The 51,325-nt window shown below is 35.2% G+C and carries 45 protein-coding genes; 17 read left to right on the plus strand and 28 right to left on the minus strand.

Annotated features, from left to right (window positions below):
- Positions 1–72 precede the first annotated feature (72 nt).
- The 5 genes from VB264_RS19265 to VB264_RS19285 form a co-directional block, all read right to left on the minus strand.
- Positions 73–363, minus strand: a complete 291-nt coding sequence (locus VB264_RS19265; RefSeq protein WP_323252011.1) for a tetratricopeptide repeat protein — start codon at positions 361–363, stop codon at positions 73–75.
- A gap of 140 nt (positions 364–503) precedes the next feature.
- A complete protein-coding gene (locus VB264_RS19270) occupies positions 504–1,487 on the minus strand; it encodes a 1,4-dihydroxy-2-naphthoate polyprenyltransferase (protein WP_323252013.1) in 984 nt (327 codons plus the stop codon).
- Between the two features lie 145 nt (positions 1,488–1,632).
- Positions 1,633–2,214: a glutathione peroxidase gene (locus tag VB264_RS19275; protein ID WP_323252015.1), complete on the minus strand. Its 582-nt coding sequence runs from the start codon at positions 2,212–2,214 to the stop codon at positions 1,633–1,635.
- 61 nt (positions 2,215–2,275) lie between these two features.
- Positions 2,276–4,348, minus strand: a complete 2,073-nt coding sequence (argS, locus tag VB264_RS19280) for an arginine--tRNA ligase (protein ID WP_323252017.1) — start codon at positions 4,346–4,348, stop codon at positions 2,276–2,278.
- 125 nt (positions 4,349–4,473) lie between these two features.
- A complete protein-coding gene (locus VB264_RS19285) occupies positions 4,474–4,647 on the minus strand; it encodes a hypothetical protein (RefSeq protein ID WP_323252019.1) in 174 nt (57 codons plus the stop codon).
- Between the two features lie 128 nt (positions 4,648–4,775).
- Between VB264_RS19285 and VB264_RS19290 the strand changes: the two genes are divergently transcribed.
- The 4 genes from VB264_RS19290 to VB264_RS19305 all read left to right on the plus strand — a co-directional run bounded on the left by VB264_RS19290 (position 4,776) and on the right by VB264_RS19305 (position 9,646).
- Entirely contained in the window at positions 4,776–6,362 is a 1,587-nt protein-coding gene (locus VB264_RS19290) for a hypothetical protein (protein WP_323252021.1), read from the plus strand.
- Between the two features lie 81 nt (positions 6,363–6,443).
- Positions 6,444–6,998, plus strand: coding sequence for an L-threonylcarbamoyladenylate synthase (locus VB264_RS19295; RefSeq protein WP_323252023.1), 555 nt, complete (start codon positions 6,444–6,446; stop codon positions 6,996–6,998).
- Positions 6,999–7,235: 237 nt separating this feature from the next.
- Positions 7,236–8,660: a CCA tRNA nucleotidyltransferase gene (locus VB264_RS19300; protein ID WP_323252025.1), complete on the plus strand. Its 1,425-nt coding sequence runs from the start codon at positions 7,236–7,238 to the stop codon at positions 8,658–8,660.
- 77 nt (positions 8,661–8,737) lie between these two features.
- Positions 8,738–9,646, plus strand: coding sequence for a sugar phosphate isomerase/epimerase family protein (locus VB264_RS19305; RefSeq protein WP_323252027.1), 909 nt, complete (start codon positions 8,738–8,740; stop codon positions 9,644–9,646).
- Between the two features lie 330 nt (positions 9,647–9,976).
- Here the strand turns inward: VB264_RS19305 and VB264_RS19310 are convergent, their stop codons facing one another.
- From VB264_RS19310 to VB264_RS19330, 5 genes are all read right to left on the minus strand, one after another.
- A complete protein-coding gene (locus VB264_RS19310) occupies positions 9,977–10,867 on the minus strand; it encodes an SDR family oxidoreductase (protein ID WP_323252029.1) in 891 nt (296 codons plus the stop codon).
- A gap of 176 nt (positions 10,868–11,043) precedes the next feature.
- Entirely contained in the window at positions 11,044–11,643 is a 600-nt protein-coding gene (locus VB264_RS19315; RefSeq protein WP_323252031.1) for a YceI family protein, read from the minus strand.
- Between the two features lie 29 nt (positions 11,644–11,672).
- Positions 11,673–12,152, minus strand: coding sequence for a MarR family winged helix-turn-helix transcriptional regulator (locus VB264_RS19320; protein ID WP_323252033.1), 480 nt, complete (start codon positions 12,150–12,152; stop codon positions 11,673–11,675).
- A gap of 113 nt (positions 12,153–12,265) precedes the next feature.
- Complete coding sequence (locus VB264_RS19325) at positions 12,266–12,721, minus strand: MarR family winged helix-turn-helix transcriptional regulator (RefSeq protein ID WP_323252035.1); 456 nt, start codon at positions 12,719–12,721, stop codon at positions 12,266–12,268.
- 110 nt (positions 12,722–12,831) lie between these two features.
- Entirely contained in the window at positions 12,832–14,745 is a 1,914-nt protein-coding gene (locus VB264_RS19330) for a hypothetical protein (RefSeq protein WP_323252037.1), read from the minus strand.
- Positions 14,746–14,817: 72 nt separating this feature from the next.
- Between VB264_RS19330 and VB264_RS19335 the strand changes: the two genes are divergently transcribed.
- Positions 14,818–15,399 (plus strand): Maf family protein, encoded by a 582-nt coding sequence (locus tag VB264_RS19335; protein WP_323252039.1) that lies wholly within the window; start codon positions 14,818–14,820, stop codon positions 15,397–15,399.
- Positions 15,400–15,622: 223 nt separating this feature from the next.
- Positions 15,623–18,403, plus strand: coding sequence for an alpha-amylase family glycosyl hydrolase (locus VB264_RS19340; RefSeq protein WP_323252041.1), 2,781 nt, complete (start codon positions 15,623–15,625; stop codon positions 18,401–18,403).
- Between the two features lie 272 nt (positions 18,404–18,675).
- Here the strand turns inward: VB264_RS19340 and pssA are convergent, their stop codons facing one another.
- Genes pssA through VB264_RS19360 form a run of 4 tightly spaced genes read right to left on the minus strand, consistent with a single transcriptional unit; the run spans position 18,676 to position 21,621 of the window.
- Positions 18,676–19,401: a CDP-diacylglycerol--serine O-phosphatidyltransferase gene (gene pssA / locus VB264_RS19345; protein ID WP_323252043.1), complete on the minus strand. Its 726-nt coding sequence runs from the start codon at positions 19,399–19,401 to the stop codon at positions 18,676–18,678.
- A 25-nt stretch (positions 19,402–19,426) separates the two neighbouring features.
- Positions 19,427–20,068, minus strand: coding sequence for an MBL fold metallo-hydrolase (locus tag VB264_RS19350; protein ID WP_323252045.1), 642 nt, complete (start codon positions 20,066–20,068; stop codon positions 19,427–19,429).
- 60 nt (positions 20,069–20,128) lie between these two features.
- Entirely contained in the window at positions 20,129–20,821 is a 693-nt protein-coding gene (locus tag VB264_RS19355; RefSeq protein WP_323252047.1) for an SAM-dependent methyltransferase, read from the minus strand.
- A 26-nt stretch (positions 20,822–20,847) separates the two neighbouring features.
- Positions 20,848–21,621 (minus strand): alpha/beta fold hydrolase, encoded by a 774-nt coding sequence (locus tag VB264_RS19360; RefSeq protein ID WP_323252049.1) that lies wholly within the window; start codon positions 21,619–21,621, stop codon positions 20,848–20,850.
- A 571-nt stretch (positions 21,622–22,192) separates the two neighbouring features.
- Here VB264_RS19360 and VB264_RS19365 point away from each other — a divergent pair.
- Entirely contained in the window at positions 22,193–25,540 is a 3,348-nt protein-coding gene (locus VB264_RS19365) for a TonB-dependent receptor (protein ID WP_323252051.1), read from the plus strand.
- Positions 25,541–25,603: 63 nt separating this feature from the next.
- On the opposite strand, the gene VB264_RS19370 is transcribed toward VB264_RS19365, so the two are convergent.
- Positions 25,604–25,960 carry a CoA-binding protein gene (locus tag VB264_RS19370; protein WP_323252053.1) on the minus strand — a complete coding sequence of 119 codons (357 nt, stop codon included), beginning with the start codon at positions 25,958–25,960 and terminating at the stop codon, positions 25,604–25,606.
- Positions 25,961–26,063: 103 nt separating this feature from the next.
- Between VB264_RS19370 and VB264_RS19375 the strand changes: the two genes are divergently transcribed.
- Both VB264_RS19375 and VB264_RS19380 read left to right on the plus strand, forming a co-directional pair.
- On the plus strand, positions 26,064–28,115 hold the full coding sequence (locus VB264_RS19375) for a hypothetical protein (RefSeq protein ID WP_323252055.1): 2,052 nt from the start codon (positions 26,064–26,066) through the stop codon (positions 28,113–28,115).
- 54 nt (positions 28,116–28,169) lie between these two features.
- Positions 28,170–28,760: an HNH endonuclease gene (locus VB264_RS19380; RefSeq protein WP_309920415.1), complete on the plus strand. Its 591-nt coding sequence runs from the start codon at positions 28,170–28,172 to the stop codon at positions 28,758–28,760.
- A 71-nt stretch (positions 28,761–28,831) separates the two neighbouring features.
- Here the strand turns inward: VB264_RS19380 and porZ are convergent, their stop codons facing one another.
- Together porZ and VB264_RS19390 are read right to left on the minus strand one after the other, a co-directional pair.
- Positions 28,832–30,715: a type IX secretion system anionic LPS delivery protein PorZ gene (gene porZ / locus VB264_RS19385; RefSeq protein WP_323252057.1), complete on the minus strand. Its 1,884-nt coding sequence runs from the start codon at positions 30,713–30,715 to the stop codon at positions 28,832–28,834.
- A gap of 11 nt (positions 30,716–30,726) precedes the next feature.
- A complete protein-coding gene (locus VB264_RS19390; RefSeq protein WP_323252059.1) occupies positions 30,727–31,305 on the minus strand; it encodes a thymidine kinase in 579 nt (192 codons plus the stop codon).
- Between the two features lie 205 nt (positions 31,306–31,510).
- Here VB264_RS19390 and VB264_RS19395 point away from each other — a divergent pair, with 205 nt between their 5' ends.
- Positions 31,511–31,978: an Mpo1 family 2-hydroxy fatty acid dioxygenase gene (locus VB264_RS19395; protein ID WP_309920422.1), complete on the plus strand. Its 468-nt coding sequence runs from the start codon at positions 31,511–31,513 to the stop codon at positions 31,976–31,978.
- A 282-nt stretch (positions 31,979–32,260) separates the two neighbouring features.
- A complete protein-coding gene (locus VB264_RS19400; protein WP_323252061.1) occupies positions 32,261–33,166 on the plus strand; it encodes a prohibitin family protein in 906 nt (301 codons plus the stop codon).
- A gap of 98 nt (positions 33,167–33,264) precedes the next feature.
- On the opposite strand, the gene VB264_RS19405 is transcribed toward VB264_RS19400, so the two are convergent.
- Positions 33,265–34,164: an OmpA/MotB family protein gene (locus VB264_RS19405; protein ID WP_323252063.1), complete on the minus strand. Its 900-nt coding sequence runs from the start codon at positions 34,162–34,164 to the stop codon at positions 33,265–33,267.
- Positions 34,165–34,537: 373 nt separating this feature from the next.
- Between VB264_RS19405 and VB264_RS19410 the strand changes: the two genes are divergently transcribed.
- Positions 34,538–35,815, plus strand: coding sequence for a M20/M25/M40 family metallo-hydrolase (locus VB264_RS19410; protein ID WP_323252065.1), 1,278 nt, complete (start codon positions 34,538–34,540; stop codon positions 35,813–35,815).
- 59 nt (positions 35,816–35,874) lie between these two features.
- Here VB264_RS19410 and VB264_RS19415 read toward each other — a convergent pair whose 3' ends face one another.
- Positions 35,875–36,969 carry a chorismate mutase gene (locus tag VB264_RS19415; RefSeq protein WP_323252067.1) on the minus strand — a complete coding sequence of 365 codons (1,095 nt, stop codon included), beginning with the start codon at positions 36,967–36,969 and terminating at the stop codon, positions 35,875–35,877.
- Positions 36,970–37,400: 431 nt separating this feature from the next.
- Here VB264_RS19415 and VB264_RS19420 point away from each other — a divergent pair, with 431 nt between their 5' ends.
- From VB264_RS19420 to VB264_RS19430, 3 genes are all read left to right on the plus strand, one after another.
- Positions 37,401–38,594 carry a proline dehydrogenase family protein gene (locus VB264_RS19420; RefSeq protein WP_309920433.1) on the plus strand — a complete coding sequence of 398 codons (1,194 nt, stop codon included), beginning with the start codon at positions 37,401–37,403 and terminating at the stop codon, positions 38,592–38,594.
- 170 nt (positions 38,595–38,764) lie between these two features.
- Positions 38,765–39,475, plus strand: a complete 711-nt coding sequence (locus VB264_RS19425) for a lipoprotein signal peptidase (protein WP_309920436.1) — start codon at positions 38,765–38,767, stop codon at positions 39,473–39,475.
- 26 nt (positions 39,476–39,501) lie between these two features.
- The gene (locus tag VB264_RS19430) at positions 39,502–40,098 is read left to right on the plus strand and encodes a methyltransferase family protein (protein ID WP_323252070.1); all 597 of its coding nucleotides are present in this window, start codon (positions 39,502–39,504) and stop codon (positions 40,096–40,098) included.
- A 9-nt stretch (positions 40,099–40,107) separates the two neighbouring features.
- Here VB264_RS19430 and gldA read toward each other — a convergent pair whose 3' ends face one another.
- The 3 genes from gldA to VB264_RS19445 form a co-directional block, all read right to left on the minus strand.
- Positions 40,108–40,818, minus strand: a complete 711-nt coding sequence (gene gldA, locus VB264_RS19435; protein ID WP_323252072.1) for a gliding motility-associated ABC transporter ATP-binding subunit GldA — start codon at positions 40,816–40,818, stop codon at positions 40,108–40,110.
- 74 nt (positions 40,819–40,892) lie between these two features.
- Positions 40,893–41,231, minus strand: a complete 339-nt coding sequence (locus VB264_RS19440; protein ID WP_323252074.1) for a YbaB/EbfC family nucleoid-associated protein — start codon at positions 41,229–41,231, stop codon at positions 40,893–40,895.
- Positions 41,232–41,351: 120 nt separating this feature from the next.
- Complete coding sequence (locus tag VB264_RS19445; RefSeq protein WP_323252076.1) at positions 41,352–43,595, minus strand: T9SS type B sorting domain-containing protein; 2,244 nt, start codon at positions 43,593–43,595, stop codon at positions 41,352–41,354.
- Between the two features lie 310 nt (positions 43,596–43,905).
- Between VB264_RS19445 and VB264_RS19450 the strand changes: the two genes are divergently transcribed.
- On the plus strand, positions 43,906–45,123 hold the full coding sequence (locus tag VB264_RS19450; protein WP_323252078.1) for a bifunctional 3,4-dihydroxy-2-butanone-4-phosphate synthase/GTP cyclohydrolase II: 1,218 nt from the start codon (positions 43,906–43,908) through the stop codon (positions 45,121–45,123).
- Positions 45,124–45,190: 67 nt separating this feature from the next.
- Here the strand turns inward: VB264_RS19450 and VB264_RS19455 are convergent, their stop codons facing one another.
- The 5 genes from VB264_RS19455 to VB264_RS19475 all read right to left on the minus strand — a co-directional run bounded on the left by VB264_RS19455 (position 45,191) and on the right by VB264_RS19475 (position 48,993).
- Positions 45,191–45,985 carry a thymidylate synthase gene (locus VB264_RS19455; RefSeq protein ID WP_323252080.1) on the minus strand — a complete coding sequence of 265 codons (795 nt, stop codon included), beginning with the start codon at positions 45,983–45,985 and terminating at the stop codon, positions 45,191–45,193.
- Positions 45,986–46,146: 161 nt separating this feature from the next.
- A complete protein-coding gene (locus tag VB264_RS19460; RefSeq protein WP_323252082.1) occupies positions 46,147–46,353 on the minus strand; it encodes a hypothetical protein in 207 nt (68 codons plus the stop codon).
- Between the two features lie 170 nt (positions 46,354–46,523).
- On the minus strand, positions 46,524–46,961 hold the full coding sequence (locus tag VB264_RS19465) for an OsmC family protein (RefSeq protein WP_323252084.1): 438 nt from the start codon (positions 46,959–46,961) through the stop codon (positions 46,524–46,526).
- Between the two features lie 116 nt (positions 46,962–47,077).
- Entirely contained in the window at positions 47,078–47,608 is a 531-nt protein-coding gene (locus VB264_RS19470) for a hypothetical protein (RefSeq protein WP_323252086.1), read from the minus strand.
- Positions 47,609–47,622: 14 nt separating this feature from the next.
- Positions 47,623–48,993, minus strand: coding sequence for an AAA family ATPase (locus VB264_RS19475; RefSeq protein ID WP_323252088.1), 1,371 nt, complete (start codon positions 48,991–48,993; stop codon positions 47,623–47,625).
- Between the two features lie 65 nt (positions 48,994–49,058).
- On the opposite strand from VB264_RS19475, the gene lysA reads away from it, so the two are divergent.
- Positions 49,059–50,303: a diaminopimelate decarboxylase gene (lysA, locus tag VB264_RS19480; protein WP_323252090.1), complete on the plus strand. Its 1,245-nt coding sequence runs from the start codon at positions 49,059–49,061 to the stop codon at positions 50,301–50,303.
- Between the two features lie 114 nt (positions 50,304–50,417).
- On the opposite strand, the gene VB264_RS19485 is transcribed toward lysA, so the two are convergent.
- Positions 50,418–51,071 (minus strand): gluconate 2-dehydrogenase subunit 3 family protein, encoded by a 654-nt coding sequence (locus VB264_RS19485; protein ID WP_323252092.1) that lies wholly within the window; start codon positions 51,069–51,071, stop codon positions 50,418–50,420.
- Between the last annotated feature and the right edge of the window lie 254 nt (positions 51,072–51,325).

A 51,325-nucleotide genomic window follows, 5' to 3' on the forward strand; every position in this document is an offset into this window, starting at 1 on the left:
TTCCCATAATGGGTATGACCATTCTTCTTCGTTGTTACACTACCACAATGACTACAGTTCATTTTACCTTTTTTATGACAAAGATAAATAAAGCATTACATTTTTAGGACTACCAAAATCATTAATTGCTCCTCTGTTATCTTTTAGATTTGCCTTTGTTACTCCACGGTCATAATACGCAATAGCATCATCTGGCTTGATAGCAATCGCTTGTGAAAAGTAGCTTTGAGCCGCAGCATGATTACCAAGGCGACTTTGAGTAACTCCTAAATCCATCAATTCTTGGAAACTCTGACTCTGTGAATAACTAAAGTGGTTGTTTAGCAAAAAAGCTAATGATAAAAAAAGTAGAATCTTCTTCATAAGATAAGACTGTATTATTTTGTGATAGTGACTTAAGCATACAATATTACAAATTTAACGGCATGTTTGTAAAGCTTATTGCCTATTCCTTTAAATTTGCAAAACAGCACTTATAAATTCACATAATGGTAAAGAGATTATTAAAGCAATTGACCTATACCAAAAGTAATGACAAATAAAAGAGTAGTTAATGCCATAACTTTTAAGAAAGGGTCTATTTGTGCAGGCGTTTTTCCTTTGGATACTCCTCTACAAATTCTGATTAAAAGCGGAATCGTCACTACAAAAAGCCAATTTAGCCATAGTAAATTAAAATTCTGTTCGCCCGTACCCAGATTCAGATGAAGGTCAGTATTTTTATAACTTAAGTTAAGATTAAACTGTGAATGTTCTTTTAAAGTAATCACCGTTGCATAAATTACTGCACACAAGAAGCCTGTTCCTAATAAAAACCAATGATAAATGACAGCTTTCGCTTTACCTAAACGCACTGGTATTGAATTCTTTCCCGTTTTGGTATCGGATTCTATGTCACGAATATTATTGATATTCAATACTCCTACAGCAAACAAGCCGCAAGAAGTAGCAGGTAATACATTGAGCCAAACAAATTCATGAGCAAACAAATAATATGTACCCAATACGCCTACCCAACCAAAGAAAATCAACACAGAAATATCACCAAGCCCCATATAACCGTAAGGACGTTTGCCAACTGTATAGGTAATGGAGGCAATAATCGCTAAAATTCCTAAGCCAAAAAAAGTAAGAATTGCTTGGGTAGAAGTATCTTTTAATCCTTCATAGATTAACCATGTTCCAGTAATGAAGGATAACACCGACATGATAATCATGGCCTTTGTCATCTGTTCACGGGTAATAGCACCTGTTTGTACGGCACGTGTAGCGACTGTCCTTTCTACTGTATCAACTCCATTAACGGTATCACCATAATCGTTTGCAAAATTTGACAATACTTGCAAAAAAATGGTTGTAAGAACAGCTAAGATAAAGGTAGTCCAAGAGAAGGCATGAGCACCCGCGGCTAAGAAACTTCCCATAAAGATGCTGGAAAGGGCAAGAGGTAAAGTACGAGGTCTGGCAGCAGAAATCCAGTGTTTCATATTGATTAGATTCTGAATGTTTTTTGGGAACCTCATCCCCCAGCCCCTTCTCCTTCAGAGAAGGGGAGCAAACCTTGGGCTTAAAGCTCCCCTCTCCTTCAGAGAGGGCGGCCGCCGCTGCGGGTGAGGTTTTCCTAAAAATCTTTTATAATTTAATAGCTTCTAAAAACTCTGGACTATCAGGTTTGATTTTTGAAGCAAAGAAATGAGTCAATTCTCCTTTTTCGTTAATAACGTATTTACAGAAGTTCCAAGATGGTTCTTTGTCATTCCAACCGTTCAACGACTTAGTAGTTAACCATTGATACAATGGACATTTACCTTCTCCTTTTACTACTACTTTAGAAAACATTGGGAAAGAAACACCGTAGTTTTTCTTGCAAAAAGTAGAGATTTCTTCATCTGAACCTGGCTCTTGACCGCCAAATTCGTTAGCAGGAAAACCTAATACTACTACTTTACCTTTGTTTTCAGTATAAAATTTCTCCCAGTCTGCATATTGTGGGGTAAATCCACATTTTGAAGCTGTATTTAAAATAATTACTTTTTTGCCTTTATACATAGATAAGTCAACATTCTTTCCATCTAAAGACTTCACTTTGAAATCATATAGACTTTGTTTAGCAGGAGCTTCCATATTTTCTGGACGAGTTTCAACGTCATTTTGAGTAAAAGGTAAGGCCAACGCACCTACCAAAGAGCCAATTTTCAATAGTTTGAGTAACATAATTGTTATGAAGATTAAGATGAAAGTTAAAATAATTTTCTTTTTCATGGAATTGAAAATGTTACATTCTGCTTGGAACATTTATTCCTAATAACGCCATTGCCTTCTTAATTGTTTCTCCTACCACACTAGAAAATGCAATTCTAAATTGTTGAGCATCCAAATCTGTTTCATTAAAGATACTTACTTCATTATAAAAGCGATTATAAGCCTTTGCTAAATCATAAGCATATTGCGCAATTAATGATGGTGCAAGCTCTCTGCCAGCATCAGCAACTTTTTTGGGATACTCACTTAATAAATATATTACTTCTTGTTCAGATTCCTGTAAGGTTTTATAATTACTTGCTACACCAATAATTCCTTGTTCATGGGCTTTTCTTAAAATTGAACAAATACGTGCATGCGTATATTGAATAAACGGCCCTGTGTTTCCTTGGAAATCAATTGATTCCTCTGGATTGAACAACATTCTTTTCTTAGGGTCAACTTTTAGTAAGAAGTATTTTAAAGCCCCCATCGCTAAGGTATGATAAAGCTCTTCTGCCTCCTCTTTCGAGAAACCATCGATTTTACCTAATTCCAAAGTACGTTCACGAGCCGTATCAGTCATTTCTTGCATCAAGTCGTCAGCATCCACTACTGTTCCTTCACGAGACTTCATTTTACCCGAAGGTAAATCTACCATTCCATAGCTTAAATGGTAAGTACCATCTGCATAAGGGCGACCTAATTTTTTAAGAATTTTAAACAATACTTCAAAATGATAGTCTTGTTCATTACCTACGACATACACTGATTTCGACATTTTAAAGTCATTGTACTTTAAATCTGCTGTACCTATATCTTGGGTAATGTATACCGAAGTACCATCTTTACGTAAAACCAATTTTTGGTCAAGTCCTTCGTCTGTTAAATCAATCCAAACGGATGAATCTTCTTTTTGGAAGAATACGCCTGATTTTAATCCTTCTTCAACTGACTTTTTACCTAACAAATAAGTATTTGATTCACGATAAATTTTATCAAAGCTTACCCCCATTTTCTGGTAAGTCTTATTAAAACCATCAAATACCCAATCGTTCATTTTGTTCCAAAGAGCTAGCGTTTCAGCATCGCCTTCTTCCCACTTTAGTAACATTGCTTGAGCTTCTTGTAAAACCTCTGTTTTTCCTTTAAGCATATCAAGTAATGTATCCATTTCATTATTTTTTTTCTCTTCGAAAAAAAGGACATCTTTTAGTAAGGCTTGTAGCTTTTTATTGTCATTTTGGTTATCAATAAGCTTTAAAAGTGGTTTCCATTTTATATTATTCTCAACTCCAGATTCAAATTTTATTTCAAATTCAGGTCCAAATTTTGCCAAAGCTTTATAATCTAAATTCGATTCAGCTTTTTTCAAAGAATTTTCATAGTCTGCAATCTTCACGAGTGATTCATTAATCTTATCCTTTTCTAAAATAGAAAAATCACTAAAGTCACTATGGATTTTTACCTTATCTAAAATCTCTTTTAATTGTTTTTTAAAAACTTTATCAAATTCAACGTAATATTTACCCACCAAGTGGTCTCCTTTTATTCCTGTTGACGCTGGTGTTTCACCTTGCCCAAATTTTAGATAAGCCAACATCGACTTACAAATATGAATACCACGGTCGTTTACCAAATTAGCTTTTACTACCTCATAGCCATTGGCTGATAAAATCTGTGAAACCGAAAACCCTAGGAAATTATTACGAAGGTGTCCTAAATGCAAAGGTTTATTGGTATTAGGCGAAGAGTATTCTACCATTACCACTTCGTTTTTATCTACTAATTGTCCGAATTTTTTATCTTTAAAAATTCCTCCAAACATCGTAAGCCAAGCCGTATCAGCAATTGAAAGATTCAAGAATCCTTGAACAACATTGAAACCTTTCACAACACCCGAGTTAGCTACTAAATAATTCCCGATAGCATTTCCAAGTTCTACAGGCGATTTACGCAAAGCTTTTACATAAGGGAATACCACAAAAGTAAAAGAGCCTTCAAAATCTTTACGAGTAGGTTGAAGGGCGATATTAGTTTCTTCTACGTCAAATTCAGCCTTTAATGCCGCTGCGATGTGGTCTTGTAATATTTTTTCTAAATTCATTAAAATGTTTTTTTATGCTAACTGTCTGTAAAATCAAATCTTAAAATTTGCTACAGAGACAAGTAAATTTATTTCTTATAAACTTCTTTTCTATTTCCTACCTTTAGTACTTCAACGGTTAAATTTTATTTTAAAATTCGTTCAAAAACCAATGAAGCTTCTTCTTTAGCTTCATTTTTACGAGATTTTGCTTCTAAGGCATCTAAAAAATCTTCTACTTCTTCTCTATGAATTTTAAGGTCAATAACTACTGCTGTTTTTAAACCTTTATCATTCGTCAAATAATTAATTCCTTTCATCTCTTTCCTTTTTTGAAGTGAAATAAATAAAATCAAATTTCATTCACATAATTTTCTACAAAGTTAGCCAATTTTATCTTGAGTAAACATCGGATTTTGTAACTTGTTATTCTAAATGTATTTAAGCTATGGAATATCTACTAACTAAACTTTTGATACTGTTGAGTTTTAGAACAAAGCATCGTTTTTGTTCAGTCCATAAAAATATTTCATTGGCAATAATTTTTCCTTTATTGTTGCTTTCACAAAACATTTTATGGGCGCAGTTAAAACAGGTTGCGGCCATCGAAATCCCTAAAAATAATAAATCAGAGGAATCAGTTTCGGTTTTGCCTCTTGGAAAGGACGGACTATTATTTACCATTGAAAAATATGGCATGTTCAATCGTGATGGTATGCAATGGACATTCCAGAAATACAATACCGACCTCCATTTAGAGTGGAATACCAACCTTAGTATCTCCCATGACTACGAACTACAGATGAGCTTCCAGAACAAAGAATATTTATTTTGGCTTTTTACTATCCCTGAGTCACCTAAAATAAACATTGTTCGTTTGGATATTGTCAGAGGGGAAATTGATGAATTCAAAGGCGAACTACCAAGTATTATCGATATTTCTTTTTTCAAGGTATTAAGCAATACCGCATTTTTAGGAGGCAATTATTTTGATAAACCTGTTGTTGCTTCATTCACTTTTTTCAACCAAAAATCTAAGGTTTTACATGGTTTGTATGACGACCGATTAGAAATTAGTGCCTTGGAAATAGACGAAAAAAGAACCGAACTGAATGTTATCGTAAAAGAAAGACGAAAAGGGAAATGTGGCTTGGTTATTCAAACGTATTCTTACGAAGGAAAATCTTTACGCACCATCCACGTACCTGATAAGGAGGGCAATAGCCTAAGTTTTATCAGTGGGAAAATGTTGTCTCTGAATGACAAAGAATCGCTTTTAGTAGGTAATTTTTCCAATAATTGTAATGAATTTTCAAAAGGATTATACCTCACACGCTTAGAAGAAGGCATTGAGAAGAATACTAATATTATCAAATTTGCTGATTTTAAAAACTTTTTCAGCTTTATGTCACCAAAACGGCAAGAGAAACTGAAAGAAAAAATAGAGCAAAAAAAGAAAGAAGGGAAAGACCCCAATTTTAGCTATAAACTATTGGTTCATAATTTATTAGAAACAGACAAAGGGGCAGTATTAGTAGCAGAAATATATTATACCTTACCCAAGAATTATAATGCTTTTAATACGACGTTAAGAAGTAGTTTCAAGAATGGTGAAAACAAGGATGATTACCGTTTTACCCATGCTGTCATTTGTGAATTTGATAAAGAAGGGAATCTGCTATGGGATAACGCCTTGGTAATGGATAACATAGAAAGTGGCGAGTTGGTAGAACAAGTACAGGTATCTACTTTACAAGACCGCTGGCTGATGGCATATTTCAAAAAAGGCGAAGTGCATTTACAGCAAATAAAGGGCAATCAGACAATAAGCGAAATAGAAATTTTTGAAATCAAGCGTGATAGTACTTCTAAACCCGACGAAGATGCAAGTGTTGCAGCATGGTATAATCAAAATTTCTTGGTCTGGGGGAAACGAAGACTAGAAACAGATGCTCGTTTTGTAGATGCTCCAAGAGAAGTTTTTTACCTTCGTAAACTTAGTTATTCCTCTCAAAAAGACGAAAAAGGTCAGTAAAGAACAACTTCAAAGTTACATTCATGAGGCTTGTGAAGGCAGAGCGAAGCTTTTTTCTTACCTTTGCAAAAAATATTTAAAATGTACCACGACGCCCTTCAACATTTACGAAAAGGAGACTCGCTTCTTTATCCATCTGATACCATTTGGGGTTTAGGATGCGATGCACGCAACGAAAAAGCCGTTGAAAAACTGTATCAACTAAAACAACGACCTGATAATAAAGCATTTATCATCTTGATTTCCAAAATAGAACAGCTTTCTGAATATGTGTTAGAAGTGCCTGAAATTGCTTGGAATTTGGTAGAATTTGCAGAGAAACCCCTTACTGTAATTTACCCACAAGGTAAAAATATTGCGCCTAATCTTTTAGGAGAGGATGGTTCTATTGCTATCAGATTGGTCAAAGATGAGTTTTGCAAAGGATTGGTTTACAAGTTTGAAAGAGCCATTGTTTCTACTTCTGCCAATATCTCTGGAGAGCCTTCACCACAAAAATATGAGGATATTTCTCCACAAATTATCGAAAATGTAGATTTCATTTTGAAAAATCCTAAAGGAGAAAACAAAAATGTACAGCCTTCACAAATTGTGAAATTAGGGCTAGGTGGTGACTTTAAATTCATCAGAAAATAAATTGCTTTGTGATTAGTAAATAGGGCTGCTGTAAGCCATAGGCATTAAGCAAAAATATTTATTTTATTGAAAAAAGATAGTTTGTGCTTATTGCATACAGCTTAAAGCCTATTGTCCAAAGCAAGTAAAATCAACCAACATAATACAAAGGGTAATTTGTGAGCGGTCAGCCGCTGCGGTTTAAATGTAGTAATCACTAAATCACTCATTCATTAAATCGCTCAATTACTTAACAATATGAATTTCGCAGAAACTTTACATACAAATCCAATTTTTAAAATTGTGGCAGATGCCGCAAAAACCTTAAATGTACCAGCTTATGTAGTAGGTGGATTTGTGCGTGATTTGATATTAAACCGACCTTCCAAAGACATTGATATTGTTTGTGTAGGCTCGGGCATTGAATTGGCTGAATTGGTTGCCAAAAATTCTGGCAGAGAAGATACTTATCTCTCGGTTTTCAAGAATTTTGGCACTGCCATGATTAAATTAGACGATTGGGAAGTAGAATTTGTAGGAGCCAGAAGGGAATCCTATCAACGCGATTCACGCAAGCCCATCGTAGAAGATGGCACGCTAGAGGACGACCAAAATCGTAGAGACTTCACCATCAATGCGATGGCGATTTCGTTGAATGAAAACAATTTTGGAGAATTAATCGACCCTTTTGATGGCTTGGCAGACATTCGCAGGAAAATCATCAAAACGCCTTTAGAACCAAGCATTACTTTTTCAGATGACCCGCTCAGAATGATGCGTGCTATTCGTTTTGCTACGCAACTTAATTTTGATATTCATCCAGATACTTTTGATGCCCTTATCAAAGAAAAAGATAGGATAGATATTATTTCAAAAGAGCGTATTACGGATGAATTGAATAAAATTATTCTGGCTAAAAAACCATCTTACGGCTTTTTACTATTAGATTCTTGTGGACTATTAGAGAAAATTTTTCCTGAGTTTGTCAAGCTAAAAGGTGTAGAAACCGAAGAAGGCAAAGGTCATAAAGATAATTTTTATCATACGCTTCAAGTGTTAGATAATGCTTCCACCAAAACGGATGATTTATGGATTCGTTGGGCAGCTATTTTGCACGACATAGCCAAACCCGCTACCAAGCGTTTTGATAAAAAAAGAGGTTGGACTTTCCACGGGCATGAAGAGATGGGTGCAAAATGGGTGAAAGGTATTTTCACCGAAATGCGTTTACCGTTGAATGAAAAAATGCGTTATGTAAAAAAACTAGTGCGTTTACATTTACGCCCGATTGCTCTTTCAAAAGAAGCCATCACTGATTCTGCCCTCAGACGGTTACTATACGAAGCAGGTGAAGATTTAGAAGGCTTGATGATATTGTGTAGAGCCGATATTACGTCTAAAAATGGCGAGAAAGTAAAAAAATACCTCCGCAATTTCGACATCGTTGAACAGAAATTAAAAGAGGTAGAGGAAAGCGATAAACTTCGTCAGTTTCAACCCGTAGTAACAGGGGAAATCATCATGGAATTGTTTGGGATTAAGCCCTCTAAAGAAGTAGGCATTATCAAAATAGCCGTTCGTGAAGCCATTTTAGAAGGACAAATTGAGAATACATTAGCATCAGGCATTCCATTTGTGTTGGAAGAAGGTGCTAAGTTGGGATTGGTGGCTGTTGAGAAATAACAATAGCCACATAACACCTTATAAACAAAGATAGCACTGATTACAAATTAAGATATATTGTTGAAAAAAAATCAGCAATGAACCAATCACACTCTCGACGCAAATTTCTCCAAACAACTGCTGCTTTGGCTGGAACAGCTTTATTAGTACCAGATACACTTTGGGCTAGTAAACCTGCTAAAAAAAACATTGGACTACAATTGTATTCCCTTCGTGATGACATGAAGAAAGACCCTCTTGCTACACTTGAAGCAGTAAAGGAAATGGGTTATAAAAATGTAGAGCATGCCAATTATGTTGACCATAAGTTTTATGGATTTGAAGCCAAAGAATTTCGTAAAATTCTTGATGAATTAGATTTATCCATGCGAAGTGGTCACGTAGTGATGAAAGGGGAAGACTGGGATGCTTCAAAGAAAGACTTTACTGATTCTTGGAAACAAACGGTAGAAGATGCGGCTATTTTGGGACAAAAATATTTAATCAGTCCTTGGCTAGATATTAGCTTACGCCGAAACTTTGAAGATTGTAAACGCTTTATGGAAGTATTTAATAAAGCTGGAGAGCTTTGTCAGAAATCAGGTGTGAAGTTCGGCTATCATAATCATGACTTTGAATTTAGTCTGCGTTTAACAAGCGTAAAAGTATATGACATCATTATGCAATACACTGACCCTAAATTAGTAGCACAACAACTAGACATTGGTAATATGTACGGCGGAGGTGGCAGACCGATGGAATTATTAAAACAATATCCTGGACGTTTTGAACTGATGCACGTAAAAGATGAAGTAAAAGGCGAAAAAGAACCTTGGGAAAGCTCGATGCTAGGTAAAGGGATTATGAATGTAGCTGAAGTTTTAAAATTATCGGCTAAAATAGCGGGAACTACTGAATATATCATCGAACAAGAATCCTATCAAGGACATACTCCAATGGAATCTATGAAGTATGATTTAGAATGGATTAAGAAAGTGCAGTTTTAATAGAGCTTATGAGTTAAAAGTTTATGAGTTTAGTGTTTATGAGTTGAAACAGTATTTGTTTGCTCATAAATGCTAAACTCATATTTTTTGGGTATTATCAAAACAATACATTTAAGTATTTGACAATTAGGCAAAGTAATAATTGGTTTATTTTACATCCGTGGCTGGTCTCCCGACCAGTCCACATTCTATCTCGCTCTTGATGGCATTCCGCCCCAATGCAAACATGAGCAATGGCAGCAGTAAAGTAATGTGGACTGGTCAGGAGACCAGCCACGGAAACAAACCTTCAACTCATAAGCTCATAAACCTTTTCACTCATAAACCCTATTATTTCTTCCCTCGAACTGCCTGAGAGATAGCTTCCCATTTTTCCTCAGAAACTTCGTTTAAATCTGAAAATTCCCCTGCTCCCATTAGCCATTCTCCGCCATCAATTGTAATGACTTCTCCATTGATATAGGCCGAAAATTCTGACATTAAATAAGCCGCCAAATTGGCTAGCTCTTGGTGTTCTCCTACCCTTTTTAATGGAATTCTATTTTCAGGTGCTAACTTGCTTGCCAGTTCTTCGCCCATTGCTTCAGCAGGAAAAAGTCGTTCCCAAGCTCCTTGGGTTGGAAATGGTCCCGGAGCAATCGCATTAAAGCGAATGCCATACTTTGTCCCCCACTCTACTGCCAAAGAACGGGTCAATGCCAAGACACCTGCTTTTGCTGTTGCCGATGGCACTACGTAAGCTGAACCCGTCCAAGCATAAGTAGTTACGATAGACATTACTGTGCCTTTAATTTTTTGCTCAATCCAATATTTGCCGACAGCTAAACTAAAATTATAAGAACCTTTCAATACAATATCAACTACAATATCAAATGCTTTATGCGATAGCTTTTCGGTAGGACTAATAAAATTACCCGCTGCATTATTCACCAAGCCATGTACTGCCCCAAAGTATTCTACAGAGGTTTTTAGTACATTTTCTACTTCATCATAATTGCGTGCGTCACAGGCTATGGCTAGTACTTTGCCTCCAGTTTCAGCCATCAACTCTCCTGCTGTTTCATCCAAGACTGCTTTCTTGCGTGAGGCAATCACCACATTGGCACCAAGTTCTAAAAAATATTTCGACATCGAACGCCCCAGCCCTGTTCCTCCTCCTGTTACAATAATCGTCTTTCCACTCAGGGCTCCATCCCTTAGCATTGGTTCATTAAAATTCATAACACTAGATTTTATACAATTTCAAGATAAAATATAATGCAATATGAATTAAATAATATTATTATGCAAGCATACCATTTTTAATTTAAAGTGATAAATAAAAAAAGCTTCCCAAACATTCCTGAATAGAATGCTTGGGAAGCTTTTAATAGTCCTTTAGTAAAGGCTTGGAAAGATTATTTTCCAGCTACTAGAGTAACATCTAAATTGAATACATCGTCGATAGCTTTATCACCGATTGATTCAAAGAATTTTTTAGAACCATATTTCACGTTGAAATCTGTTCTGTCAACTGGAATAGAAGCAGTTGCAGTAACTTTTCCAGCAGCAGTAGTAATTTTTGCAGGGAAAGTAATAGATTTTGTGATACCGTGTAAAGTTAAATCACCTGTGATGTTTGCACCAGCTACTTTAGTGATTTTGAAAGTAGAAGTTGGGAATTTTTCTACTTCGAAGAAATCACCAGTTGTAATGTGACCAATGAATTTTTTGTTGTATTCAGCATCTGTAATATCAGTACATACGATAGATTTCATATCGATTACAAAAGAACCACCAGTTACTTTAGCACCTGAAGTTACTAATGAACCAGAAGAGATACCTACAGTTCCTTCGTGCTGACCTGTTACTTTTTTAGCCAACCAGTGAATTTTACTTCCTTTAGTGTCTACTGGTAAAGCTGTTTCTTTTTTACCGTTGTTTGGAGTACCTGCAACTGCTACATTTACTAATAAAGCTGCTGCGAAAATGCTAAGAATAGATTTGATAGATTTCATTACTTTGATTTTTATTTAATTATTAATTATTACTTTTTTTGTTGTTCTGATTCCGGTGGCGATTGTCTTAATTTATCCAACAAATCGCTTAATTGTAGGGCTTCGCTTTCGGTTAAACCATGCATCTGTTGCTCCCATTGTTTTTGCAAAACATCTAATTCTGCCAATAAATCTAAGCCCTTTTGTGTAATAAGAATATCAACAGCACGACGGTCATTCGGGCATTCTCGCCTTACCACCATCTCTTTTAATAAAAGCTTATCTACTAACCTAGAAGCATTAGACATCTTATCAAGCATTCTTTCAATAATACCTATTACTGTGATAGGCTCTGGATAATGCCCTCTCAAAATTCTAAGCACATTATACTGCTGAAGTGTTAAATCAAAAGGTTTAAACACTTCCATTTGCAACGTTGTCAACCAATTGTTCGTATAAACAATATTGACCATTGCTTTGGCATGGGCTGATTTAAAGCTTGCTTGTTTTATGTCTTTTTCGATGCTCATAATTTTAATACGCTACAAATTTAATGTAAAAACATTTAATGTCAATACATTTATTTGTTAATTTTTTGTTAATATATTTAAATTGCTGAATTTCAATTCATTAAAAAACACTATTAAGCTATTTTTCTCATTTTATTAAGCAAATCATGTAAGATATTAATCTCTTCTTTGCTTAGTCTGGAATAATTCCCCTCCCATTCAGCCACTTTTTGGTCTAATTCTTCTATCAATAATAAGCCCTTTTCAGTAATCACTACATCCATCGACCGTTTATCGGTCTTAGAACGTACTTTTAAAACCAATCCTTTTTCGATTAATTTATCCACCAAACGAGAACCATTAGACATTTTATTTAGCATTCGCTCGATGATGAAATTTACTGAAACAGGATTTGGCGAACTTTCAAGAAGGATTTTTAATACAAAATATTGTTTGTCTGATAATTTATATGACTTTAAAAGTTGTGAATAGTGATTAAGCACCCAATTATCGGTGTACATCAAATTCACAGCAACTTTTTCATAAACATTCTTGAATGACTTCTGTTTAATGTCTTTTTCAATGGACATAGGCAAATGCATTATTTTAATTTACAGGATATTTTTCATTGATTAAAAAAACGTAAGCTTACTTGATAATGTTTTAATAAAGCATTAAAAGTTAATTAACGGTGATTTTATTACTTAAATGGGACTATTTCGGGTGCAGAAATATCAAAATCTTTTAACCTGAGATTATAAGTTGTATTGAATGAAGCATCCAACAATTTAACATCGGGCAAATTGGGGAAGTATGAAAACTTTATTTGGAAGGTATTGAATGTTAGATTTTCATTTCTCAAACGTATCCCGATTCCAATGCTGGTATAAGGTGTTTTGTTAAGCAAAAACTGATTTCTTGGATTAATAAAGGCAAAATCTGTTTGGAAAAAAGGAGCAATCCTAAATCCAACAAAATTTAGCCTTGAAAAAAATACTATCTGATAGCCTATTCCTAGTTTTTTAGTTCCCCACAGGTTGTCGCTATTTACATCTAAAATACTATTTTCACGGTTAATATTGACGAACTCACCTGTATAGCGTTGTGTACCAAAGGCATATTTAATGTTGACAAAATGCCTAATCTGAGTACGTCTTCTAAAGGCATGAAGTGTACTAAAATAGTTAGATTCAATACTCAAACCTGTTGTGCCATTAGAATATCCACCAAAATTCACTAACCCATAAAGATAACCTGCCTTTCCGATGTATTCTCCTTTGGCTAATTTCAAGCCCGCATACATCCGACTTCCGAATGCATCTGAATTTTCTAAGCCAGTTACAAAAGTGGCTAAGTATCCATAAGGAACGTCTTCTGTGAGTCCAAAGCCATAAATCAAAATATCTCTTTTATATTTTCTGTTTGAAAAACCTATGCCAATTAAATAATCAGTATGATTTCTAAATAACTGATTAGTATCGGCGGTTACTATGGGGCGTTTGTCAAACTTGACATCACTAAATCTAAGTCCGACTACAAACCTAGAACGGTTATCTCTTCCTTTATTCAAAAAATTCACTTTGAAGGCTCTCGCTAACCAAAAATCTACAAAGTTCTTTTTTATGGGAAATGTGTAAAAGGTGGTATCGTTAAGCTTATAAGTTGTGCCATCATATCCTCTGAAGGTGGTTAAATTATTGTCATCTTTACTCACTACAAAACCACCAGCCACTTTCATTTCGGGGGTAAGAAAAGGGCGGTAAAATCGGAGGGCATAATGAGCGACATCCCTTTTGAGTTCGAGTTCGGCCTGTCCCGTTATAAACGAACGACCAATATATGGAATAGTATAGGTACTGGCATATTCTAAAGCTGGTCGCCGAAGAGTATTCAAGAAAAAGGTATTGCTCCACGAATGCCCTACGCCTCTGAAATTAACCTGACGCACTCTGAGTGAATAATTTTGCAAACCATTTATCTCTCCGTCTGCCAAAAATGACCAAACATCTTGTGTAAGCACCAGTAAATCTACTAAATTAGGAAATTCTGGGTCGGGTAAAATCAATATTCTGGCATCATGCAGAATAGCACTTTGACGCATCACCCGTTCGTTATCTCTTAGTCTATCTGCATCAATAATATCTCCTACATTAAACATTAAAAAGGATTTCCTGATAACACTCTCCTGCGTATTGACATGGAATGAACTCAGAAATTTATCTAACCCTTCGGCTTTTCTGGCAGTATCGGCGATACTTTCTCCAAAAACTTTCAAACGCTTAACATATATTTTGCGAATTACCCTTCCTTCATATTGTGTATAAGGGTCTTCGTCAATTTTCACTACTTCTTGTCCTTGGTTGTTTACGTTATAAACATCTCTGAACAAAAAGCCGTGGATTTCTCTGAGTATTTTATTTTTTGAAAATCTTTTTTTCAGATTGGCATACGTAATGCTATCCTTAGCAGACTTCATACTGACAGAAACTGGTATTATTTTAGCCGGTACGGGTATCTCTGGGGGAGCTACTTTAAGAAGAGAATCTAGGTTTTGTGCAATTAGATTGATAGAAGTAATAAAAAGCAACAGCATCATGAAGAAAATAAACTTCATGAATTGATTCACTGAATTTAAGTAAATTTGTCGAGCTTTATTCATTACTTTTTAATTTCCCAAAACAAAAAAATGCTTCAATTAACTAAACCACTTATGCTGGCATCAAACTCGCCACGTCGCCAACAATTATTACGTGACGCTGGTTTTGAGTTCACAGTAAGGGTAAAAGATACCAACGAGGATTTTCCAGCTACTATGCCTCCTACTGAAGTTCCTGCTTTTTTAGCATTAAAAAAAGCGGAGGCTTTCAGACAAGAACTCGATAATCAGATTATCCTTACGGCCGATACCATCGTTGTGGTGGATGATGAAATCCTAAATAAACCCCAAGATGCTACTGAAGCACGCTTGATGCTTAAAAAATTATCTGGTCGCCAGCACCAAGTAATTACTGGCGTTTGTGTAATGACAAAGGAAAGTACACAAAATTTCATTGATGTTGCTAATGTTTTCTTCCGTGAGTTAACGAACCAAGAAATTGAATATTACATTAAAACCTGTAAGCCTTTCGATAAAGCAGGTGCCTATGGTGTTCAAGATTTTATTGGTATGGTTGGTATTCCACGCATGGAAGGCTCATATTTTACCGTAATGGGCTTACCTGTCCATCGTGTTTATGATGCACTGAAGCCTTTCTTTGTAATTGACTAAAATTTCATACCAGCATTTACCTAGTTTCTGATTCTATAAAACGCTTTTTGATAGAATCAGAAGCTAAATCATTATGGAGTAGTACATTCTCTTGCTAATCTTCACAACATAATACTATTAATCAAAAAAATATTTCTACAATATACCTGTATAGCACTCTTCTGGACTACTCATCTATTTCTATTACCTTAGCATTTCCATTAACCAATCTTTTATAAATATCATGAAAAAAATAATTTTACTATTCACCTTATGCTGGGTGACTAGCCTTTGCTCGTTGGCACAGGTCGTCACCACAACACCAGCATTACCTAATGGAGACCAAGACGTTACTCTCATCTTCGACCTCAAACTAGCTAAAGATTCACGTGCCAAAGCATTATTAGGAAAAACATCCGACGTTTATTTGTGGTCGGGTGCAGGTACAACCGATACGGGCGACGCCTTTCAGTATCAACCCAGTGGACAAACCAATTTTGCACTTCCTTTTGAAAAGGGCAAAATGACATCGCTAGGGAATGATGTGTGGAGTATTAAGCTAAAACCTAGAGATTATTTTGCCGTACCCGCTGCTTTAACCATCAAACGGCTAGGGGTACTTTTAAAAAGTGGTGACGGTAAAGCCCAAACAGAAGACATTATCGTAACAATGTACGATACAAAGCTAAATGTGGCTTTTATTAAACCCCAAGAAAAATCATTTTTTGTTACTGCTGGAAGTACTATCCCAATTTTAGCGATCGCTTCTAAAAAAGCCACTTTGAATTTAAGTATTAATAATACGAATGTTTTAACAATGATTGACAAAGATTCTTTAACGTATTCACTTAATGTTGGGAATGCTGCTGGGGAAACCCAATCAGTAAAATTTACGGCTACTACCACAAGCGAAACATCAACTACTGAATTTAACGTTACTATAAAACCAACTCCTAAGACTGAGGCATTACCAATAGGATTGAAAAATGGTATTAACTATATTTCCGATACAAAGGTTGCTTTAGTACTTTTTGCGCCTAAAAAAGATTTTGTTTATCTCATCGGTGATTTTAACCAATGGAAAACTGATGCTAAATATCTAATGAAACGTACTCCCGATGGGAATACTTATTGGTTAGAAGTTGAAGGTTTAAACAAAGGTGAAGAATATGCTTTTCAGTATTTGGTAAACGGTACACTAGCAGTGGGTGACCCTTATGCTGAAAAAATACTTGACCCAAACAACGACCAGTATATTTCAAGTGCTACGTATCCTAATCTGAAAAAACTTCCTGATGCTGTAAAAAGCATCGCCTCTGTTTTTCAGACTGGGCAAAGTGTATACACATGGAAAACTACAACTTTCAAACGTCCCGCACAGGATAATTTGATTGTCTATGAATTACATATTCGTGATTTTGATGTAGATGGTTCCTACAAAAATGCCATTAATAGAATTCCTTATCTTAAAACATTAGGCATCAATTGTATTGAATTAATGCCTGTTAACGAGTTTTCTGGAAATGACTCTTGGGGGTATAATCCAATTTACTATTTTGCCCCCGACAAAGCATACGGCACTAAAGAGGATTTAAAAAAATTCATTGATACTTGTCACGAAAATGGCATTGCCGTCGTGCTTGACATTGTTTTCAATCAGGCTGATTATGAATTCCCTTATGTAAAAATGTATTGGGATGGAACACAACCATCAACGGATTCGCCTTTTTTCAATCAGCAAGCTACGCACCCATTCAGCGTGTTTTTTGACTTTAATCATGAAAGCAACAATACGAAAGAATATGTGAATCGTGCCAATGAATTTTGGTTGAAAGAATATAAAATTGATGGATATAGGGTTGATTTAGCCAAAGGTTTTACTCAAAAAAGCTCTTCAAATGATAGCCAGTTCAGGGTTTATGACCAAAGTAGGGTTGATATTATCAAGGGCTATTATGATAATATCAGAAGTTTTGATAAAGATGCCTATTTCATTTTAGAATTATTTTCGGAAGACAAAGAAGAACAAACCTTTACCGATTTGGGGATGATGGTTTGGACAAACTTGAATGGCGATTTTAGAAATGCTGTAAAAGGTAATGCTAGTGATTTTACCCGCCTTTCATACAAAGCTCATGGTTTCAAAAATCCTGGGGCTATCGGTTATATGGAAAGTCACGACGAAGAAAGAGTAGCTTATGATGCTTTGAAAAACAGCAAAGCCATCTTTAGTGTGGCTACTGTTATGGAAAGAACAAAAGCGGCAGCAGCTATGTTTTTTGCCATACCAGGACCAAAAATGATTTGGCAATTTGGAGAATTAGGCTACGATGTTTCAATCGACCAAAATGGCAGGACAGGCAAGAAACCTATTCACTGGGAATATAAAGATGATGCCGATAGGTTAAAACTTTACAAAGTGTTTTCTGAACTAATTAAATTAAAGACCACTCAAGCAATATTTAAAAGTACAGATACACAAACGGATTTGGGTAACACCGTAAAAAAAATCATCTTAAATTCAACTACTCAGCAAGTAATAATTGTGGGCAATTTTGATTTAGAACAGAAAACAATTACGGATATTTTCCCGAACACAGGCAAATGGTATGACTTCTTTAGCAATGCAGAAATTAATGTAAGTGACTTAAAAGCAAAATACCCATTTGCTCCTGGTCAATTTCATGTATTGAGCACTACTGCTTTTCCTCAACCAGAAGCAAATTTGGTACCTTGGAAATTAGAACAAGAAAGAGTTTTGGCAAGTGAACAAGAATTGGACGCGGATATAAAAATATATCCTAACCCAAGTGAAGAAATCATCAATATTGAAGTGAACGGAAATCAAAAGGAAAATCTAGTGTTCAAGATTCATGATTTGATGGGAAGAACGATTTTTGAAACTGAGCAAAAAGATGCAAGTAAGCCATATACAATAGATGTACGTAAGTTTCAACAGGGTATTTATTTGTTGAATGTGACGCAGGGACAAAAACAATTTAACCAGAAGTTTATTAAGAAATAGAGTTTAGTTTTTGTAGTGATTATTAATAAATATATTTCCTCAATCAAAAAAGCGGTCAAAAACTAATTTTTGACCGCTTTTTTGATTGAGGAAAACCGAATTCCTACTGTTTGAGCGGAGCGAGTTTAGGAATTCTTGATTTTCTTTTGTTACTTTTCTTTTATCAAGAAAAGAAAAGTAAGGACAGAACAATAATAAATTCTAGACTTCTAAAACTCATTTCTATGTAGAAAAATTCGGGAGGAATGTTTTGTAAAATCAATTATTAAATATCAACTTTCTTTCTTCTGAACCATATTCTGAATAATAGACAGCACGATATACATTAAAATAATGATGGGAACTGCTACAAATTTCAGTAAGATGATTAGTAAGATAGAGAGAATCAAAAAGATATATTTTATTTGGTTTGATTTCCATCCAAAATCCTTGAATTTCAAGGCAAACAATGGTAATTCAGCAACCAATAAATAAGACATCACGATTGAATAAATAATCAACACATTATAATTAATAAAAATTGATTTGTATTCGGGCTGATAAATGGCTATTAATGGCAAAGCTGCTACTACCAATCCGTTCGCAGGCGTTGGTACACCAATAAAAGAATCACTTTGGCGAGTATCAACATTAAACCTCGCCAGACGCAAAGCCGAGAATACAGCCAGAGACAATGCTATATAAGGTTTATGAAAACCAAAAAGACCAGTAGTACAGAAACCATCACAACTACCCTCTATCAAATGAAGCATGATAAATGCAGGCAAGGCTCCGAAACTAACCATATCTGCCAGAGAATCTAATTCTTTTCCGATAGGTGAAGTTACATGTAATAATCTAGCGACAAAACCATCGAACCAATCGCATACCAATGCGATACACATTAAATAAGAAGCTATTTCTAAATTACCGTCAAAAACATTTAAAATGCCAAAGCATCCGCAGAGTAAGTTGGCACAAGTTAGTGTGTTAGGAATGTGTTTTTTAATTTCAATCATTAGTTATTCGAATGAGAAGTGGTTTTTACAGTTTGATAAATGGATTATTTACTTTTTCGTATCCAATAGTTGTGGTCTCACCATGTCCTGGGTAAATAACCATATCATCATCAAGGGTGTAAAGTTTGGTTCTAATACTTTTTTCTAACGCTTCAAAACTAGATAAAGGGAAGTCGGTTCTACCGATGCTTCCTTTGAATAGCACATCTCCACTTACACAGATCTTCTGGGCTTTATTTAAAAACGCTACATGACCAGGAGCATGCCCCGGCACAAAAATTACTTCTAACGTAGATTTTCCGAAAGTAATAATATCTCCTTCTTCAATAAAAACATCTACCGTGGAAGCCTCATAGTTCGGAAAACCATAATATTCGGCTCTACTTTCAACATTTGATAAGACAGGTAAATCTTCTTTATGCAAATGCAATTTCACGCCATAGGTTCTTTTGATAAACTCATTCCCAAGTACATGGTCAATATGGGCATGCGTATTGAGCAGATGAACTACCTTTAAACCTTGGTCTTCGATATAGTTTTTTAAAGCACTGCGTTCTTCATAAACATGACAGCCTGGGTCAATAATGACACATTCTTTGCTTTCGTCAAAAAGAACATAAGTATTTTCTCCAAAAGGGTTAAATCTGAATGTCTGTACCTGAATCATTTTATATTGTAATTAGTAAAGTTAAAGAGTGCACAAAGATGAAGATAAATACTTGAATTTTTAAATTGACAGTAAAAACATCGTTGGTTTTTTGTGCAAATCAGGTTTTTGTTTCTTCCAGTCAGCAATTGATTTTGTAAGTATAAACTCATCAGAACCAGTTACATTACAGGCAATACATAAGAATGTACTTGGGGCCAGACTACTTAGCAAGTCATCTAAAAGTTGATTATTTCGAAAGGGCGTTTCCATAAAAATCTGGGTTTGTCCTTTCTTAGAATCGTTCTCTAATACTTTTATTTTTTTACTTCTTTCTACCTTATCAATGGGCAAATAGCCATGAAAAACAAACGATTGTCCAGAAAAACCAGAGGCCATTAGTCCCAATAAAATAGACGAAGGTCCTACCAAGGGTACCACTTTCATGCCTAACTGATGGGCTATTTGTACAGCCAAAGCACCAGGGTCGGCCACTCCTGGACAACCAGCTTCTGAAACTACCCCAATAGATTTACCCGCTGGAATTGCTTTAAAATATTGCTTTATTTTAGCAAGCGGCGTATCCTTGTCTAATTCAAAAAAATGAAGCTGATCAATTACTTTTCCTACTTTCAACTCGCTGATAAAACGGCGAGTTGTACGAATATTTTCAACAAAATAATAATCTGTCTCTTTGATTACCTCCTTTATTTGAGGCGAAAGCACAGATTCAGACGTATCAGGCGCAAGTATTGAAGGAATTAAAAAAAGCATTTTATGTACGATTTGTGTGTTATAAATTATGAATTGACAAATCGAGAAACGATTTCAATAAATTCCTGTGGCTTATCGGCTTGTACCCAATGCCCTGCCCCTTCAATGCTTTGTATTTCATAATTTGGGAACAATTCCCAGATTTTACGTTCATCCTCTGGCTGAATATAGTGGGATTCCGCACCACGCAAAAACAATACTGGCTGGTTTACACTATGCTCATTTTCAAGCTCATGCCCTACTACATCAATATTTTTGGTAATCACAGGCACATTAATACGCCAGTCAAATTCATTATTTTTTTCTGGATTTCTCCAAAGATTTTTCAATAAAAACTGACGTACTCCTTCACTTTCTTCAAAGCGTTTTAGTGTTTCATTAGCTTCCGTTCTACTTTTAAGAGTTTTCAAATCTACGGCAGCTAACCCTTGCAAAATCATAGAGTGGTGTACAGGGTAATATTTAGGAGCAATATCTACCACCACCATTTTAGCAAATGCTTCAGGGTAATTCATAGCAAACTGCATGACGGTCTTCCCACCCATCGAATGCCCGATTAAGATTGGGTTTTCAATGCCGTTTTCGGCTATAAATTCTTTTAAATCATCAGCCATTACTTTATAATTGAATTCCTCACTTCTAGGCGATTGACCATGATTTCTTTGGTCTAGCATATACACCGTAAATTGCTCTCCGAGTACCTTCCCTATCGTAAGCCAATTATCAGACGAACCAAAAATACCATGTAAAATAATGATTGTTGTAGGGCTATCTCCTGATTTTCTAAAAAATAATTTCATTTAAATTGTTTTATTTCCCAAATATTTATAAAAGTATTATTTATTACACTTGATATGTGTAAACCTTTCAATTTGGTAATTAATTTTATAGTTTTTGATAATTATAATTTCTATTTATTTGAGACTAAAACATTTTTTTGATAATTTTAGTTATCTCAAATAAAGTATTGATAAATTGCTTTTTCAAAGTTCCTCTTTCTTTTCCAATATTACAAATCGCTCTTTCAGTCATTTTAGGGCAAATTTACCCCTTTAATATCCTTTTAGAAGGTCTCCAAAAACAGCATTTAACATATAAATAATAATATTACTTATATTGTATAATCTTAAAAAAATACTAAACTAATAGAGTTTTTAATCACTTGCATTGTATCTAAAACAATATCATAAACAAAACAAAAAACAAATAAACTTTTCAAATATTTAATTGCACTATACCTACAAATCAAGCAATTAGGGCAATCTTCTTTACAGTTTCTTAATAGTAGTATATTGTTCATACTAAAAAAAAGTTGTTATTTTGCATTCAAATTCACCAATTCAAATTCTAACTAAATTCCAAATTTTCAACATGAAAAAATTCTTTACAACAAAGGTAGTTTTCGGTTTCTTACTGATTTTTACTGCTTTTTTTTCAGGAAATACTTTTGGTCAAGTAACAAGCTCACAAATCACGGGTATTGTTACGGATGACAAAGGTTCTGGACTTCCAGGGGCTACAGTAATTGCTGTTCATACTCCTTCTGGTTCTCGCTACGGAGTAGTCACAAATGCTGCTGGTCGTTATACCTTACCAGCCGTTCGTGTGGGTGGTCCTTATACAGTTAAAGCTTCTTTTGTTGGTTTTAAAGACCAAATCCAAGAAGATGTAATCGCTAACTTAGGAGCAGCAGCAAATGTAAACTTCAAACTAACTGAAACAGAAAATGTACTTAATGAAGTAAAGGTAACGGGCAGTCGTTCTGATATCATGTCATCAAACCGTACAGGTGCGGCAGCTTCATTCGGAACAAACACTATCAACAGCCTTCCAACTATCGGTCGTACTATCAATGATATTACTAAGTACAATGCTTATAGCAATGGTCGTTCTTTCGCTGGTCAAGATAGCCGTTTCAATAACTTTACGATTGACGGTTCAGTATTCAACAACGGTTTTGGTTTAGGTAGTTCTGCACAAGCGGGTGGTCGTACTGGTACAACTGCTGTTTCGTTAGATGCTATCGAACAAGTACAAGTAAACATTGCACCATTTGACGTTCGTCAGTCTGGTTTTGCTGGAGCAGGTATCAACGCCGTTACACGTTCAGGTACAAACGAATTCACAGGTTCAGCTTATCACATTTTCAGAAATAGTGATTTAGTAGGAAAGAAAGCTGATGGAAGAAAATTATCAACAGTTAACATCGACGAAAAAACGTATGGTTTCCGTGTTGGTGGTCCAATCATCAAAGATAAATTATTCTTCTTTGCTAACTACGAACAATTTAAAAGTTCAAACCCTGCTTTAGACTGGGTAGCTAACCGTACAGGTGCTACAGGTGGTAACGTATCTCGTGTATTAGCTACAGATATTGAAGATTTAGGAAATTTCATGAGAACTAACTTCGGATATGAAATTGGTGCAGTTGATGGTTTTAACAATGAAGTAAACAGTAAAAAAGGTTTGTTACGTTTAGATTATAACATCAATAACAACCATAAATTAAGCGTTCGTTATTCTCACCATGATTCTGAAACTGGTTCAATCATCAGTAACAGTAACAGTAGTAGTACCGCTGGTAATGGTAACCGTACTAACTCTGCTTTGGCTTTATCTCCACAAAACTCAGGATATAAAATTCAAGATAACACTCGTTCAATCGTTGCTGAATTAAGCTCAACATTCAACAGTAAGTTTGCTAATAGCTTTATTGCTACGTACAACAAACAAATTGAAGATAGAGCACAAGTAGCTCTTTTCCCAACAATTGATATTTTGAAAGATGGTAATACTTATACTACAATGGGTATGGATCCATTTACGCCAAATAACAAATTGAATTATTCAACGTTAAACTTCACGGATAATTTAAGTTACTTCGCAGGTGCACACACATTCACATTAGGTTTAAGCTACGAATACTTTACTTCTAATAACGTATTCTTCCCTTCTTCAAACGGTGTTTGGGTATTCAACTCAATTGCTGATTTCAAAACTGCCGCTTTAGCTTACAAAGCAAACCCTGCTTTAACGGTTTCTCCAGTTACAATCAACCGTTTCAACTATCGTTATTCATTGTTACCTGACGGAGTAGAACCTCTTCAAACATTGAAAGTTTCTAACTACGCTGCTTATATTCAAGATGAATTCCAAGTAAATGATAGATTAAAAGTTACTGGTGGTCTTCGTTTCGATGTATTTAGTTATGATAATTCAACTTCTAAGGACTTCTATAATTCAGTTGTTGGTAAATTAATTTACAAAGACGAAAACAATGCTGATTTAACAGTAAACACAGGTGCTTTCCCAAGTGCTAAAGTATTAATTTCTCCAAGAATTGGTTTCAACTACGACGTTAAAGGAGATAGATCTCTTCAAGTAAGAGGTGGTACTGGTATTTTCGTATCTCGTATTCCTCAAGTATTGGTATCGAACCAATTGGGTAACAACGGTGTAAATACTGCTGTAATTAACCAAACTGCTACAACAGCTTATCCGTTTACATTGAACCCTACAGTTTACAAGCCAGCAACAACTGACATCACTAAATTGCCTGCTTACGTTGTAAACGCTTCAACAGAAGATTTGAAAAACCCAATGATTTGGAAATCAAACATCGCGGTTGACTATAAATTACCATTCGGTTTAATTGGTACTTTAGAAGCTCTTTATAACAAAAACATCAATGCGTTAAGATATATTGACGCTAACTTGAAAGGTGCTTCTGCTAAATTTGATGGTGCTGATTCACGTGGACGTTTCCCTGCTTCTGGTCTTTCAGGTACAGCCGTTAACACTGCTCGTTATTATAACGCAGCTACTACAAACGTATTCGTGTTAACAAATACTAACAAAGGTGAATCTTATTCATTCACTGCTAAAATTGAAAAACCAACTGTTAATGGTTTAGGTGGTATGTTAGGTTATACTTATGCTGTTGCTAAAGATATTCAATCGGTAGGTAGTACAGTACAAGCAAACATTCCTACAGTAGACGGACAAAATTATTTAACAGCTTCTTATTCAGATAACGACTTACGTCACCGTTTTGTAGGTTATGTAAATTACCGCATCAACTATGGTGGTGAATTTGGTGGATCAACAATGTTTACGTTGGGTGCTGTTTCTAACAGTGGTTTCAAACAATCATATACATTCGGTAGTGATTTCAACGGAGATGGTCAAATCAATGACTTAATCTATGTTCCTAACAAAGCTTCTGATTTAAACTTTGTACCTTTAACTGTAGGTTCTGGTGCAACTGCTAAAACATATACTGCTGCTGAACAAGCTACAGCATTTGATGCTTATATCGAAGGTAACCCATACTTGAAAACTCGTCGTGGACAATATGCAGAACGTAACGGAGGTTATTCTCCATGGTTAACTCGTTTTGACTTCACTGTTGAACAAGATTTCTATGTTAAAACATCTGCTAAAGGAAAGAAAAACACAATTCGTTTACGTGCTGATATCTTAAACATTGGTAACTTATTAAACAATGCTTGGGGTGTAGGTAATGTTTCAACAAGCAGTAACCCATTGAACGTAACTATCAGTTCTGCTGGTGTACCAACATATAGAATCGGAACACAAGTTATTCAAGATGCTGATGGCAACAACCAAACAATCTTATTACGTGATTCATTTGTAAAAAGTATCACAGTTGATAACGTTTGGCAAATGCAATTGGGTATCCGTTATATCTTCAACTAATACTTGAACAAATAACAACCACAAAAAAACTCAGAGAATATCTCTGAGTTTTTTTGTTTTAAATCAAAATTGCCTAGTTGATAGCAACACTAATGTACAGGCTTCTTCTACAATTACTCCTTGTTTTTTCGCCTTCTCTTCAAAAGCATCATTTTCAGTACCTGGATTAAAAATAATTCTTCTTGGTTTTAGCCCTAATAAATAATCATATAAATTTGATTGATTTTGGGGTGCTACATACATAGTAATGGTGTCAACATCTTCAAGAGGTAATTGATCCGTTTTTATGGTGTATCCAGCAATCTGCCCCTTTTCCTTTCCTAATAATGCTACTTCATGACCATTTGCCAATAACATTTGGGTGGCTTTAAATGAATATCTTCCAGGGTTGCTCGATGCTCCTACTACTAATGTTTTCATAACTGTATCAATTTTTCAATTATTTATTTTACTTTTAAACATTTTTCGGAAGGCTTTTAGTTCTTTAGAAAATTCAAGACCATTTTTATACAATATATAATCTATGCACATTCCTGATTCTTATGATGAATTTAGTCAATTCTGGACGAATCATCAACAAGAGGCTATCTTGGCATACACAAGCCAAAAAGACTCTTTTATAGTAGGTTTATTGCCTGAATATTCAATAGCGATGCCTGCCATTCAATTATTTTACATTTTAGAGAAACGTTTTGGGCAGGCAGCATTATATCAAGCGCTCAATACGTCGTTCACTGTTCAAAGCCCCATTGCTAATCACACAGATACTACTTGGATAAAAACTGTAAACATGGTGGGCATCAATGTCCGTACAATTAGTAGTTTCTTTAACGTAGTAAAATATGCACTAACCTTACCTTCGTCTCAGTCTTCTATTCATTTATTGCCTATCTGGGAATGTGGCGTGGTAGCTAGTTTGTATGGAATGGCAAGCTGGAACATCAATCCAGAGTTTTTTGATGAAGATTTAGCCAGAACATTTCCTCATCTGGATACCGTAGAAAAACAGTTGAAGGTGGTAACTAATCTTTTACACCTGATGGGTAAAACCGTTGGGATGGATGTGATTCCCCATACAGATAGGTATTCAGAAATAGCTTTAGCCAATCCTCAGTATTTTGAATGGTTACAAAGAAAAGACTTTGAAATTATCAACCATGAGGCTGACTTACACAAAAAAGTACAAGAGCATATTTTAGCTTTTATAAATCAGCATGGGCCTGCTACTGAAACACGGTACCCTCAAGAAGTGGAAGTTTTTTTTAATAATGCTTACTTTCCTGAAGAACAACGATTAAAAGTACTTTTTGGTGAAAAAGATAATCTTTGGGATAGGAATAAAAAACGTAACCAATTAATCAGTTATTTATATAGTGAAGGGTTTGAGCCTGTGCCTGCTACGATGGCACCGCCATACAGAGGCTTGGAGGTTGATAAACGTGATGAAGCTAAAACGATTGATGAAGATGGGCGAGTATGGAGAGATTATTGTATAACAAATCCTGAAGAAATGTCTAGGGTATTTGGACCGCTTGCCAGATTTAAATTATATGAGAGTTTGGATAACAACCAACATTGGGAAATTGATTTTTCGAAACCAAGAAAAGAAGTTTGGGAATATTCAGCACAAAAATACTTAGGCTTCGCCCAACATTATAATTTTGATTTCATGCGTGGTGATATGTCGCATGTTCAGTTAAGAAAAGAAGGCACGCCTGCTAACCCAGACCAATATTATGATATTCATAAATATATCAAAAAGATTATTTGTGAAATAAAACCAACTTTTTCGTATTTTGCAGAGAGTTTTTTAGCTCCACCCAATACAATGGCTTATGGTGTGGAAGAAGAACACCTAGAAGGGTCTGATGCAGACAGTACTTTAGGCGATTTACAATCGATGGTACTGGGCTCTGAAAAATTTATTACTGCTTTTGCTCGTTATCATTCATTATTAGAACGCTGTACTTTTGCTCCCAACTTTACAATTATTACAGCAGACAAAGACGATCCGAGATTTGATGAATTTTATTTGCAAGGAAATGAAATTAGAATTTTCATGGCATTATTTTTGAGTGATATGCCTTCATATATGAGTTTGGGGTTTGAACAAAGAGATTTACATAATACTCCTGCCCCAAATGAGTATTATACTAAATTATATGTATTTCAACTTACAGAAGGACCCAAAGCAACACATACAAAATATCAGTGGGGTAAAAATGGAGAATTCTTTAAGGCATTGACTATCTTAAGGAAAATTTCGGAAGAAATAACTTCATTAATAGAAAATCAAAGAACCCAATGGCTTATTCCACCAGATTTAGAAGGGAAAAATAAGGTAATCATTTGGACTCAGGCCGAAAATCCGCTTTATCTATTTGTCGTGAATTTAGATACACAGAATAAAGGCACTGAAATATCATTTGAAAGCATATCGGGTGTAAAACAATTAGAACTTATTTATAGTAATAATCAACAAGCAAATTTATCTTATAATACAGGTAACATCAAGATTAACTCATTAGAAAAAGGAGAATATAGTATTTACCGTTATCTTTTTAAAAACATTTGAGTAATCTCATAGTTTTAACATAGAAATAACCACAAAATTCTTTAAACAAAACAAATGATAGACAAAAAAACCAATTTAGGACCCAAAAAAAGCGCTAGTTTTTGGAATGAAAAATGGGTAGATATTCCTTTTCAAGAAGTAGAGAACCCTCCTGTTTATAAAGTTTCCAACTATGGACGCTTGAAAAGTTTTCAGAATGACCCAGTTCAAGGTGATATCATCAATGGCTCAAAAATTCAAGGATACAAATCGCTTAATATCAGAGCCAAAGGGAATAAATCCCTTAATAGGTATGTTCATAAACTTGTTGCAGAATTCTTTGTAGAAAAACAAAACGAAGAACAAAAATTTGTTATTCATCTTGATCACGACAAGCTAAATAACTATTGGGAGAATTTAAAATGGGTAACTCGCGATGAAATGACAATCCATAATCGCGAAAACCCAGCAGTGAAAGACAGAGTTATTCCAAAACGTACTAAAAATTACAAGTTGACTGAAAGCAAGGTAATTATGATTAAAAAAATGCTAAGGTCAGATAAAAACAGATTAAAAATGATTGCCAAGCAATTTGGCATTACTCATACTCAGCTTAATAGAATTCGTTCTGGTGAAAACTGGGGACATGTTAAATTAGAAGATTAACCTAAAAGGGTTCAGCAACAACATTGCTGAACCCTTTTTAGCTCTTTTTTGATAAAGGCTTATAATAAAAACTATTTTACTACCGCCAAACGACTCACTAAGGTCTCCTCCCCCTTTGCGTTGGCAGAAAAAATTAGGTAAACGCCTGTTTCGGCTCTTTTGCCATCAAGTGTTTTCCCATTCCAAACAGCAGTACCTCCGTTTGCTCTTGTTTCATACACCAAATTTCCAACAATATCCGTAATCTTTACAAAAGCGTTTTCCACTAACCCTTCAATACCGATTTGTCCTTCAAAATCTGGACGAACAGGATTAGGAAATACTTTTACTGTATTGTCTAATTGGCTGTTAGTACTTTCAGTCGCCGTTCCTCTATAGGAAACTAAGCCTTTTGAGGTACGAATAAATACATTCCCAGACTGTGGCTCGGCCGTGATATAATTGATGTTATTAGCAGGTAAAGGAGCATTAATTTCGGTAAAGTTGGTAACCAGTTCTGTACCGTCTGAATTAAATAAGAAGATTCCGTTCAATGTACCCATCCACTTTCTATTTCCGCCATCTATTGCGATAGAGGTTACTGTCTCATTACCAAGCAAACGTCTTCTTTCAAATACAGGCGTGTAAGCGTCAAAATTTTTACCTGAAAATACCGAAGCAGGACTATCAAATACTACTACTCCTTTATCAGTACCTACCCACATTTGTCCGTCTTTATCCAATGCCATCGTTTTTACATTCGTACTAGGCAAATTCCCAAAGCCTGTGCCTGTGGTAATAAATTTTTGCTGATTAGCAGTGTTCTTTACCATAATTCCGCCAAAGCCACTTCCACGAATCCAAGTATTACCTCCGTCATCAACCACGACAGAATCTTTTCGTGTTTGATACAAAGTATCTAAACTGGCAGGACTATAGCTCTTATAGTTTCCCTCTAAATTACTTAAAAGTCCATTCTGATAGTCTGCCAACCAATACTTTCCTTGGGCATCTGCCCGTAAACATTTAGGCTGTTTAATTTTTGAATCTGCTACTTTACTAAAGGTGAGCAAATCCATATCCAAAATATTTAATGTTCCATTAGTGATAACAAAATACTTGTTGCCAACAATCCTATCAATTACTTCAATTTTAGCTGGCAGTATTAAAATGCCTGAGAATTTGCCATTCACATAGGACGAAACATTGCCTGTTTCAGAAGCGATGATAAGACCATTTTGGTAACTAACGAACGTACTGCGTTCTGTGTTTAATGAAGACCAATTACCAAAAAACTGTAAGTTCACATTTATGGCAAACTTTGCTTTACGAATACCAACAGAGGTAGATAAAAATATAGAATCGTTTGAAAATTCCGTTTTATATATTTTTATGGATGCCCCGTTTATACCTAAATTTTGATAGGTTTCCTTAATTTCTTCTTTATCAATGTCAAGTATAACCAAGCCAAAATCATACGCTAAATAGGCCGTATTATCATTAATAGCGATGTGATTTACAATTTTGCTATCCTGAATAGAACTTGATTCTTTCAGTAATGAAATATTCGAAATCTTAGCGGGCTCAAACTGCTCATTCAATTTGATTAAGTCGATATTCCCAGATTGGTAGGCAGCAATTAAGGTATTTTGATTGGCTGAATAAGCAATTTTTACAATGCCAATTTCGGATAATCCATCAATTTTGGATAATTTAATAGATTCATTATTGCTTTTATCATAATAGAAAAAGCCATTTTCGGTCACACAATAAATCTTATCTTTAATGATAACGACATCTTTGGCACTAGAATAGTTAAAATATGTTTGCCAAGTACCAATAGGCACTTGGGCTAACACTGAAGCTTGAAAACTTAAAATAATGCTTATTAAAGCAGCAATACCAAAAAGGTTGAAGCCAACCCTTTTTGAATTGTTTAGTGTAAAAGTAGCTGTACTATAGCTGGGAACGGACATACATCATTAAATTATGAATGAAAACACTTTCTACATCTTGCTTCATAGCTATCGGTTTCTCCTAACATTACCTGCTCTTGTGCCGCAGTTTTGCGATATGAATAATTAGCGACATCACCACAAACCATACACACTGCATGAACTTTTGTAATGTATTCTGCAATAGCCATCAAGGCGGGCATTGGGCCAAAGGGTATTCCTTGGAAATCCATATCCAGACCCGCCACAATTACTCTTTTACCATTAAAAGCCAAGGTATTTACTACTTCAACGATTCCATTATCAAAAAATTGAGCTTCGTCTACTCCAACCACATCACAGTCTCCAGCCAGCGAAAGCATTATCTCTGACGAATGAATGGGTGTTGACCGAATTGAAGAGGCATTGTGTGAAACAATATCTTCGTCGTGATAACGCGTATCAATACTTGGTTTAAAAATTTCTACTTTTTGTTTAGCAATCCTTGCACGATTTAATCTACGAATTAACTCCTCTGTTTTTCCAGAAAACATTGATCCACAGACTACTTCAATCCAGCCTGCCTTTTTCCCATTTAGTTGATGTTGGTGATGATACGGTTCAATAAACACTTTGTTAAAAAATTTTAGCGTTAAAAATTATCCTTTTTACGAAGATAAAGAATTTAAAATGGATGAAATGAAATTATCTTTTATAAGTCAAAAATTGTAAATTAGATTATAGAAGAATAATACAAAAAAGTAAACATAAAATTGTCTTATTTGGAGAATATTTAGTATTATTGCAATCAATAAACCTTAAATCACTAATACATATATGAAGACAATTAACCAATGGCTCGACGAATACGGAGAGAGCCATAAAAACCCCACAAACAAAACCGTCCATTGGATTTGTGTACCCCTCATTTTTTTTAGTTTATTAGGACTACTCTATAGCATAAAACTCTCTTTTTTTAGTATCGGCGACATCGAAGGAAATGTTGCTCTCATTGTATTAACACTTACGATGATTTACTACTTCAACTTGTCGAAATCCTTATCAGCGGGTTTATTTTTATTTGCTACTACCTGTGTGTTCTTTTGTTACCTTATTGAAAACTCTGCCATCGTTCCTTTATGGCAAGTATGTCTAACTATTTTTGTGTTGGCTTGGCTAGGGCAATTCTGGGGGCATAAAATAGAGGGCAAAAAACCTTCTTTTTTTAAAGATTTATTATTTTTGATGATTGGCCCTGCTTGGCTAATGAGTTTCATTTATCAACGTTTAGGTATCCATTACTAACAATTCTATGTTCAATTATTTTACAGCACCTCAATTATACACTCTGTCCTTCAAGCTTACCATCCATACTATTTCAGGATAAAACAGTATCAAGTAGTTAATATTTGATACTGTTTTTGTTTTCAGGCATTTAAGTCATTGACTGATTTAATGAATGTGTGATTTAGTGATTAGTCCGTTTAAACTAAAGCGATAAACTGCTCACAAATTACCCTTAGCATAATGTCATTTATACTTACCTAGAAAACAACTCGAAAAATTAAACTTAAATCAACCAAAACCATGTTTTTAATTATTTTAGGTGCTATTACTTTAGTGGTAGGCTTTGCCATTAATACACCATCGTTAGCAAGTGCTCGTTTTTCGCGTCCTGTAAAAGTTATTGGAAGCGTAATCATTGTTATTGGGATGCTTAGTTCAGGGATTAAACAAGTTGATGCAGGCGAAGTTGGCGTACAGTCGATATTCGGGAATGTAAATCCAAATACGTTATCAAGTGGACTGAACTTTGTGAATCCTTTAGCAGAAGTTCAGACTTTCGATATCAAGACACAAAACTATACCATGTCGGCAGTACATGATGAGGGGAGTAAAGAAGGTGACGATGCCATTAGGGTATTAACTGCGGATGGTCTGGAGGTAGTTATTGATTTAACCGTTTTATACAGAGTCATTCCGGCCGATGCGCCGAAAATTCTAAAAGAAATTGGCTTAGATTATAACGACAAAGTAGTGCGACCAATCACTAGAACAAAAATCCGAGATAATGCTGTTTATTATGATGCTGTAGCACTTTATTCTACCAAAAGAGATGAGTTTCAAACAAGGATATTCAAATCTATTGAAAAAGATTTATCTCGAAGAGGCTTACTACTTGAACAGTTATTAATCAGAAATATCAACTTACCTACTTCTGTCAAACAAACGATTGAATCAAAAATTAATGCAGAACAGGAAGCCCAAAAAATGCAGTTTGTACTTCAAAAAGAGAAACAAGAAGCTGAACGTAAACGCGTTGAGGCACAAGGAATAGCAGATTACCAGAAAATTCTCTCTACGGGTTTAAGTGATAAACAATTACAATACGAGTCTATTAAAGCCCAGAAAGACATTGCACTTTCACCTAATGCTAAAATTATTATATTAGGAGGAAAAGGTAATACGCCAATTATGCTAAGTGATAAATAATAAAAATAGGCTGTCTTCGATATGAAGACAGCCTATTTTTATTATTTGCAATATTTAAATGGAATAAGGTTATTATTTTACCTCTTTCACATTTTAACTTATTTAGTTTGACCGTTCGACAACAATTGGAAGAATTGATCTAATTTCGGCGTTACGATGATTTCAGTTCTACGGTTTAACTTACGACCTGCACTGTTTTCATTTGAATCTTTTGGAGCAAATTCAGAACGACCACCAGCTGTCATACGCTCAGGAGATACGCTAAATTTAGTTTGTAATAAACGAACAACAGAAGTAGCACGTTTTGTACTTAAATCCCAGTTATCTTTCAAACAGTCAGTAGCGATAGGTACGCTATCAGTATGACCTTCAACTAAAATGTCTAATTCTTTGTGATCGTTCACCACTTTAGCCACTTTTTCTAACACTGCTTCAGCTTTTTGGTTGATTACAGCACTACCCGATTGGAATAGCATTTTATCAGAAATTGAGATATAAACAACTCCTTTTTTCACTTCAACCGTTACATCTTCGTCATTTACATCAGCTAATGAACGTTTCAACGTCATTACTAAAGCTAAATTCAAAGAATCTTTGCGTTGTACTGAAGAGTTCAAATCTTTGATATATTTGCTTTGATCGTTCAAAGTTTCCAAAGATTTTTTAATGCTCTCAGCACCTGCTTTACTAACTACTGATAGGTCAGACATTCTGTCTAACAAATTAGTATTAGTTTTTTTCAAGTAGTCAATTTGGTCTTCAAACCCTTTTAACTGCTTAATCTTAGCTTGCAATTCACTGTCTTTTGATTTTAAGTCAGTTTCTAAGCTTGCTCTTGTCTTATCACAGTCATTTAAGTCAGCTTTTGCTTTAGCAAGAGTACTCTCTGTGCTCGCTTTGTAATTAGCGTATTCCGCTTGAGCAGCTGCGAATTTTTTCTTACTCACGCACGAAGACATGATCACAATTGATGAGGCAAACAAAATTATTTTTTTCATACTTTTAGTTTTTATGCTAATTGCTTATTAAAATTTGAAACGAAAATACTATAAAAAAATTACATAATTGTCATGATTTGTCTTTACTAAAGTCATAAAATGGCTTGTAAGTACTCAAAATTTGTTTATAAAAAACTAAATCTTAAAATAAGTCAACATGAGATTTGATAAGTTCAAATTAAGCGTCTTGAAGTGCGACTTAAATTAATCCTATGACAATTTGTAGATTGGAAAATTTTATAATCCGAAACAAAATTAAAGCTAATTAGGCTAATACTTGTAAAAAAAATGGGTATAAAATCATTCCAAGTACATTTTATCGCTTCCGATTTAATCAAATAATCTATACTTTAGGGTAAATAAAACATATAATATGAAAAAAATTGTATTAACCATTGGCTTATTAGCGCTGTTTGGTCATTTTTCAAATGGACAACAACTAAATAAAACCGAGAAAAAAATTGCCGAATATATTGAGGAACAAATGCCCCAAACTGAGGCATTGCTTAAAAAGATTGTCAATATTAATAGCGGAACTCTTAACAAAGAAGGTGTTAGAGAGGTGGGGAATATCCTGAGAAAAGAATTTGATGACTTGGGTTTTAAAACAGAATGGATTTCATTACCCGATTCATTAAACCGAGCGGGGCATTTAGTGGCAGAACGAAAAGGGAAAGCTGGTAAAAAACTATTTTTGATAGGTCATTTAGATACTGTTTTTGAAAAAGCAATGACTTTTACACCCTATACTTATTTAAACGACTCTACAGTGACGGGGCAAGGAGTAAATGATATGAAAGGCGGTGACATTGTTTTGTTAGCAGCCTTGAAAGCCCTTCATCAACATGGATTGCTAGAGAATACCACCCTAACCGCTTACTTTACAGGCGATGAAGAAAGTGCAGGTCGCCCAACTAGCATTAGCAGAAAAGACTTTATAGAAAGAGCCCAAACCAACGATATAGCTTTGGCTTTTGAAACAGCCGTCAATTTAAACACCGTTGCTACTGCCCGTAGAGGGTCTAGTGGTTGGAAATTAAATGTAAAGGGAGTAATGGGACATTCCTCTACCATATTTAGCCAGCAATCTGGCTACGGAGCCATCTATGAGGCCGCTAGAATATTAAATGAATTCAGAGAGAAATTGAGTACTGAAAAATACCTAACCTTCAACCCTGGTTTAATTATGGGTGGTTCCGAAATCAATGATAATAAAGAAACCATCGGGAAGGATAACATTATTTCACCTAGAGTAATGGTTTCGGGAGATTTGCGGTTCTTAACAGAAAGTCAGAAAGAAAATGCAAGGGTTAAAATGAAAGAAATTGTTTCGCACAGTTTGAATAAAACCAAAGCAGAAATTACTTTCTCAGACGGCATTCCTGCGATGGAACCTACATCAGCAAACGAAAACTTGCTTGCTGTTATTAGTAAAGTAAGTTTGGATTTAGGTCTAGGAGAAGTAAAGGCTGGAGACCCCGGTTCGAGAGGTGCGGGAGATATTTCATACATTGCCAAATACATGGCTTGCTTAGATGGCCTTGGGGCATCGGGCAAAGGAGCTCATGCACCGGGCGAGACAATGAACATGAAGGAATTTCCGAAGTTGGTTCAAAGAACGGCCATTCTGATTTACAGATTAACCCGATAAAAGCAAAGGGGTTGTTTCAAATTTGAAACAACCCCTTTGCTTTTATCTATTCAGAACAATTAAGCTATTGTAGAGCTCATTACTTCTGTTTGTTTACGAATTGATTCTAAGTGAACCAATTTGAATAATTCTTCAACAAATTCTGGATACAACCCTAATCCCGTTGCTTGTTTAGCACGGTCAGTATGTAGTTGCTTCCAACGGTCTAATTGTAATACTGCTACGTTGTTATCACGTTTGTATTCGCCTAATTTTTCAACAACAGCCATACGAGCAGCCAACACTTCCATTAATTCACGGTCGATGTTGTCAATTTTAGCACGCAATGCAGCTAGTTCGTCAGTAAATTCAGCACCATAGTTTGCTTGACGTACTTCTAATTCACGTAACATTGTACCTAATGCTTCTGGTGTTAATTGTTGCGAAGCATCAGACCAAGCAGCATCAGGATCACGGTGCGTTTCAATAATCATCCCGTCGTAATTCAAATCAAGAATTCTTTGAGATAATTCCATCAACAAAGAGCGTTTTCCAGCCATGTGTGATGGGTCACCGATGATTGGTAATTGAGGGAACAAACGTTTCATCTCAACAGCCATTTGCCACATTGGCGAGTTACGGTATTTTACTTCTTGTGCATTAGAAAAACCACGGTGGATAGCACCTAATTTTTTAATACCAGCACCTTGCAAACGTTCAAAAGCACCTACCCAAAGCGCTAAGTCTGGATTAACAGGGTTTTTAACCAATACAGGAATATCAACACCTTGTAGAGCGTCAGCTAAATCTTGTACGTTAAAAGGGTTTACTGTTGTTCTAGCACCAATCCATAATACATCAACACCATACTTCAAAGCAAGTTCGATATGTTCTGGAGTTGCTACTTCAATAGCTAATGGTAATCCAGTTTGTTTTTTTGCTTCAACAAGCCATTTTAAAGCTGGTTCTCCCATTCCTTCAAAACTTCCTGGACGTGTGCGTGGTTTCCACACACCTGCACGCATGATATGGGCATATCCTTCTGCTTTAATTCTATTAGCAGTCTCCAACACTTGTTCTTCCGTCTCGGCTGAACATGGACCTGCGATAATCAAGGGTTTGCCGTCAGTTTTAATCCATTCCTGCATCGGCACTACATCTAAATTTGCGTTCATTTGGCAAACAGTATTAAGTAAAATCAACTGCTATCTATTAATTACTATTTCTTTTCATTCATCAGATTGAAAAATCTTCTAAAAAATAACAAATAGTTTTTTAAACAACAATCAACAAATTTTCAAAACATTATTTTGTAACAAATCGTATCTACTTTATCAAAATTTCCCTTAACATTGTGAAAGGTTTATTTTATATAACCCTGACTATGCTATTTAAATTCATCAAAATACAGCATTAAAAAATTTAATCCGATAAAATTTGTTTTTGTATTATTCTAATATGCTATATTTGCACGTTTAAGTAAAACAACTGACGACTCTCTAAATCATATTAAACTGATTATCAATCAATAAATTATCATTCAGTTTTAATTTATATACGATTATTCGTCTGTAACATGACCAAAATGCCAGCCACATCAACCCTTATGGAGTCCACAAAAGTTAGTTTTGAAGACACCTCAATTGCTTTTTCTTCAAAATCTAACTTACAATTGAAGAAGATATATTTACTCTTCGCAAGCATGAACCAGAATTGGCTCGTAAAGTTAGGGACTTTTTTTATCAAACTCTTTATTTTTCTTCATTTTCCCATAAAAAAACTCATAAGAGTTACTGTATTTGAACAGTTTTGTGGTGGAGAAACCCTACAAGAATGTAACAAGACAATAGAAAATTTGGACAAATCTCATATTGGCACAATTTTAGACTATTCTGTAGAGGGAGAAGATAACGAAAAAAGTTTTGACAAAACTACGCAAGAAGTGCTCTTGACGATTGAAAAAGCTTATGAGAACATTGCTATTCCTTTCGCCGTATTTAAAGTAACAGGAATTGCGAGTATGGATTTATTGGAAAAAATCCAAAACGAAGAAGAACTCAATAACGACGAGAAGGCCGCTTTTGAAAGAGTAAGAGAAAGAATGAATATTCTATGTGGAAGAGCACACGCCTTGAATGTTAGAATTTTTGTAGATGCTGAAGAATCTTGGATTCAAGATACCATCGATACCCTTACGTACGGGATGATGGAAAAATACAACCAAGAACAGTGTATCGTTTACAACACTTTTCAAATGTATCGAAAAGATATGTTGCAAAACTTAAAAGAGGCAACTCAACAAGCACGAGACAACCATTTTTCACTTGGTGTAAAATTGGTTCGTGGGGCTTATATGGAAAAAGAACGCCAAAGATCACATGAAGAAAATTATTGTGAGCCTGTTCATGAAACCAAAGCGGCTACCGACCATGATTATAACTTAGGAGTAGTATTCTGCGTAGAAAACCGTGATAATATTTCTCTTTGTGTAGGTACACATAACGAGTTTAGCTGTAAACAATTGGTAGATTTAATGCAAAAAAATCAGATTGACCCTACAGATAAACATTTTTATTTCGCACAGCTTTTAGGAATGTCTGATAACATATCATACAATCTTTCAAAAGCAGGTTATAATGTAGCTAAATATGTGCCTTACGGCCCGATTGAAGCAGTAATGCCTTATTTATTCCGTCGTGCGGCTGAAAACACATCGGTGTCAGGTCAAGCTAGTAGAGAGTTTGTATTAATCAAGCGTGAAATCGTTAGAAGAAAGAGGCTAATGTTCACTAAAAAATAATTTTATTTGACGGTATATATACTTTTAGATTAAATATTTCGTCACAAAGGCAGTAAACCTAAGGGTTTCTGACTTTGTGACTTTTATTTTGTAACTTGCGCAAATTATTACAAACATTAATATCCAACAATCTATTTCCGTTTATTCAACCCAATCGCTCAAATTCAATTATGTTTCGTTCTCCATATAAATACTTCTGGCTTACCTTTTTGCTTATTGTTATTGACCAAGTTATTAAAGTAGCTGTTCACAAATATTTACAATACGAAGGTAATGAAGTACCTATCATTGGTGATTTTTTCAAACTCCATTATGTATTAAATAAGGGAATGGCCTTTGGAATGACCCTCAACTTTTTACCAAAAGGATATGATAAAATTGTTCTAAGTCTTTTTAGGGTTGTTGCCATGTTTGGAATCGGGGCATATCTGGTTTCGTTAGCACGCAAAAAGGCTAATCCGGGCTTACTTTGGTGTATTGCTGCTATATTAGGAGGCGCTATTGGTAATGTGGTGGATAGTACTTTCTATGGCGTTATTTTCAATAATGCTCCTGTTGATTCGCCTACTCCTTGGTTTCATGGCCAAGTAATTGATATGTTTTTCTTTGACCTTTACCAAGGTTGGTTGCCTGAATGGCTTCCTATTTGGGGAGGTACTTGGTATTCAACCCCTATCTTTAATTTTGCCGATGCTTCTATATTCTGTGGCGTTGTGGTAATTTTAATTTTTCAAGGGCAGTTTTTTGAAGAATCAAAGCCAAAAAATGACGCTGAAACAGCAGATAAAGACGAAACAATTCATAGCGACAATATTGAGAACCTCAGCACGGATTTTCAAGAAGAAGCTACAGAAGAATCAGAAAGTAAACCTCAAGAATAACAAATAAAATTTTGTTTGAGTACACAATGAAATCAGAAATTATTTTAATGGCACTGTGGTTAAGCTATGGATTACTCCATACCATAACAGCGTCTGAAAGCTTTAAAAATCTTCTCAAACCTATTTTGGGAAGATTTTCTATTTATTACCGTCTGGGCTACAATATCGTGTTTGTAGTATTGCTAATACCAATCATCAAGTACCAGCTAGAAGCTCCATCCGAAATACTGTTAGAAAAATCAATCATGAATCAGATTTTGGGTGGTTTAATGATGGGTTCGGGTATATTCCTTGGCTTTTCAGCCTTGAAACAATATGATTTATCCGAATTTTTAGGAACAGATGCTTTGAAAGGTTCATCTAAAAAACCGGTATTGAGGATTGATGAGTTGTCATCAATTGTTCGTCATCCGCTTTATTTGGGTATACTGATATTTGTATGGGGTACTTTTGGCTTTTTTGGTACATCCCTTTACCTCGTTACTGCCATAAGCTTAACTTTTTATATCAGGATTGGAATATACTTTGAAGAGAAAAAGTTAGTAAAGGAATTTGGGAAGAAATACGAAAAATATCAAAAAGAAGTACCGATGTTAATCCCGAGATTAAGTGATGGAAAATAATCCCATCACTTAACTGTTTGTAAGATTTCTGAAGACTTCTTCCATTGTTTTTCCAGAAGTTTTTAAAGCCGATAGCTCACTGTCTTTCACTATTTTACCGTGATTAATAATTACCACTCTATCACAAATAGCTTCAACTTCTTGCATAATATGGGTTGAAAAAACGACTGTTTTTTCTTTGCCGATATTTCTGATAACACCTCTGATTTCTGCCAATTGATTAGGGTCAAGCCCCGTAGTAGGTTCATCCAAAATCAATACTTTAGGGTCATGAATAAGGGCCTGAGCCAAGCCAACACGCTGGCGATAGCCTTTTGACAATTGACCTATTTTCTTCTTTTGCTCAAGTTGCAGACCAACCAAATCAATTACCTCCGCTATTCTATTCTGTAATTTTTGCCCTTTAATCTGATAAAGTCCTCCGACGAAAGCCAAAAACTCCTTTACATACATTTCTAAATATAAAGGGTTGTGTTCAGGTAAGTAACCAATATTTTTTCGTACTTCCATGGCATCTTTTTCCACATCATAACCACATACTTCAACCTTCCCACTAGTAGCAGTAAGATAGCACGTAGCAATCTTCATAGTGGTTGATTTGCCAGCACCGTTCGGCCCAAGGAAACCGACTATTTCCCCTTGCTTTACCTCAAAAGAAATATTATCTACAGCATTTTGTGTGCCATAAACTTTTACTAAATTCTGAATTTTTAACGACATAAATAGAAGTTAGGAATGTGATTAAAATTTATGGAAACTAGCTAAGCATTCCTAAATTTATTAAATTGAACAAATTATTGTCCAAACATGCTTCCTAAATCCATTCCTGGAATATTAGGCATCAAACCTTGAGTAGCTTTTTGAAGATGTTCTTTTATTTTACCTTCAATATTTTCCAAAGCATTGTTCGTAGCCGCTATGATTAAATCCTGTAGTACTTCACGGTCAGCAGGCTTAATTAAATCTTCATCAATTTCAATTTTCAAAAGCTGTTTTTTCCCATTCACCGTTGCAACCACCATACCAGCACCAGCATCACCCGTTTCAATAATTGAACTCAAAGAGTCTTGGGCTTCTTTCATTTTAGCTTGAAGGTCTTTTACCTTGCCAAGCATTCCCATCATATCAAACATAGTCTTTTAAGTTTTGTTAATAAATTTGTCTTGCAAGTTACAATACTATTCATTTAACACAAAAATTAAGCTTGTTTTACCTAGTCAATAGTTAAAATCTGTTACTAGATTACCAACCTATTAATACGTTAAAAAAAGTGTTCCCTCCTTATTAATTACTTGTCCAGTAGTATCTTCCACCTCTAATTTATAAATATACATTCCTTGCAAAGCTTTTTCTCCATTTTTTAAAAAACCATCCCATCCTATTTGACTATTACTTGGGAAACTATTGGTTTCATCATAAAACACTACACTCCCCCATCGGTCATAAATGGTCATTTTTAGTTTCTGGATGAATCTTCCATAAATAATAAACTTATCATTTACACCATCATTATTAGGCGTAAAAGCATCTGGATTCAATAGTAGTGATGGGCGATAAATACGCACAATGTTTGAATGTGTATTTTGTGTAATACCTCCCGAAATAGGTTTAGCTTCTATCTGCAGAAATATTTCCTGCCCCTCGCTGTCTGGCAAACCAATCGTGTTATAAGAATAAATATTTTTAAGATTATCAGCCAAAGTCTTTAAGGTAATTCCAGTGTTTGGGTTAACTTTATTTACCCTGTAATAATCTGTCGCTAATGAAAATGAAGATTGCGGAGTCCAATCTATCTCTGATACACTAGAAGATACCAATATGCTGCAAACCTTTTGAGAAGGGTCAGATTCCTTATTGCATAAATCTTTCCAAGTCATATAATAACAGTAAGATTGGTCGTCAATAGAAACATTATTATCCTTTATTGAATTTACAGCAGGACTAGTTGACTGCAATAATTGGTACGCTCCATTAAGAGACGTTGATTTATAATAACGGTATTCTACCATATCAGAGGGAGACGGCTCACCAGTTCCTGTTGTGAATGTTCCTTTGATAGTAATAGTTTTAGCAGTAGCTTCTACATCAGCAAAAACGTTGGCTATTTTAGTAAGGCTTTTTGTGGAGGTAGCTTGGATATTTAAAAGCTGAGAAGTAGATTTTTGTCCATAATTAGTGATGACACGATAAATATAATCTTTTCCACAAACCACATCTGGGTCGGTTAAAGTTAGCGTCGAAATATTGCTGATAGGGGGAAATACTTTATCAATTGTTCCATTAGCGTTCACTCGTTCTACACGATAATCTGCAAATACTCCTCCTGTAATATTTGTCAAAGCTCTTAGCCACGAAGCTTGAACTTCATTATTAATAACGGCCACTTTTGCAGGCGTTGTACATACTTCTTCATTACTTAAATTAGCAGGATTAAAAATAGTAGCAGGACAAACAGCATCTAATGCTTCTGTCCTAAAACAATATTGTCTGTCTTGATTAGGAACAGTTACCGTAACATCATCAAACAACGTAGTGGCTGTAGATGTATAAGTTAGTAATGGATTGGTATAATCATACGTACTCGTCGTTAATGGGTCACGGATATACACTTTACGCTGAATAGTTGTTTGAGCAAGAACAGTCATTTTGTATTCTTTCGCAATAGCAGTTCCTGCAATAGCTGTAATCAACGGACGATTAATCATCGTTCCCGTCATTGAAATAGGCGGAGAAGTATATACAGGTGCTGGACAGCTTCCCGTTTTAGATTGTCCTTTTATGGTAATTATTCTATCAGATTGATCGGGGAAAGGTCCACTTGAAACAGTATGCGGATACGACGTAGGTTTCTCTCTAAAAGTAGGATTAAACAAACTACTCGTTGATGAAAACTTCACTTCGTACTCGTCATAATTATTATTAGGGTCGGCTTCTAATTTTAACCTAATCAAAGTAGCATTACACACACTGTAAGTAATTACAGGAGTACTAGGCTTAATAACTTCTATTACTTGACAAGCGTGATGATAATCGTTGGAAGTTCCATTACCAGAATTATCCCCTTGCGTAATGACATAGATGCCTGGGCCAGTGTACCATGAAGAGGAGGTATTGACTGGAATGGAAGCATCCCCGCTGATTGTCATGTAACTAGCATTTGCCGTATTGGGTGTAGAGGGTGGCGCTGTTAAAGCATTATACTGAGTTGCTGGCATTAGCCAATAGTTTACACCAGTAGTACTCGTAGCACTAATTGTATTTTTTAACGTAATCGTTTCTCCTTCACAAATTTTAACTGGAATATTATTAGATGCCGTACTGTTTCCATCGCCATCACCCACCACTTGTACTTTTGTACCATTGATACTGAATTGCCCTGAAACCGTTCCCGGTGGCTCAGCTTTATTTTTACATTGAGCATACGTATTGATAGTCATCTTTGTTAGCAAGATTAAGGCAATCAATATTTTTGCTGATTTATTAAAAATTCGATTCATTTAAAAAGGTTATTTTTATTAAAACTATTTACAAAAATTGTGCTATAAAATTTAAGTCTTATAATTTATTTATATCCAGATTGACAAGGCTAAATTTAATAAAAAATGCTAGAACAGTAAATAACAGCGAGACTGACTTATGTCAAAAAGAGTATTTCTTAAGGAAGACAAGAGATATTTTAGCCAATAGTCGCTTTAATGTTTAACGCAAAGGAACAAAAAAACGTACCTTTGAGGTTATAAAAATACAAGTGAATTGTAATGACGAAGCACCCTCTGAGCCTAGATTCAAGATTTTACCAAGAAAACAATGTCAAAGATAAAATTAGATAGTATCGAAGAGGCGATTGAAGCAATTCGCCAAGGAAAAATTATCATCGTAGCCGACGATGAAGACCGTGAAAACGAAGGAGATATGATTTGTGCCTCTGAAGCGATGACTCCAGAATTAGCCAATTTTATGATTCGTGAAGGTCGTGGCTTAATGTGTGTAACTCTTACGGAGGAACGTTGTAAGGAATTGGATTTAACCATGATGGTTGGTTCTAATACTGCTACGCACGAAACGCCCTTTACCGTTTCGGTAGATTTACTAGGGCATGGTTGTACGACAGGTATTTCAGCACACGACCGTTCTAAAACGATTCAGGCTTTGGTCGATGAAAATACCAAACCAGAAGACTTAGGCAGACCGGGGCATATTTTCCCTTTGAAAGCACGTAATGAAGGTGTTCTTCGTAGAACAGGGCATACTGAAGCAGCGATGGATTTCGCAAAGCTTGCGGGTTTTAAACCTTCTGGGGTATTGATTGAAGTATTGAACGAAGACGGAACGATGGCTCGTTTAGCTGATTTAAGAGCTATTGCGGATAAATTCGATTTGAAATTAGTAACCATTAAGGATTTAGTAGAGTATCGTTTAAAACATGAAAGCCTTATCAAACGTGAAATAGGCGTTGATATGCCTACAGAGTTTGGTCATTTTGATTTAATCGCTTTCAAGCAAATCAATACTGGCGAAACACATTTGGCATTGATTAAAGGTACATGGGAAAAAGATGAGCCTGTTTTAGTAAGGGTACATAGCTCATGTGTTACAGGTGATATTTTTGGCTCATGCCGTTGCGATTGTGGTGCACAACTACACCGTGCGATGGAAATTGTAGAAAAAGAAGGTAAAGGCGTAATTCTGTATATGTTCCAAGAAGGCAGAGGTATCGGCTTAATTAATAAATTAAAAGCCTATAAACTTCAAGAAATGGGACGCGATACTGTAGAAGCTAATTTGGAGTTAGGTTTCAAAATGGATGAGCGTGATTATGGCGTGGGAGCTTCTATCTTAAGAGATTTAGGATTAAGCAAAATCAGATTAATCTCGAACAATCCAAAGAAAAGAGCAGCCCTGTTCGGATATGGTTTAGAAATTGTAGAAACTGTACCGATTGAAATTGCTTCAAACCCTCATAATGAAAGTTATTTGCTCACAAAAAGAGACAAAATGGGTCATACTATTATGGGGCATAAATAAATAAAAGGGGCTTAGTTATTGAATAACTAAGCCCCTTTTATTTATAGACAAGAATTTGTCGCTAATACTAAACAGCGACAGGAGCTTTAATGCCAGGATAAGGATGATAGTTTTCTAACGTGAAATCTTCAAACTTAAAATCAAAAATGCTTTTTACGGCTGGGTTGATTTTCATGGTTGGTAAGGCACGTGGCTCACGAGCTAGCTGAGTAGCTACTTGCTCATAGTGATTAGAATAAATATGCGTATCACCACCTGTCCAAATAAAATCACCCACCTCCAAATCACACACTTGTGCAATCATCATCGTCAGCAACGCATAAGAAGCAATGTTAAAAGGCACACCCAAAAATACATCCGCCGAACGTTGGTATAATTGGCAAGACAGTTTATTATCCGCTACATAAAACTGAAAAAGTGCATGGCAGGGCATTAAAGCCATTTCAGAAAGTTCCCCTACATTCCAAGCACTCACGATAATTCTTCTTGAATCTGGGCTTTTCTTCAATGTCTCGATTACCTCTTTCAACTGGTCAATTACTTTTCCGTTTGGAGCCGTCCAGCTTCTCCATTGTTTTCCATATACTGGACCTAAATCACCATTTTCATTAGCCCATTCGTCCCAGATGCCTACGCCATTATCTTTTAAATATTTGATATTGGTATCACCATTAATAAACCAAAGCAATTCATGGATAATCGACTTTAAATGTACTTTTTTGGTAGTTACCAAAGGGAAACCTTCTTGTAAATTAAAACGCATCTGATAACCAAAAATACTGGTTGTACCCGTACCTGTACGGTCAGTTTTTTCTGCTCCGTTCTCAAGAATATGTTTTAAAAGAGTATGATATTGTTGCATTTTTTTTGCTGTAAGCTATAAGTAATGAGCTTTAGTTTTGTGATAAAAGACAAGATTGAAATGAAAAAATATTCTTGCAAGTTCAAAATTACATAAAAAAATAACTCATCAATAGCTTCTTACACTATTGATGAGCCTTTAAATAAAACACGCTCTTTTATTTAAGCTGTTTTCTTTATAGTTTTTTTGTCGGATACCTTTTCAGCTTTAGCAGATTTAGTCATTTCTGCACAGCACTTCGATTTTGACTTACTGTGTGAAGCTGCCATTTTAGCACTACAACATTTTGAACCCTTTTCTTTATCGTGGGCTAAAGAAATATTAGCTACAAAAGCTAATAATGATAAACCTAAAATTACCTTTTTCATGTGGATGAGCTATTAAATGTTTAAAATCGAATAAATGTTAAAAACGAAAAAACGAGCTAAACTGAAAAATGTTTTTACAAATTCGGAAAAGCTGTAAGTAATTGAGTGATTAATTTGCTATGCAATAAGGAAATTAAAAGAATCACTAAATCGCTCATTCACTAAATAACTCACTTATCTACCAAAGCAGGTTCAATAGCGAAAGTATGCGTAATTTCAGCCGAACCACTGAATTGGGCTGTAGCCGAACAATACTTTTCCATTGATAATTCAATCGCCTTTTTGGCTTTATCCTCAGCAATATTACCTTTGAACTGGAAGTGAATATTGATTTTGCGGAAAGGTGTCATTTCTGTCCCTGCTATTTTTTCACGTTCGCCCGATACTGAAATCTTTAAATCTTCAATGATTTGGCGTTGTTTTTTCATGATTAAAATCACGTCGATAGCTGTACAGCCCCCTAAGCCCATCAACAATAATTCCATCGGACGCGAACCCGCATTATGTCCTCCAATATTTTCGGCAGCATCAATATCAACTGGTACACCCGACATCCCGTTTGCCTGAAAATGAAAGGCATCATCTATTCTAACTAATTCTACTTGCATGATTTCAAGATTTTAACCTGATTATATATTTTTAATTTTCTGAGCAACTCTTTAAATGTTAACTTTTTTAGAAAATATTAAGTTCAAAGTTACGCTATTGAACATTAATATAGTAATTATCCACAAGGCTGAATCGTAGGATTCGGCAATTTGTGATTCAACAAATATTTTTTGTTGCCAAAACTACACGGCGGTAAGGCTAATAAATTATCCATCCTAGTCGTCTTATTTTTAGGATCTTTCCTACCTTCTTTTGGGTCTGAAATAAAAAGTAATTTAATGGTGAAATCATAATCTGTATTGTAAAAGTAGTCCCTAAACCTATCGCTCATAAAATCATCAAAACAACTTTGGAATTTCTCCCGAATATCACTTAGCTTTTCAGTTTTAAGCGATTGAATAGCTTTCAGTTCTACTAAGTACAAAACAAATTTATTTCCTCCACAATGTTGGATAATTAAACAATCAGGTGATTTAGGTCGAATATTATCTCTTACTGTTCTGTTATAATATTCATCAACTCGAACGATGATGTAGTCATTCCTATTTACAGCATCACTTACATTGATACCAACACCATGTTCTTCGCAATCATCACACAGAAATTTACTTAAAACAGGGTCTTGCAGAATTTCTTGAATTAACATTTTTCTGGTGTAGCTTAGAGTTTATTTAATAATTGCATACGTTCTTCATAAAGCTGTTCAGCAATATCTGCAAAGTTATTATCTTCAATACCATATTCATCTACAGACATTGCCCCATCTTCAATAACACTACCCTCGTTTGTCATTTTCATTAAAGAAATATTGATATTTTCAGGTAGAATTTCTTTTGCAATAATCAAATTACTAAGTTTATTAAAAATATAATTACTGTGTGAAGTCATTACTATTTTTAAGTTTCCTTTACTCAGTTTTCCAAAAAAACTAAGTAAAGCTACTTGCACTTCTGGATGCAAATGAGCTTCAGGTTCTTCGATGAATAGTATTGAGGTACTTTTATCATCAAAAGGAATAATATACTTCAAATGGGCAATGATTGGAGCAATTTCTGAAATCATGGATGAGGTAAAAGATAATTCCAGCTTTATCTCAGAATGCAGTGGCGTATAAAAATACTTTTTTGTTTCGGTGTCAAGGGTTATACTTCCTTTCAAAATATTCTTCTCAATCTCCTCAAAATGTTCTAAATACTTTTCATTTACTTGAGTTTTATCAATAGTATTGAGATTTAAGAAATAATCAGAAATAGGTTCTGAAAAATTAGGAATCTCAATTTTCTGACTAATAATATTTCTATTCCGAGATAACTCAGCAAAAATAGCTCCAAGCGAGTTTAATGCATTGTAAAGCCCAGAACGAGAAGCAGGGAGAAAATAAATCTTGCCAATCGTATTTGCAAATTGGTTTACGTATGAATTAATACAAACTTCAAGTACTTTATTTAATTCATCCTTGTAGAATCTAATATCTTGCGAATAGATATTATTCCTTTCTGGTAGCTTTTCCCATAGTTCTAGACTGTACAACTCGTTTTTCTCTATCTTTATCTTAGGTATCCAGTTAATGCTTTTTAAAATCAAATTTTCATTATGCTCATCTAATCCAATCAAAATTTCAGCAATATCATTTTTTATGGCTATTTGGGTAGCCTCACCACTGTTTAATTTATTTTGTAAATACTTAAAGTTATATGAGTTTTTAAATGATTTATCTATCAATAAAACAATTGAAGATTTTAGTATATTGGATAAGTCAATCTTTACCTCCTCACTAATATCAAGGGTTTCATCGTTTCCAATCTCATCTAATCTTTCAAGCAATGTGGGTATTTTTTTGTCAAAATCCTTATTAAAATCTGGTTTATATTGAATACTGGTGTACTCAATAAAACTTTTCAAAATCAAATAAACCGCACTAATCGCATAAGATTTACCTATGTTATTCTTCCCAAAAATGGCGTGAATATCTTTGGACGTATCAAATTTAAAAGATTTTATGGGGCCAAAATTCTGTAGTTCAATAATCATATCTTTTCTATTCGTTCATGCAATTAAACAAGTTGGACGTATCTTTGCAAAAAAATCAAAATTCAATGTCTTATTATTCTATCCAAAACATCAAACTCACTGATTTAGCTAATCAATTCGGTACGCCTTTGTACGTCTATGACGCAGACAAAATTATCGAAAAAATATCCATTCTTCGTGATTCTTTCAAGAATGTTAATCTCAAAATAAAATATGCTTGTAAAGCCAATACCAATTTGGCAATTTTGAAATTAATGCGAAAGCATGGTGTTGAAATCGATGTGGTTTCACCAGAAGAATTGCGTTTGGCCATGATGGCTGGATATGAAGGTTCGCAAATCACCTTTACGCCGAGTGGGGTTTCATTTGATGAAATTGAATTGGCGGCTGAATTGGGAACAAGAATCAATTTGGACAATTTGGATGTGTTGGAAAAATTCGGACAACGTTATGGTAATACCAAAGGTGCGTTGATTCGCCTAAAACCTCACGTTTTTGGAGGTGGTAATGAAAAAATCATGACGGCTCACCCTGAATCTAAATTTGGTATTTCTATCCATCAGAAGGCTGAAATTTTGGCGATTGTTGAAAAATACGATATGAAAATCATCGGCTTGCACCAACATACAGGTTCTGATGTTAAAAATGCCGATGCCTTTACACAAGCAGCAAGTGCTATTTTGGAAATGGCTTTTAGTTTTAAAGATTTAGAGATTATCGATTTGGGTGGTGGGTTCAAAGTGGCCTATAAAGACGGCGACATCGTTACGGATATGAAAGAGGTTGGAGAGGTATTGAGTAATGCCTTCTTGGATTTCTCAAAAAAATACGGTCGTGAATTACAGCTATGGTTCGAGCCAGGTAAGTTTTTAGTAAGCGAGGCAGGTACTTTCTTGACAACTGCTAATACGGTAAAGGTTGACCCTATCAAAACTTTTGTTTGTGTGAATTCAGGACTGAATCACCTTGGTCGCCCGATGATGTATGGTTCTTATCATGATATTTTTAATGCTTCTAATGAAGATGAGTCTGAGCAGAATGAATACAGAGTAGTAGGCTATATCTGTGAAACGGATACTTTCTCGTGGACACCAGAAGGAAAGCAAGGCGAGCGTTGGATGAATAAAGTAAAAGCAGGCGACATCATTGCAATGAAAAATGCTGGAGCTTATTGCTTCTCGATGGCTTCGCAATATAATTCAAGGTTATTACCCGCAGAAGTGTTGGTGATAGGTGGTGAAGCAAAGTTGATTCGTAAAAGAGAAACTTTTGATGATATTGTAAGAAACCTTGTGAGTGTGGAGGTATAAATAGGTAGGGACGAATTGCATTCGTCCTTATGACAAACGAATAGGACGAATGCAATTCGTCCCTACTATTAATTATAAAAATGGACGAGGTTAAATCTCGTCCATTTTTTATTTTTAAGAATCGTAACTTAAACCATATTGCTTCAAAACCTCCTCTGGAACACCTTCCCAATTGTTAGGTCTGTTACCTACATAACCCATATCATGATGCCCCATTTCTGAAGAATAAAAACCCGATGCTGTTAGGTTTCTCATCAAAGAAAAGAAATTTACGCCCTGCGATACTTCAGGTTTTGCTTCGTTAGGATAAGCTATTTCGTCTACTAAACTAATCTGCTCTTTCTTGGTACAAAGAATAAATTCTTTTCCAAAACGCTTAATTGACGCAGAATCCATCCAACGTAAACCTCCACGCATAGGAGTCTTAAAAGTCGGCTGGTCTTTTACAATAAACTCTATAAAGGCTGGCACGCCCGATTGCGAAGCACTTCCTGAATGTTCATCGGCAGGAATAATAATATCCGACAACACCGTGATAGTTTTCATTTCGTGGTCAGTAAAGAATTTTTCAGCCAATAATTTAGCATCACGGGCAATCTCATCTTCTGTTCTACCATAATTATATTTTGGCGCTGCTGTTGTAGTTGCTTTCGCTTTTGGCTTAGGCTTTGGTCCTTGCAATAACTCAATGGCTACTGCTTCTTGGCTCATCACGGCCATACCCAGTGACGATAACCCTATATTTTTAAGATAATCTCTTCTTTTCATAAAAATAACTTGATGATTTGAAAATTGCACACTAGAGTATAAATTATTGATAATCAACCAATAAAACCTCATCCCCCAACCCCTTCTCCTTCAGAGAAGGGGAGTAAACTTTGGATTTTAAAGCTCCCCTCTCTGGAGCAGGGCTGTTAAGTTCTAATATTGGAACATAGTTCTTTGAAATTTTGACCAAATATTATTTGGGCGTACTTAATAGAATCATTGACATTTTGTCTGAGATAATTAAGTGAAATAGC

It is taken from the genome of Arcicella aquatica (genome assembly GCF_034928825.1).
Lineage (GTDB): Bacteria > Bacteroidota > Bacteroidia > Cytophagales > Spirosomataceae > Arcicella > Arcicella aquatica.

Bases quoted from the DNA above. Each gene is read 5' to 3' on its own strand.
- VB264_RS19395 (WP_309920422.1), top strand. From the start codon at position 31,511: ATGAAGACAATTAACCAATGGCTCGACGAATACGGAGAGAGCCATAAA.
- VB264_RS19410 (WP_323252065.1), top strand. From the start codon at position 34,538: ATGAAAAAAATTGTATTAACCATTGGCTTATTAGCGCTGTTTGGTCAT.
- VB264_RS19310 (WP_323252029.1), bottom strand. From the start codon at position 10,867: ATGAATTTTAATGAACCAATGCTAAGGGATGGAGCCCTGAGTGGAAAG.
- VB264_RS19320 (WP_323252033.1), bottom strand. From the start codon at position 12,152: ATGAGCATCGAAAAAGACATAAAACAAGCAAGCTTTAAATCAGCCCAT.
- VB264_RS19330 (WP_323252037.1), bottom strand. From the start codon at position 14,745: ATGAAGTTTATTTTCTTCATGATGCTGTTGCTTTTTATTACTTCTATC.
- VB264_RS19340 (WP_323252041.1), top strand. From the start codon at position 15,623: ATGAAAAAAATAATTTTACTATTCACCTTATGCTGGGTGACTAGCCTT.
- VB264_RS19300 (WP_323252025.1), top strand. From the start codon at position 7,236: ATGAATTTCGCAGAAACTTTACATACAAATCCAATTTTTAAAATTGTG.
- VB264_RS19275 (WP_323252015.1), bottom strand. From the start codon at position 2,214: ATGTTACTCAAACTATTGAAAATTGGCTCTTTGGTAGGTGCGTTGGCC.
- VB264_RS19360 (WP_323252049.1), bottom strand. From the start codon at position 21,621: ATGAAATTATTTTTTAGAAAATCAGGAGATAGCCCTACAACAATCATT.
- VB264_RS19430 (WP_323252070.1), top strand. From the start codon at position 39,502: ATGAAATCAGAAATTATTTTAATGGCACTGTGGTTAAGCTATGGATTA.
- VB264_RS19315 (WP_323252031.1), bottom strand. From the start codon at position 11,643: ATGAAATCTATCAAATCTATTCTTAGCATTTTCGCAGCAGCTTTATTA.
- VB264_RS19450 (WP_323252078.1), top strand. From the start codon at position 43,906: ATGTCAAAGATAAAATTAGATAGTATCGAAGAGGCGATTGAAGCAATT.
- lysA (WP_323252090.1), top strand. From the start codon at position 49,059: ATGTCTTATTATTCTATCCAAAACATCAAACTCACTGATTTAGCTAAT.
- VB264_RS19350 (WP_323252045.1), bottom strand. From the start codon at position 20,068: ATGATTCAGGTACAGACATTCAGATTTAACCCTTTTGGAGAAAATACT.
- VB264_RS19400 (WP_323252061.1), top strand. From the start codon at position 32,261: ATGTTTTTAATTATTTTAGGTGCTATTACTTTAGTGGTAGGCTTTGCC.
- VB264_RS19405 (WP_323252063.1), bottom strand. From the start codon at position 34,164: ATGAAAAAAATAATTTTGTTTGCCTCATCAATTGTGATCATGTCTTCG.
- VB264_RS19475 (WP_323252088.1), bottom strand. From the start codon at position 48,993: ATGATTATTGAACTACAGAATTTTGGCCCCATAAAATCTTTTAAATTT.
- VB264_RS19355 (WP_323252047.1), bottom strand. From the start codon at position 20,821: ATGCTTTTTTTAATTCCTTCAATACTTGCGCCTGATACGTCTGAATCT.
- porZ (WP_323252057.1), bottom strand. From the start codon at position 30,715: ATGTCCGTTCCCAGCTATAGTACAGCTACTTTTACACTAAACAATTCA.
- VB264_RS19460 (WP_323252082.1), bottom strand. From the start codon at position 46,353: ATGAAAAAGGTAATTTTAGGTTTATCATTATTAGCTTTTGTAGCTAAT.
- VB264_RS19415 (WP_323252067.1), bottom strand. From the start codon at position 36,969: ATGAACGCAAATTTAGATGTAGTGCCGATGCAGGAATGGATTAAAACT.
- VB264_RS19445 (WP_323252076.1), bottom strand. From the start codon at position 43,595: ATGAATCGAATTTTTAATAAATCAGCAAAAATATTGATTGCCTTAATC.
- VB264_RS19270 (WP_323252013.1), bottom strand. From the start codon at position 1,487: ATGAAACACTGGATTTCTGCTGCCAGACCTCGTACTTTACCTCTTGCC.
- VB264_RS19365 (WP_323252051.1), top strand. From the start codon at position 22,193: ATGAAAAAATTCTTTACAACAAAGGTAGTTTTCGGTTTCTTACTGATT.
- VB264_RS19485 (WP_323252092.1), bottom strand. From the start codon at position 51,071: ATGAAAAGAAGAGATTATCTTAAAAATATAGGGTTATCGTCACTGGGT.
- VB264_RS19295 (WP_323252023.1), top strand. From the start codon at position 6,444: ATGTACCACGACGCCCTTCAACATTTACGAAAAGGAGACTCGCTTCTT.
- gldA (WP_323252072.1), bottom strand. From the start codon at position 40,818: ATGTCGTTAAAAATTCAGAATTTAGTAAAAGTTTATGGCACACAAAAT.
- VB264_RS19375 (WP_323252055.1), top strand. From the start codon at position 26,064: ATGCACATTCCTGATTCTTATGATGAATTTAGTCAATTCTGGACGAAT.
- pssA (WP_323252043.1), bottom strand. From the start codon at position 19,401: ATGATTGAAATTAAAAAACACATTCCTAACACACTAACTTGTGCCAAC.
- VB264_RS19380 (WP_309920415.1), top strand. From the start codon at position 28,170: ATGATAGACAAAAAAACCAATTTAGGACCCAAAAAAAGCGCTAGTTTT.
- VB264_RS19305 (WP_323252027.1), top strand. From the start codon at position 8,738: ATGAACCAATCACACTCTCGACGCAAATTTCTCCAAACAACTGCTGCT.
- VB264_RS19420 (WP_309920433.1), top strand. From the start codon at position 37,401: ATGGAGTCCACAAAAGTTAGTTTTGAAGACACCTCAATTGCTTTTTCT.
- VB264_RS19335 (WP_323252039.1), top strand. From the start codon at position 14,818: ATGCTTCAATTAACTAAACCACTTATGCTGGCATCAAACTCGCCACGT.
- argS (WP_323252017.1), bottom strand. From the start codon at position 4,348: ATGAATTTAGAAAAAATATTACAAGACCACATCGCAGCGGCATTAAAG.
- VB264_RS19285 (WP_323252019.1), bottom strand. From the start codon at position 4,647: ATGAAAGGAATTAATTATTTGACGAATGATAAAGGTTTAAAAACAGCA.
- VB264_RS19440 (WP_323252074.1), bottom strand. From the start codon at position 41,231: ATGTTTGATATGATGGGAATGCTTGGCAAGGTAAAAGACCTTCAAGCT.
- VB264_RS19455 (WP_323252080.1), bottom strand. From the start codon at position 45,985: ATGCAACAATATCATACTCTTTTAAAACATATTCTTGAGAACGGAGCA.
- VB264_RS19325 (WP_323252035.1), bottom strand. From the start codon at position 12,721: ATGTCCATTGAAAAAGACATTAAACAGAAGTCATTCAAGAATGTTTAT.
- VB264_RS19465 (WP_323252084.1), bottom strand. From the start codon at position 46,961: ATGCAAGTAGAATTAGTTAGAATAGATGATGCCTTTCATTTTCAGGCA.
- VB264_RS19425 (WP_309920436.1), top strand. From the start codon at position 38,765: ATGTTTCGTTCTCCATATAAATACTTCTGGCTTACCTTTTTGCTTATT.
- VB264_RS19470 (WP_323252086.1), bottom strand. From the start codon at position 47,608: ATGTTAATTCAAGAAATTCTGCAAGACCCTGTTTTAAGTAAATTTCTG.
- VB264_RS19265 (WP_323252011.1), bottom strand. From the start codon at position 363: ATGAAGAAGATTCTACTTTTTTTATCATTAGCTTTTTTGCTAAACAAC.
- VB264_RS19290 (WP_323252021.1), top strand. From the start codon at position 4,776: ATGGAATATCTACTAACTAAACTTTTGATACTGTTGAGTTTTAGAACA.
- VB264_RS19370 (WP_323252053.1), bottom strand. From the start codon at position 25,960: ATGAAAACATTAGTAGTAGGAGCATCGAGCAACCCTGGAAGATATTCA.